A 57,671-nucleotide genomic window follows, 5' to 3' on the forward strand; every position below is an offset into this window, starting at 1 on the left:
GCGCTCCATATGGGAGCGCCGCAGGTGACAAAAAGCATTGATGAGGGAGGGGCTAGTGTCTTTAGCCGAGCGCGGTATCGAGGGTCATCATCAGGGCAAAGCCCGCCATCAGGCCGAGGGTGGCATAGGTCTGGTGACCGTTGCGGTGAGTCTCAGGGATAACCTCGTGCGAGACCACAAACAGCATGGCGCCGGCGGCGAGCCCAAGTCCGATGGGGTAGGCGATGGCAAGGCCGCTGGAGAGCCCGACCCCGAGCAGGGCGCCAACCGGTTCGAGCAGGCCGCTGGCGATGGCAACCAGCACCGCCACCGAAGGGCGAAAACCGGCGGCGCACATGGCCAGCGCCACCGCCAGTCCTTCGGGAATATCCTGCAGTGCGATGGCGGTGGTGAGCGGCAGCCCCACCGACATATCCCCCTGCGAGAAGCTCACCCCGATGGCCATCCCCTCCGGCAGGTTGTGCAGGGCGATGGCAAAGACGAACAGCCAGACCCGGGAGCAGCTCTCGTGGCCGGGGCCGCAGGGGCCGGTTTTGTCATGCTCGTGCGGGGTGAACTGATCCAGCCCCAGCATCAACAGCACCCCGAGGGTCATGCCGACAACCACCACGGCGGCGGCGCTAAAGCCGTTGCCGGTGATCCCCTCGGCAGCCTCTAGCCCCGGCAGCAGCAGGGAGAAGGCGCTGGCCGCCAGCATCATGCCTGCGGCAAAGCCGAGCATGGTGTCCTCCACTTTTTGCGGTACCGAGCGTAGAAACAGAGCGGGCAGGGCGCCGATGGCGGTGGCGGCAAACCCGGCGGCACCACCTATCAGGCCATAGCGCACGCCGCTGGTCACCTCGCCGGTAGCGAGCATGATGAGACTCTGCAACAGCAGCAACAAGACGGCAGCCAGCGCGATAAAGAGGCCGAGAGCAGTGAGCGGGCGGCTTTGCATCTGGCTGCGCAGTTGCTGTGACCAGGATAACGGAGGAAGAGCTGAGAGATGGTCCATGGCATGACCTCAAGGTGTGCAAAGTGGATGGTGGCATTACATCGATTCGGCCGCCCCTTGTCCATGTCTGCAGGGCGATTGCCGCTATCTGAAAATCTGGAAAGAGTTTATCCAGGCAACCACATGGGAACTCTTATCGGTAGCCAAAGGCGGGGGGCAAGAGGGGTTGTCTGCAAATGGCTGAAGTGGATGTTGAGAGGCAAGTGGGGATGCATCGCGAACTCTTTTAAATCAGCTGTAGATGTCTGCCTTGGTGTTCGGATAACAGATACAAGAAAACCGGCTTGCGCCGGTTTTGTTATCTGTCTGCTCGAAGGCTGGCTTATTTCGCCAGGGACTCCGGCAGCTCTTCACGGATCTTGCCGAGCATCTCTTTCAGGACACGCGGGTTGGCAACCACGATGTTGCCGGAGTTTTCGTAGTTGTGACCACCTACGAAGTCGGTGACGATGGCGCCAGCTTCTTTGGCCAGCAGTTCACCGGCAGCGGTGTCCCAGGGCTTGAGGCCGATTTCCCAGAAACCGTCGACGCGACCGGCAGCCACGTAGGCCAGATCCAGTGCGGCAGAGCCGGAGCGACGGATGTCGGCACATTCGATGAACATGCTCTGGAACATCTTCAGGTAGGACTCGATGTGGTGCTTTTGCTTGTAGGGGAAACCGGTCGCCAGCACGGTGCCAGCCAGCTCTTTGGCTTTGCCGACACGAATGCGGTAGCCGTTCAGCTGGGCGCCGCTACCACGGGTAGCAGTAAACAGCTCGTCACGGATGGGATCGTAAACAACGGCTTGTTCAGTCTTGCCCTTGACACGCAGGGCGATGGAGACGGCAAAGTGCGGAATGCCTTTGACCAGGTTGGTCGTGCCATCCAGTGGGTCAATGATCCATTGATAGTCCGGATTGGTACCGGCAATCTCACCAGACTCTTCAGCAACAATGCTGTGCTCCGGGTAAGATTTTTTGATGGTGTGAATGATGGCCGCTTCGGCTTCACGGTCAACGTTGGTCACGAAGTCATTGCTGCCTTTTTGGATAGCCTCAATGTTCTCGGGCTGGGAGAAGGCTTTTACTACAACTTGACCGGCGTTGCGCGCAGCGCGCACGGCGATATTCAGCATCGGATGCATAGGTTCACCACTGGATGTTAAAGAACGGGGGATAACAGGACGCGGTATGATACCAGTATTTTGTGCGATGGCAACTGTTATCCCCCTACGACTAATTGATTGCGACTGCCAGATCTGACGGCTCCAATATAGACCAGATCTGCGCTAGTCTTATCCCAGCAGCCGGATACAGGCTGTTATGAGCATAGGGATATGAGCCATGAATTTGTCATTAGTGAGTCAGAACGTGTCTGCGGCCAGCGAGGGACTGTTGGCCATCTTGCGGTCATCACCCGAGTATGGTGATCACTTTGCCCACATCACCGTGACCCCCCTTGCCCAGTGGCAACCGGCCAAGACGGAGGCGGCGATCCTGCTGATCGACGGCGATGCGCCCTGGCAGGATGCCGGATTTACCCGGGGAGAGGATGAGACGATCGGTTTGCCGGTCTTGCCGTTGCTGATCCGCAAGGGAGACAAGGAGCTGACGGTCTGTGGGCCGGATGTGCGTGACCCCCGTTTCTATTTTGTCTCAAACGGCATCGTGCTGGATGAGTCTGAGCTGGCCGAGCCTGCCTGCAGCCGGGTGCTGCTGCGCAAACTGGAGTCTTACTTCCCGTTGCTTTCCCGCCTGATCATGCTGCGCCAGCGCAAGCCGGTCGCCATGCTCAACTAGCATTTACCATTGCCAGAGCGCACCAGCGGCGCACCGTGGCCTTGTTTGGCCTACGGTGCGCCGCTTTTTAATGGTCTGGAGCCGGTCACTTGTTGCAAGATGAGGCGGCTATGGTGTTGCACCCTGTTCCAACCGTGCAATCTGGCTATGACCAACAAGGAGTGAATCATGATCGACTTTTACACCGCCGCGACCCCCAATGGTTTCAAAGTGGCGATTGCCCTCGAAGAGCTGGGTTTGCCCTATCGGGTCATTCCTCTCGATCTCTCAGCACTGGATCAGAAGAAGCCCGAGTTTCTCGCCATCAACCCAAATGGCCGTATTCCGGCTATCGTCGATCGGGATAATGACGATTTTGCCGTATTCGAGTCGGGCGCCATCCTCATCTATCTGGCGGAGAAAGCAGGCAAATTGTTGCCGGCCGATCCCAAACACCGCTCTCAGGCTATCCAGTGGCTGATGTTCCAGATGGGTGGGGTAGGGCCCATGATGGGGCAGGCCAACGTCTTCTATCGCTACTTTCCCGAGAAGATCCCCGCCGCCATCGAACGCTATCAGAAAGAGGGGCGCCGTCTATTCGAGGTGCTCGACAGCCATCTGGCCCATCACGAATATCTGGCGGACGAGTACAGCATCGCCGATATTGCCACCTGGCCCTGGGTGCGTATTTATGACTGGAGCGGCATCTCCATCGAGGGATTGCCCCATCTGCAAGCCTGGATGGATCGCATGGCAGAGAAACCTGCCTGCCAGAAGGGAATCACCATACCGCCACGCAAGGGGCAGCCCGATGAGCTGATCAAGCAGGCTCAACAGATGGTAACCCGTTGATTTTTAACTGCTGACGGGGCGTAAAGCTCCGTAATATTAGAAAAACTAAGGCAAGCCGATTATAAAGATTCGTTCGTTTTCTGTGAGCTGAATCACTATGATGCCCCCATACCACCAAGCGTCCTGTGCGGTGGTCTGGCGGGCTCCCCGCCTACTGTTTCCAACACTGTTTTTGATTGCATCACAGCATCTGTGATCGGATTCCTCTGGGCTATTTTGTGCCAGAGGGCGGCAGCATTTTTTCGATTTTTTGGGACTGATATGGATCGGCACAGTTTTTATCCGTTGTTTTTACTGACCATTCTGATGGTCGCTGTGGGCCAGATGACCCAGACCCTCTATGTCCCCTCCATTCCCATGATGGCGGAGGATTTCAATGTGGCCTCGGGCCAGTTGCAGGCGGTGATGGCCTGTTACCTGATCCCCTATGGCCTCTCCCAGTTTGTCTACGGGCCGCTGTCGGATCGCATCGGTCGTCGTCCGGTGCTGATCGTCGGCATGATGGTATTTCTGGTAGGAACCTTGATCATTCAGGTCATCCCCCATTTTGCCGCCCTGCTGGTGGGCAGCTTTATTCAGGGGCTGGGTACCGGTGCCGGTGGCGCCATGAGCCGTACCGTGATGCGGGATCGCTACAATGGCGCCGAGCTCAACCGCGCCAACAGTCTGGTCAGCATGGGGGTGATCTTCTCCCCGCTGCTGGCACCGGTACTGGGGGGATGGCTGACTGAGCTGTTCAACTGGCGTGCCGGTTACTGGTTCCTGTTCGGTTTTGGTGCCGTAGCCACTCTGGCGATCATGGCCTGGTTTGGTGAAACTCTGCCTGCTGCTGCCCGTCAGCCACTGCGCGTCGGTGCTGCCTATCGCCACGTGCTGGGCAACCCCAAGTTTCAGGGCAACCTGCTTTGCCTGATGGCGACCTTTGCCGGTTTGGCAGTGTTCGAGGCTGCGGCCGGTGTGCTGCTGGGCGATGTGCTGAAACTGAGCGCCCGTACCGTGAGCGTGCTGTTCGTGCTGCCGCTGCCCGGCTATCTGTTCGGGGCCTGGCTCTCTGCCAAGCTGAGCTTTCGTTTGACTCAGGGCAAGCTGATGCGTCTGGGGATCGCCTTTCTGGCGCTCGGCTCCCTCATTATTCTGGTGCCGGGGCTGTTCGGGGTGGTGAGTGCCGCCTCGCTGGTCGGTGGTGCGGCTGTCTACTTCATCGGTAGCGGTATTCTCTACCCGACCGCCACCTCCTGCGCCATCGAGCCCTTCCCGGGTCAGGCCGGCACCGCGGGGGCCATTCTCGGCGGGATGCAGAATCTGGGTGCCGGTGTGGTGACCCTGCTGGCGGCCGGTTTCCCGATGACCGGTCAGGTGACTCTGGGTGCCATCATGACCCTGATGGTGCTGATCGTGGCGCTGAGTTTTGTCTGGTTACGCCACAATGGCTCCCCCCACGAGCAGATGGCAATTTGATCTGCCGCTCTCTTTGCATCTGGATCAAGCCCACTCTCAGCGGTGGGCTTTGTTTTATCCGGAGAACGGGCTAGGAGATCGCATTAGCTTAATGTAGCGATCGATGTTGTGAGGTTAATTCCGGAAAAGAAAAAACCCGTCACGCTGGTGACGGGCTTTTGCTGTTGGTACCCCGAGATGCCGTTGCCGGTTTGGGCCCTTGAACCGTCGGTTCAAGGCGGGGATCGGATCTGACCGCAGGCTTCTCGGTCGTGCCGAGCATGCGCAATAGCCAGAAGGCAGATCCCCTGTTTGGTATGAATATCGGCTCGGGGACTTGAACCGGCTGACAAACATCCCAGGGAATTTTAAAACGGTTTGCGATTAGGGCTGCTGCCCCTCTTCGCTGGAATCACCATATTGTCCGTGCTCGATCAGGGCCGCTTCGATGGTGCGCTGCAGCATCTTGATCCGCTTGTCCATGGTCTCAGAGTATTGGTGGTTCTTCTCTTTTTCAAGGCAGAGCTCATGACAGAAATTGAGCGCCGCCATGATAGCCAATTGCTCGTTGCTGGAGACTTTGGAGCGTTGACGCAGGTCGATCAACTTGTCGGTCAGCTGCTCGGCGGCCTGGCGCAGGGCATCCTGCTGTCCCAAGGGACAGGATACCTTGTAGGGACGTCCCAAAATGACGATTTCTACGGCCTCTGTGCTCATGCCTTCCTCAATACGGCGGAGTTGATTTCCGCCTTTATCCACGTGGACAACTGGGCGGGACTATATAGCGCAGATGCATAAGTTTCAAGGCCTTGCTGGCTCTGCAAGAGGGAGAATGCTAGGATCCTGACCATTAATTCTGCAAATTTGACTGAACTTTGAGCGGATCCTCGATGAGCAAAACGAACCCCCTTAAATATGCGGCAGTGGCCGACATCATGGAACAACATGAGCTGATGGCCAGCGCAGTAGAGGCCCATGGTGTGATCTGCGGTCTGGTGTGCGGCGGTGTGGCACTGGACGACAAGAGTTGGCTGCCCCATTTCAACGATCTGGTGAACGACGGTTTCGGCCTGCCGGCCCCGGTGCGCCAGGTGATGACCGATCTTTATCACAATGTGGTCGAGAGTTTGATGGCCCAGAAGGGCGTCGAGCTGCTGCTGCCAAGCGATGATGCTCCCCTCGACGAGCGCATCGATTCGCTGGTGGACTGGTCACAGGCATTTCTGGCCGGTTTTGGCGTGGTGCAGCAGGAGCTCTCCCGCGCGTCGGAAGAGCTGCAGGAGATGATCCAGGATATCGCCAGCATCACTCAGGTCTCCGCCGAGTTCGATCAGGAAGATGATGAGAACGAAGCCTCCTTCCTGGTGCTCTACGAACACGTCAAACTGGGGGTCATGATGGCCTTCGAAGAGTTTGGCAAGCGTCCCGATACCCCGAGCGCGCCGCCGACCCTTCATTGAGGCGCGGGTCAACGCGATCCTAACTGAATCTGCAAGAGCGCCTGATGGCGCTCTTTTTTATTTCCTTGTGGTAGCTAACCCTGTGAGGCGCAACCGGTTTTTTGCCGGTGACCTCGCATTCGGCCAGCGGCTTTGTGATAGCATGAGGCCACCTTTTTCACTTCTTCCTCTCTGCTTATGTCTCAATCTGATGTGCGACAGGTCGATGTAACCCTAGTCGGCGGTGGAATGAGCGGCGCCGTGCTGGCCCTCTCGCTGGCAGCCCTGCTTCGATCCGATGGCTCCCCCCTCGAGATCCTGCTGCTGGAGGCAAGCGTCCCCAAACAGCACACCCATTCAGGGTTCGACGCACGCGCCATTGCGCTCTCGGCCGGTACCTGCGATGCGCTGTTGCGACGCGGACTCTGGCCGCTGTTTGCCCCCCATTGCGCCCCCATTACCCAGATTCATGTCTCGGATCGGGGCCACTTCGGTCAGGCTCGCCTGTCGGCTGCCGAATACGACCTGCCCGCGCTGGGCCAAGTGATTGAGCTTGCATCCGCCGGCAAGGAACTGCAACGGGCGATGGCGGCCTCTCCCAATATCCGGGTCTGTTGTCCGGCACGGGTGAGCGAGATTGTGCCCGATGAGGAGAAGGTGACCCTCACCCTCGAGAGCGGTGAACAGATTGAGACCCGCCTGCTGGTGGCGGCAGACGGCGGCAACTCCTTTGTGCGTCAGCACTTCAAGTTGCCGGTGACCCGCCACGACTTTGAGCAGCACGCCATCATCGCCACGGTCAAAACGGCGCAAGACCCTGAGGGACGCGCCTTCGAGCGTTTTACCGAAGGGGGGCCGCTGGCCCTGCTGCCGATGCAGGATGGGCTCTCCTCGCTGGTATGGAGCGTCGGGCAGCATGAGGTGGATGAGCTGATGGCGCTCGATGAGGTGGCGTTTCTTGCTCGTCTGCAGCAGGCCTTTGGCTGGCGGCTCGGCCGCTTCGAGCGATGTGGCGTGCGTCACGTCTATCCGCTCATTCTGACCGCCTGCGACTACCCGCTGGCCCAGCGTACCGTGCTGGTGGGCAATGCTGCTCATGCCCTGCACCCTATCGCCGGGCAGGGCTTCAACCTCGGGATGCGGGATCTGGACCTGCTTACCGGCGCCGTAGCCAAGGCGTTGGCAGAGGGGGAGGATATCGGCAGCTTCAAGGTGCTGAACGGTTACTGGCAGCAGCGTCAGCGCGATCAGGATCAGACCGTCTGGCTCACCTCTTCGCTGGCCCAGCTCTTCTCCAATGGTCACGATCCGCTGGTGGCGGGGCGCAATCTGGCGCTCACCCTGATGGGGCGATTCCCGTGCCTCAAGGCGCCGCTTGCCTCGCGCACCCTGGGCTTTGTCGCTGATGTGTGCGGCAACTAGCCAGCACTTGTTGAGTGGAACCTGTTGACCGGAAGATGGTGACCGCCATTCGTTGATCAAAACCTATTGAATAAAGAGGTGATGCCTGCGGGCGTCCCCTCGCTGGCCAGCCGGTCAGCCCAGAAAGGATGAGATGATGCAGATGCAAAATGTGGATGTGGTGATTGTCGGTGGCGGCATGGTGGGGCTGGGGCTCGCTGCGGCCCTGAAACATAGCGCCCTCAAGGTGCTGGTGGTGGAGGGGCAACTGCCCGACCCGCAGCTGGGGGAGGTGGCCGATAACCGGGTCAGCGCCCTGAGTCTGGCCAGCCAGCAGATCCTGCGTCATGTCGGCGCCTGGGACGGCATTGAAGCGCGCCGCCTGCAGGCCTACGCCAAGATGGCGGTGTGGGAGCAGGACAGTTTTGGCCATATCGACTTTGATGCCGCCAGCCTGCGTCAGGCCAACCTCGGCCACATCGTCGAGAATCGGGTGATCCAGCTGGCGCTGCTTGAGGCGATTGAAGGTGCCAGCAATATCCAGCTGCTGACCCCCGCCAGAGCCAAGAGCCTGCAGAGCGGCCCGGCGGGCGCCCTGCTGCTCCTTGAAGATGGTCAGGCCATCTCGGCCAAATTGGTGGTGGCTGCCGATGGCGCCCACTCCTGGGTGCGCCGTCAGGCTGATATCCCGCTCACCAGCTGGGATTATGGCCACCACGCGCTGGTGGCGACGGTGCGCTGCGCCGAACCCCATGAAGCTGTTGCTCGCCAGATCTTCACCCCGGATGGCCCGCTCGCCTTTTTGCCGCTGTGGCAGGAGAACCTCTGTTCCATCGTCTGGTCGCTGCCTGCGGCCCGCGCCGAGGCGCTCTGCACCTGCGATGACGAGCAGTTCAATCGCCAGCTTACCGCCGCCTTCGATGCCCGGCTCGGTCTGTGCAAGGTGGAGGGGGCGCGCAGCGCCATTCCCCTCACTGCCCGCTATGCCCGCGACTTTGCTCGCGAGCGGCTGGTGCTGGTGGGAGATGCCGCCCACACCATCCACCCCCTGGCGGGGCAGGGGGTCAACCTTGGCCTGCTGGATGCTGCCGCGCTGGCGGAGCAGATCTTGCAAAATCATGCCGCGGGCGAGGATATCGGCCTGCTCGCCAACCTGCGCAGCTACGAGCGCTGGCGCAAGAGCGAGGCGGCTCGCATGCTGGCGGCGATGGAAGGGCTCAAGCGGCTGTTCAGCGGGGCCAACCCGCTCAAGAAGCTGGTGCGGGGCGTGGGATTGCGCGCGGCCAACCTGCTGACGCCCTTCAAGGAGGGGGTGATCCGCGCCGCCATGGGGCTGGAGGGCGAGTTACCCGCATTGGCCCGTCCTGACTGGGCTGTTGCTGCGACCAAGGGCAGTGCCATGCAGGCCAAGGGTGAAAAAAACTAATATTACTTGCCGTTTTTGACAACAAAAGTAATCCGACAAGGCTGATGACCCGTTTTGGGTGTCAGCCTTTAATTTTGCTCTGGAGCGAAACGTTTTTCTGCAAATTGTGACGAAACGGTAAAAATCAAAATTTAATCTCGCCTGAGTCGGCTTATGGCTGTTTTTATCACTGCATTTATCTTAGTGTCTGGAGTCAGTTTTACGGGAGGGGGATTAGTTTTTTTTGAGCGGCACGCTCGCCTGCTTGTCATATAATCCGCTCCGTTCAAGGAATCCCTCTTGCCTGGCAAGGGCAGGAGCGAGCACACACTTTTGGATCCGGTCGCTTTTTGTTGCACGAAGTGCAGTCAGAGCGGTGGCGCGGGTCGCAAGGGTGGTCGCCAAAGCGAAAAGGCTTTTTGCTAAGGAAAGAATGCGATGATCCAGACTACTGTACTGCATCCCAAACACCTGGAAGCCGGCGCCAAGATGGTGGACTTCCACGGTTGGGAAATGCCCATCAACTACGGCTCCCAGCTGGAAGAGCACCACGCGGTGCGCAGCGATGCCGGTATGTTCGATGTCTCCCACATGACCATCGTCGATTTGACCGGCGAACGGGTCAAAGCCTTTCTGCAACACCTGCTGGCCAACGATGTGGCCAAACTCACTGCCCCCGGCAAGGCCCTCTACAGCGGCATGCTCAATCCGGAAGGCGGCGTGATCGATGACCTCATCACCTATTACCTGACCGATACCTTCTACCGGCTGGTGGTCAACTCCGCTACCCGCGAGAAGGATCTGGCCTGGATCCGCCATCACGCCATCGATTTCGACATCACAGTGACCGAGCGTCCCGAGCTTGCGATGATTGCGGTGCAGGGCCCCAACGCCAAGGTCAAGGCTGCTGCTGTGCTGAGCGCCGCTCAGCGTACCGCCGTGGTGGGGATGAAACCCTTCTTCGGCGTGCAGGCTGGCGATCTCTTTATCGCCACTACCGGCTACACCGGCGAAGATGGTTATGAAATCGTGGTGCCGCAAGAGAAAGCCTGCGAGCTGTGGCAGGCACTGCTGGATAACGGCGTCGCCCCGTGCGGCCTCGGTGCCCGCGATACCCTGCGCCTCGAAGCGGGGATGAACCTCTACGGTCAGGATATGGACGAGTCAGTCTCTCCGCTGGCCGCCAACATGGCCTGGACTATCGCCTGGGAGCCGAGCGATCGCAACTTCATCGGCCGCGACGTGCTGGAAGCACAGAAAGCGGCGGGCAACCAGCCCAAGCTGGTGGGTCTGGTGATGGAAGAGAAAGGGGTGCTGCGTGCCGGTATGCCGGTCACCTTCACCGCGGCAAACGGTGAGAAGCGGGAAGGTGTGATCACCTCCGGCTCATTCTCCCCCACCCTGGGCTACAGTATTGCCCTGGCACGGGTGCCCCGCGATATCGGTGAATTGGCCGAGGTGGAGATCCGCAAGAAGCTGGTCACCGTGAAGGTCACCAAGCCCGCTTTCGTCCGTAACGGCCAGAAGCTGGTTTAATACCGTTTTGGGGGAGGGCAGTGCCTCCCCCATCCCTTTTCATATTCGTTTTTAAACGCGACTCAAAGATCAAAGGAAGCACAAATGAGCCATATCCCGAGCGAACTGAAATATGCCACCTCCCACGAGTGGATCCGTATTGAAGCCAACGGCGAGGCCGTGGTCGGTATCACCGAGCACGCCCAGGAGCTGCTGGGTGACATGGTGTTTGTCGAGCTGCCGGAAGTGGGCAAGCAGGTCAGCGCCGGTGACGACTGCGCCGTGGCCGAGTCGGTCAAGGCGGCCTCCGATATCTACAGCCCGGTGAGCGGCGAGATCATTGCCGTCAACGAAGAGCTGGAAGGGAGCCCCGAGCTGGTCAACTCCGACCCCTACAGCGCTGGCTGGCTGTTCCGCATCAAGCTCGATGACGAGAGCGAGCTGGCCAACCTGCTGGATGCCGAAGGCTACCAGAACGTGGTGGACGAAGAGTAATGCCCCCGGGCCCTGCCAACACAGCAGGGCCCCTTTGTATGACCGCTAGCCGGGCAAGCGCCGGCCGGTGGAAGGGTGAAATCGTCCGCGCCTGCCGTTTGCTTGCCTGCTTTTTCCAGGGCAAACGGGCCGGTTCGCAACAAGGCGATCCCCTCTTGATGCTGCCGCAGCATCCGGTGCCGCACCCTGTCTGCGGGACCCAGAACATGAGTGGAGTCGGTATCAACCGACGATCAGGAACATCAGGTCTTGGTTATCAGGATGTCATGCCAGGACTTATTTATCAGGAAATAGGGAAATGACCCAGTCACTGTTTGAACTCGAGCAAAAAACCGATTTTGTCCGCCGCCATATCGGCCCGGGCGAGGAAGAGCTGCGCCAGCTGCTGGCGACCGTTGGGGCCGAAAGCCTGGACGATTTGATTGAACAGACCGTGCCCGCCGCCATTCGCCTGCCGGGTCCGCTGGGGATCGGTGCCGGCATGACCGAAGTGGAGGCGCTGGCCAAGCTCAAGGGCTATGCCGCTCAGAACAAGATTGCCAAGAGCTACATCGGCATGGGTTATCACGATACCCATGTGCCCCACGTCATTTTGCGCAATGTGCTGGAAAATCCGGGTTGGTATACCGCCTACACCCCCTATCAGCCCGAGCTGGCACAGGGCCGTCTCGAAGCCCTGCTCAACTTCCAGCAGCTGACGCTGGATCTGACCGGCATGGATCTGGCAAGCGCCTCCCTGCTGGATGAAGCGACTGCCGCTGCCGAGGCGATGGCGCTGGCCAAGCGGATGGCCAAGTCCAAATCCAACCTCTTCTTCGTGGCCGATGATGTGCACCCGCAGGTGATCGACGTGGTCAAGGAGCGTGCGGTTCACTTTGGTTTCGACGTGGCGGTTGGCGCCGCGAGCGATGCAGTGAGCGAAGAGGTGTTCGGTGCCCTGTTCCAGTACCCCACCACCACCGGTGAAGTGAAAGATCTGCGCGCCCTGATTGCCGCGGTACAGGCCCAGAAAGGGCTGGCCTGCGTCAGCGCCGACTTGCTCTCCCTGCTGCTGCTCAAATCCCCGGGCGAGCTGGGCGCCGACGTGGTGTTGGGCTCCGCCCAGCGCTTTGGTGTGCCCATGGGTTACGGTGGCCCCCACGCCGCCTTCTTCGCCACCCGCGATGCCTACAAACGTTCCATGCCGGGCCGCATCATCGGTGTCTCCAAGGATGCCCGTGGCAAGGCCGCGCTGCGCATGGCGATGCAGACCCGCGAGCAGCACATCCGCCGCGAGAAAGCGAATTCCAACATCTGTACCGCTCAGGTGCTGCTGGCCAACATGGCGAGCTTCTACGCCGTCTACCACGGCCCGGTAGGGCTGAAAACCATCGCCTCCCGCGTGCACCGTCTCACCACCATTCTGGCGCTCGGCCTCAAGGCCAAGGGCGTGTCCCTCAAGCACGCCAGCTGGTTTGATACCCTGACCGTGCAAACTGCTGACAAGGCCGCGCTGATTGCCAAGGCCGAGGGGCTCGGCATCAACCTGCGTGCAGACCTAGATGGTGCGGTAGGTGTGTCGCTGTCTGAAACCACCACCCGCGCTGATGTGGCCGAGCTGTTCGATCTCTTCCTCGGTCAAGGCCATGGACTGGATATCGAGGCCCTCGACAAGGCGGCTCAGACCCATCACGCCATCCCGCAGGATCTGCTGCGCACCGATGCCGTGCTGACCCACGAGGTGTTCAACAAGTACCACTCCGAAACCGAGATGCTGCGTTATATCCACCGTCTCGAAGCCAAGGATCTGGCGCTCAACTACGCCATGATCTCCTTGGGCTCCTGCACCATGAAGCTCAACGCCACTGCCGAGATGATCCCGGTGACCTGGCCCGAGTTCGGCAAGTTGCACCCGTTTGCCCCGCTGGCGCAGGCCAAGGGCTATCAGCAGCTGCTGGCCGACCTCGAAAACTGGCTGGTGAAGGTGACCGGTTACGATGCGGTCTGCATGCAGCCCAACTCCGGGGCCCAGGGCGAGTACGCAGGTCTCTTGGCCATCAAGAAGTACCACGAGTCCCGTGGTGAGGGGCATCGCGACATCTGCCTGATTCCGGCTTCTGCCCACGGCACCAACCCGGCCTCAGCCCAGATGGCGGGGCTCAAGGTTATCGTCACCGCCTGTGACAAGTCCGGCAACGTGGATCTCGACGACCTGCGCGCCAAGGCGGCCGAGGCGGGGGATCAACTCTCCTGTCTGATGGTGACCTACCCCTCCACCCACGGGGTGTATGAGGAGACCATCAAGGAGGTGTGCGACATCGTTCACCAGCACGGTGGTCAGGTCTATCTGGACGGCGCCAACATGAACGCGCAAGTCGGGTTGACTGCTCCGGGCTTTATCGGGGCGGACGTCTCTCACCTCAACCTGCACAAGACCTTCGCCATCCCTCACGGCGGTGGCGGCCCGGGCATGGGCCCCATCGGCGTGAAGAAACATCTGGCACCGTTCGTGGCCGGTCACGCCGTGGTCAAGACCGACAAGGAGAGCCGTGACAACGGCGCCGTGTCGGCGGCACCGTTCGGCTCGGCCAGCATCCTGCCCATCAGCTGGATGTATATCGCCATGCTGGGTGACGAGGGGCTGAAGAGATCCACTCAGGTGGCTATCCTCAACGCTAACTATCTGGCCAAGAAGCTGGGTGACTCCTTCCCGGTGCTCTATTCCGGCCGCAACGGTCGGGTGGCCCACGAGTGCATTCTGGATATCCGTCCGCTCAAGGAGGCTTCCGGCATCAGCGAGATGGACGTGGCCAAGCGGCTGATGGACTACGGCTTCCACGCACCGACCATGAGCTTCCCGGTAGCGGGCACCCTGATGGTCGAGCCGACCGAGTCGGAATCCAAGCGCGAACTGGATCGCTTCGTCGAGGCGATGACGTCCATCCGCGCCGAGATTGCCAAGGTGCAGGAGGGGCAGTGGAGCCTGACCGACAACCCGCTGGTCCATGCGCCGCACACCCAGGACGACGTGATGGATGCAGAGTGGTCCCGTGGCTACAGCCGCGCCGAGGCGGTGTTCCCGTCCGACGCCGTGCGCGCCGCCAAACTGTGGCCCTCTGTGAACCGCATCGACGACGTCTACGGCGATCGCAACCTGTTCTGCTCCTGCATTCCGACCGAGGATTACGCCAAGTAAGTAGCGTCCAGGAGCAACAGTTAAGCCGTATAAACAACAGGGCCACCCAGACGGGTGGCCCTTCGTTTACATGGACTTTATCTGCATGCTGCTATCCGAATGTCCGGCTTAGGTCCTTGAGCTGGCTCGCTTTGCTCTGCAAGTTGGCACTGGTTTTACTGACCTGATCGATTTTGAGGCTGTTATCGTGAGAAAGTGAGGATATCTGATTGATATTACGACAGATCTCCTCGATCACCGCTTGCTGCTGGGTCGCTGCAGCGGAAACTTGATTGGAAAAATCAGAGACCTTGTCTATTTCGATCACGACCTGATTCAGGTTGCCGGTGCTTGCCCGAGTGGTTGCGAGGCAATCATTGGTTCTGGTCACATTGAGATGCATCATCTCTTTCCATCCCCCGAGGGTTTGCTGGATATGACCAATGCTGCTCTGGATCTGCTCTGTTGCTCTATGGGTTCTGGTCGACAGGCTGCGTACCTCGTCAGCCACCACTGCAAAGCCGCGTCCCTGATCGCCCGCCCGCGCTGCTTCAATGGAGGCATTGAGTGCCAGCAGGTTGGTTTGATCCGCAATCCCGCGAATTTCACTCATGATGCTGCCGATCCGTTCGGACTCGCTTGCCAGCTCGACGGCTGACTGGAAGGCCTGCTCTGCCTGGGTAGCCAGTGCCGACATCTCTTCTCCCGCATCGGAAAGCTGATTGCTGGTGGTGATGCAATGGTTGCGCGCCTCTTCTATCTGCTGGTTGCTGTCCTGAATATTGCGACTGATCTCTTCGGCAGCTGATGCCATCTGGGTAACTGCGGTGGCGACTTGCTGAATTTGCATATCCTGTGAGGAGATATCCCTGCTGGCCAGTGCGGCCGAACCACTCAAATTGTTGGCCATGGCATTGAGCGAGAGTGTGGTGTCATCGACTCTTCCCAGCACGGTACGGATTCTGGCTTGCCAGAGCTTGATATGGAAATCGGCAATGCTGTGGGGGGCATCCCCCGAGAAGATCAGGCGGCTGATGCTGTCGTAGTCCTGCTCAAGCTGTTGCAAGAATCGCGGTGTGAGGAAGAGCGCATTACGGTTGAACCAGAGGGTGGCCAATAGGGGAATGATGATCCAGAGCGCCTGCAGTGGTGTGAGCAGCCAGAGCGCGCTGATCACGCTGAGCAGCAGCAGGGGTATGGTCATGATTGCCGGAGTGAGCAGGCGCTGCCCCATGTGAATGGCGGAGCCGGTTTCGCGTGCCTTAAGGGTTTTGTACATCTTGTTGGCACGCGCTTTGTGCTCTGCGGAGGGTCGGCAACGAACGGATTGGTAACCCACCATCTTGCCATCTTCATAGATCGGGGTGACATAGGCATCAACCCAGTAATAGCTACCATCCTTGCAGCGGTTTTTGACTATGCCCCGCCACGGCTTGCCCGCTTTTAGATGGGCCCAGAGATCGGCGAATGCCGCCTTGGGCATGTCTGGGTGGCGTACCAGGTTGTGATGTTGTCCCAGCATCTCTTCAAGGCTATAGCCTGCCACCTGACAAAACGCCGGATTGGCGTAGGTGATGTCCCCTTTGAGATCGGTGGTCGATACCAACTGGACGTTGTCGGTAAATTCAACTTCGGTATCTGTAGTGTGAGGTGTGTTGGTTACCATGATCAGGCTCCGGTTTTACCATAACGGAATGCATCGTCTGAGTATGGCAGAGGCTGCTCATTTTATTGTGTTGTTGCTCATTAACTGTTCTGCGCCTAGCAGGGGCATCTACACATCTTCCATCGCAACGGTTTGGCGGGGGACGCAAGCCAAGTAACATCGCATGACTTATAGCCACGCAGCGATACAGGTAAGGCAATTAAGTTGGGGGCGATTTTATGGAATTATGACGGCACCCTGGTCAATTCGGTGCCGCAGAATATCGATATCGCCAAGCAGATCCTGGCTGAAGTCGCCCCCCATCTGACCGGCGATCAGTTACCTCGTTATCTGCGCAGCGAAGCGGAGTATCACCATGCCAATCACGCCGCCAAGAACTGGCAGGATCTCTATAGTGATTACTACGGTTTGTCGCGGGACGAGATGGTGCAGGCTGGCAGTCTGTGAGCCAAACATCAGGAGAGACAGGGACTTAGGTGCATTTTTTAGGAGCTGGAGGTGGTGATTGACCATTTCTCTGCCATTTCCCATGGCATTTGTTCGAAAAACGCCTAAAAACCCTTCTCCAGGTGCTTGAACTGCATGGTGTGAACAGCCAGTTCAAGGCCGTGGCTGGCTACGATGACGTGCCCGCACAGTAGCAAAAAACACCCTTTCGGCGGCCTCAAATGTCTGGAGTCTATCTTCGGCCCAGCCAGGTGTCCGTCGCTGATCTATATCGGTGATCATGAAGCGGATGTGCAGTTTGCCCGTCATTTGCAAGGGGCGCTTGGCGAGCAGAGCCGTGTGATCTCGGTGGCTGTCGCCTATAGCCGCGCGACCCCGGAGCGCTGGGAACACCAACCCGACCATATCGTCTGTGACGTCGAGGATCTGCTCACCATCGTCGGGCAATATCTGTAACGCCGGTTGCAGATTGTCATACGGAACATGCAAAACGCCGATCTGTTGATCGGCGTTTTGTCTATGTGAAGCCTGATGGTTTCACACTCAGCTGGCTTAACACTCTGCCTGCTTAAAAATGGGTGGTTTAAAACAGCAGTTGCGTCAGGTAGCCCATCAGGATCGCCATGCCGAGGATCACGGTAAGGAAGGCCGCAATCATCGGAGTTCTGAACATCGATTTGAGCAGGATCACCTCGGTCAGACTGGCACCGGCACTGCCGATGATCAGCGCCATGACTGCGCCCATTCCCATCCCTTTGCCCAGTAGTACCGACGCCAGCGGGATCACGGCCTCGGCACGGATGTAGAGCGGGATCCCGACGATGGCGCTGAAGGGGATGGCCAGCGGGTTGTCGGCACCAGCATGGGCGGCGATCCACTCGGCCGGAATAAAACCGTAGATAAATGAGCCGATGAGCACCCCCAGCAGCAGGAAGGGCAATACCGCTTTGAACTGCTGCCAGGCATCGAGGCGAGCTTTGACCCAGGCGGTGGGGAGCTGTGGCGCACGAGTCAGGGTTGCCGTGCCATCGCCGCAGCAGGAGAGGGTGGCCTGTTCTGCCATCTCTGGTTGCGGTGCCGGGCAGCACGCTGCCCCGTTGAGGGGTTTGATTGCACGAATGGCGCTGCGTTGGTTGTCACTGCAATGTGCTTGAGTGGTGGCGCGGGTCGCCGGGCCACAGCCGCTACCGCAAGAGGGGGTGGCCTCTTTGGGGTCGATGACATGGCGCTCGAACCCGAGCCTGTCGAGCAGCATGCTCGCCATGACGGAGACGCTGGCAGCGATCACGGCGTAGAGCAGGGTCACTTTCCAGCCAAAGGTGGCCCACATCAAGCCGACGATGATGGGGTTCAGCAGTGGCGAGATAAACAGGAAGGTGAGGGTGGGGCCAAAGCCAGCCTTGGCCGAGAGCAGCCCTCTCAGCATGGGGATGGTGGAGCAGCTGCAAAAGGGGGTGACGGCGCCGAGCAGGGCAGAGAGCAGATAGCCCTTGCCGTGGCGGGCCCCCAGCATCCGCTGGATCTTCTCGTCGGGGATCTTCTGACGGATCAGGCTGACCCCGGCGCTAATGACCAGAAACAGCACCGACAGCTCGACAGCCAGAAACAGGAACATCTGGGCTGCATCGGTCAGCATGGTTAACCACTCATTCATTGTCGTATCCTCACTTGGTTTCTATATTTCCAAAATAATCGAAATTAATGGTCGGTCAAGATATTTCTGGTATTATCGAAATATCAAATTCGTGGAGGGCGCAGAGATGCAACTGGAAGAGGTCGCCAAGGCATTGAAAGAGCTGGGTCATCCGACCCGGCTGTTTATCTTCAAGCATCTGGTCAAGGCGGGAGAGCAGGGGTTGCCGGTGGGGGAGCTGCAAAAGCAGCTGGTGATCCCCGCTTCCACCCTCAGCCACCATATCGCGGCGCTGGTCTCGGTGGGGCTGGTGAAGCAAAACCGGGAGAGTCGCACCCTGCTGTGCGTCTCTCAATACGCGGTGCTGGAGGAGATCATCGCCTTTTTCCGCGATGAGTGTTGCGTCAACAGCCCGGAGCATCGGCAAGATCAAAGGCAAGAGCTGCCTTCCTGAGGGCTATGGCTGCTAGTAGTGCTGCGCGTAATAAAAAAACGCCGATCATGCGATCGGCGTTTTGCATTGTTTTTCTCAACTGCGGGCATTAACCCAGATTGGCTGCAACCTTGCTTTGAGCTTGTCCCTTGCGCTTGATGACAAAGCCAATGCCCAGTACCACCAGCCAGGCGGGGATAAGTTCGACCGAGATGCGGAAATCGGGGGTCATATACATGATCACCAGAATACCGGCCATGAACGCGAGGCAGAGATAGTTGCCGAAGGGGTACCAGAACGCCTTGAACTTGGGCTGGACACCCTCTGCGACCTTGGCCTTGCGGAACTTGAGGTGCGCGAGGCTAATCATCGCCCAGTTGATCACCAGTGCGGAGACCACCAGCGCCATCAGCAGACCGAACGCCTTGCCCGGCATCAGGTAGTTGATCAGCACGCAGAGCAGGGTGGCGATGGCCGAGACCGAGAGGGCCACCAGCGGCACGCCGCTCTTGTTGGTCTTGAGCAGGGCTTTCGGGCCGTTGCCCTGTTTGGCCAGCCCGAACAGCATCCGGCTGTTGCAGTAGACGCAACTGTTGTAGACCGAGAGTGCCGCCGTCAGTACCACGATGTTGAGCACGGTGGCGACCAGATTGCTGTCCAGAGCGTGGAAAATCATTACGAACGGGCTACCGCCTTCCACCACTTTACCCCAGGGGTAGAGGGACATCAGGATAGCCAGAGCGCCGATGTAGAAGATGAGGATGCGGTAGATCACCTGATTGGTGGCCTTGGGAATGCTCTTTTCTGGGTTGTCCGCTTCGGCGGCGGTAATGCCCACCAGCTCCAGACCGCCGAAGGAGAACATGATCACCGCCATCGCCATCACCAGACCGCTGATGCCGTTGGGGAAGAAGCCGCCTTGGGCCCACAGGTTGGTCACGCTCGCCTCGGGGCCGCCGGCACCGGAGAGGAGCAGATAGCCGCCAAAGCCAATCATGCCGATGATGGCGACCACCTTGATGATGGCGAACCAGAACTCCATTTCGCCAAACGCTTTGACGTTGGAGAGGTTGATGGCGTTGATCAGCACGAAGAAGAAGGCTGCCGACATCCAGGTCGGGATCTCGGGCCACCAGTACTGGACATAGATGCCCACCGCGGTCAGCTCGGCCATGCTCACCAGCACGTAGAGCACCCAGTAGTTCCAGCCGGACGCAAAACCGGCAAACTCACCCCAGTATTTGTAGGCAAAGTGGCTGAAGGAGCCGGCTACCGGCTCTTCCACCACCATTTCACCGAGCTGGCGCATGATCAGGAAGGCGATAAAGCCGCCGATGGCATACCCCAGCAGGACTGAGGGGCCTGCCATCTTGATGGTTTGGGCAATGCCCAGAAAGAGGCCGGTGCCGATGGCGCCGCCCAAAGCAATCAACTGAATGTGGCGGTTTTTAAGGCCGCGCTTCAGCTCCTCACCGTCTTGTTTCAAATCCATGGGTCTGTCCTTACGTCTCTGTTGTCTCTGGTCGGTGTTGGGCTCATCCTGAGCAGGCCGCAGTGCGTAGCCAAAACCTGACGAAAGCTGTATTTATTTCGTTACGCCATGCCATTTTCAATTTTTAGTGTTGGCTGGCAACCGAAGCAGAATAGTGATAATCCGCCATGAATGCACCTGTTTTCCATCTCTAATGGCCGTGTTTTGTACCAAATGCAGCTTTTTCATGATCTGAAGTGGCTTCTTGGTAGTTTTTGGTTGATGTTTGTTCAATCGAATTCTGTTTTATTGACATTTTGTCTTGTTGGTGTGCTTTTGTGGTGCCAAGCCACAAATGGATGCAAATGATGCCAAACAAGCGAGAGTGCAGGGAAGAATGCAAGGAAGAGTGCAGGGAGTTGGATCACAGGGAACGCGAAAGCGTGCTGCAACAAGGGGTTGCCCGGAGTGTGCTGGTGGCGATCTGGTTAGGGATTGCCGCCAGTCCGCTGTTGTTGCTGGTGGCCGCCACCATGCTGCTGGGTTGGCTGTTACTCGGTGACCAGGAGTTGCTGCACTACTGGCAGTCGCTGTTGCTGGTGGGTGGGGTAACGGGGGCGCTCGTTGGCGGCTGGCTGGCGGAGCGGGTTCGCCTGCGCCACGGTTTGCTGGCTTTCTATGCCCGGTTGATGAACAACCCTGAGCTCAATCGTTAGTGAACGCTGGCTGTTTGCCGAGCGCAGCAGAACGGAATCGAATAGCGGCTAACTGGCAGCGGGTGACAAGGGCACAACGCCAAGGTCGACAAGAAGAGGGACAAGTATTTGTGGTGCTTATCCCTTTTTATCCATGCTTTTCACTGCCATCTATGTGAATTGCAGTTCGCCACAGCTGACTTTCGCCGCGACACTGTAATTTTTATCTTTTGTTGATTCCGATAGCTGTCAAGCTGGCTTAACAGAGCTGGCGGCGCAGACCGGTTGCCTCGAGAACCTTGGCGCTGATCTCCTCCACCGAGTGGGAGCTGGTATCCAGGAAGCGGATCGCCTCCTGGCGAAACAGTCGCTCCACGCAGGCCAGCTCCTGCTCGCACTGTTCGATGGAGGAGTAGCGGCTGTTGGCACGGCGCTGGTTACGGATCTCGTGCAGCCGCTGCGGCGCTATGGTGAGGCCAAACAGCTTGTGACGGTTGGCCTTGAGGGGGGCGGGCAGCTCCAGCATGCCCATGTCCTGCTCGATAAAGGGGTAGTTGGCGGCGCGAATGCCAAACTGCAGCGCCAGATAGAGGCTGGTGGGGGTCTTGCCGCAGCGGGAGACCCCGATCAGGATGATGTCCGCCTCATCGTACTCCCTGGTGGTGATGCCATCGTCGTTGGCAAGTGCGAAGTTGACCGCCTCGATGCGATCGTCATAGAGCTTGCGGTTCTCCATGCCGTGGGTGCGGTGGAGGCGGGGCTCGGCTTTGACCCCCAGCTCCTGCTCCAGCGGGCTGACGAAGGTATTGAGAAAGTCGTGGCCGCACGCCTCCGATTTCAGTACCTCTTCCCGTACCAGCGGGTCGACGATGGTGTGAAACAGAATGGGGCGTACCCCGGTCTGGCGAAACTGCTCGTCGATCCGCATCCGTACCTGACGGGCTTTCTCCAGTGTCTCCACAAAGGGGATAGTGATCTGCTCGAAGGCCAGCGGAAACTGGCTCAGTACCGCGTGACCGAACACTTCGGCGGTGATGGCGGTTCCGTCTGAAACATAAAATACGGTGTGCACGTAGGGCTCCTGTGATACCGCGGGTGGGGTCGCATGGGGTAAGGGGTGAGAAGTATCTCCCGAAACCATACCTGTTTTGTCAACCGGTCTGCTGTGCCCAAGTTGTGAAGTGGCTTGCAAACCTGAATCGTTATCTTTTTGTGTCGCCATTGTAGAATGTTCCGGTCATTCGACCATCCCCAACTCTTGCTCGGGGATTTTTTTGAAAACCAATAGAAAACGTTTTCATTGTCGTTGGCAACAGAAGAAACAGACAATAACGCACCTGACTTACCCATAACCTCATCGATTAAATCGGGCGCACGAGGTGCTATGGCATCGGTGCCCACCAACCTGGAGACCTCCAAGTGCAACAGTACGTGCTCTGGTACGAACAACTCGGAATGCAGGACGTAGAACGAGTTGGCGGCAAGAACGCATCCCTTGGCGAGATGATCAGCAACCTCTCTGGCGCCGGCGTATCCGTGCCGGGGGGCTTTGCTACCACCGCTTTTGCGTTTAACGAGTTTCTGGAGTCAAGCGGCCTCAACGGCAAGATCCACCATCTGCTCGACAATCTGGACGTGGACGATATCGCCGCCCTCAACCGGGCCGGTCAGCAGATCCGCGACTGGGTGATCGAAGCCCCGTTCCAGCCCGAGCTGGAGCAGGCGATCCGGATTGCCTATGAAAAGTTGAGTGCCGGTGTCGAGGCCTCGTTTGCGGTGCGCTCCTCCGCCACCGCCGAGGATATGCCGGACGCCTCCTTTGCCGGTCAGCAGGAGACCTTCCTCAACGTACGTGGCATCGATGCCGTCATGACGGCGGTCAAGCATGTGTTTGCTTCCCTGTTCAACGATCGCGCCATCTCCTATCGGGTGCATCAGGGCTATGACCACAAGGGCGTTGCCCTCTCGGCCGGGGTGCAGCGCATGGTGCGCTCGGATCTCGCCGCCTCCGGCGTCATGTTCACCCTGGATACCGAGTCCGGTTTCAACGACGTGGTCTTTATCACCGGCGCCCATGGTCTTGGCGAGATGGTGGTGCAGGGTGCGGTCAACCCCGACGAGTTCTACGTGCACAAGCCGACCCTCAAGGCAGGACGCCCGGCGGTGGTGCGCAAGACCCTCGGCTCCAAGCTTATCAAGATGACCTACTCGGACGATGCCGGTCACGGCCGCCAGGTGAAGATTGTCGACACCGATGAGGCCGAGCGCAGCCGCTTCTGCATCAGCGATGAGGAGGTGATGGCGCTGGCGAAACAGGCCCTCATCATTGAGCAGCACTATGGCCGCCCGATGGATATCGAGTGGGCCAAGGATGGTCAGGATGGCCAGCTCTACATAGTGCAGGCCCGCCCGGAAACCGTGCGCAGCCGTCAGGAGGCCAACACCCTCGAGCGTTTTGCTCTCAAGCAAGCGGGCAAGGTGTTGATCGAGGGGCGGGCTATCGGCCACAAGATTGGCGCGGGTCCGGCGCGGGTCATCTCTTCCATCAGCCAGATGGACGAAGTGCAGCCCGGCGATGTGCTGGTGACCGACATGACCGACCCGGACTGGGAGCCCATCATGAAGCGGGCCTCCGCCATCGTCACCAACCGGGGTGGCCGCACCTGTCACGCCGCCATTATCGCCCGTGAGCTGGGCATTCCGGCTGTGGTGGGCTGTGGCAACGCTACCGATCATATTCAGCCGGGCCAGCGGATCACCGTCTCCTGCGCGGAAGGGGATACCGGTTTTATCTATGACGGCGAGCTGGACTTCGATGTGGCGGTGACCGAGGTGGGCAATATGCCGCGCCTGCCCATCAAGATCATGATGAACGTCGGCAACCCGGACCGCGCTTTCGACTTTGCCCAGTTGCCCAACGCCGGGGTGGGGCTGGCACGCCTTGAATTCATCATCAACCGGATGATCGGCGTGCACCCCAAGGCCTTGCTGGAGTTTGACCAGCAGAGTCCCGAGCTCAAGGCCACCATCGCCAAGATGATCGCCGGTTACGACAGCCCGCGGGAGTTCTACGTGGCCAAGTTGACCGAGGGGATCGCCACTCTGGGGGCCGCCTTCTGGCCGGAGCGGGTGATCGTGCGGATGTCGGACTTCAAGTCCAACGAGTACGCCAATCTGGTGGGCGGTCGTGGCTACGAGCCCCACGAGGAGAACCCGATGATCGGTTTTCGTGGCGCATCCCGCTACATCGCCGATAGCTTCCGCCCCTGCTTTGCCCTCGAGTGCGAGGCGATCAAGCGGGTGCGCGATGTGATGGGGTTGACCAACGTCGAGGTGATGATCCCCTTCGTGCGCACCGTGGGCGAGGCGGAGCAGGTGATCGACATCCTGGCCGAGAACGGTCTGCGCCGCGGCGAGCGGGGGCTCAAGGTGATCATGATGTGCGAGATCCCGAGCAATGCCCTCTTGGCAGACAAGTTCCTCGAGCACGTGGACGGCTTCTCCATCGGCTCCAATGACATGACCCAGCTCACCCTTGGGTTGGATCGGGATTCCGGGCTAATCGCCCATCTGTTCGACGAGCGTAACGAGGCGGTCAAGGCGCTGCTGGCGATGGCGATCCAGGCTGCGCGCAAGGCGGGCAAGTACGTGGGGATCTGCGGTCAGGGCCCATCTGATCATCCGGACTTCGCCGCCTGGCTGGTGGAGCAGGGGATCGACTCGGTGTCGCTCAACCCCGATACCGTGGTCGATACCTGGCTCTATCTGGCGGAGCAGCATGGCGCCAAGTAAGTCACTATCGACATGAGTGATTAGAAAGGGGGGCCTAATGGCCCCCTTTTGATCGCTATTATCTTATGTTTTGCCCTTGGGCTTATTCCACCAGGCTCATGCCGGGGATCTGGCGCCAGTAGCCGTTGCAGTCGCTTCCTTGCTGCAAGGAGAGGGGAGCCTGGCCCTGCCGGTTGGCTTTGAAGCGGGCCAGCATCTCCAGCGTCTCCATCCCTTGCGGCGAAAGCCTGACCACATCTACCAGACCTTCCATACCAGCCAGCTCGTTACCCAGGTTGTAGCAGTAACCGGACTGGGTCTGGATCCCGTTGAGATTGAACACCCGCTGCCCCTCGCGGCTGTTGGCCAGTCGTCCGGTGGGGTAATTGATACAGGCGAGCTCGCAGTTGTCCTTGGGCTTGTCGAGGGATCGGGCGGTAAAGCAGCGCGCCGAGTAGGCGAGCGGCAGATGGCCGTAGGCAAACACCTCCACCTCAAATTGGTCGCGCAGGGGGCCCAGATCCTGATTGAGCTGGATCAGCCAGTCACGGGAGAGCTCCACCGGCATGACCCAGCGTTTCATCCCCTGTTTGAGCAACATGCGCAGCACATCTGCGTTATAGGCGTTGATGGCGGGGCCACAGACGAAGGGGATCCCTGCCTCCCAGGCGAGTTGCACCGTACCGAGATCGTTGGCTTCGACCATAAGATCGCCGTTGTCGACCAGCCGCTTCACCTCCTTGAGCTCGGAAGGGGCCGAGATGAGGGCGAGGGTCGAGAGCACCACCTGCTTGCCGGAGCTGGCGACCTGACGGGCCAGCGCAATCCAGTCATCGACTTTGAGTTCGCGCCGCTTGCTGCAGACGGTCTCCCCTAGATAGATGATGTCGGCCTGACTGCCGGCGGCGGCATGGTAAAAGGCTTCGGTATCGGCCTTGGGCCAGTAGAAGAGCAGAGGCCCGAGAGAGAATTGCATGGGTGGACTCCTTATTGCCACTGACGATGGTAGGCGCCGAGGGTAGTCTGGCTACCTTCGGAGACGCGGGCGAGCTGGGCATCCCACTCAGCTTTGACCTGATAGGCCTCGGGATTGGCCTGATAGGCATCGATGGCCGCACGCCACACCCGGGTCACTTGCTCCACATAGGCGGGGCTGCGTTGGCGCCCTTCAATCTTGACCGACTGGATCCCGGTCTTGAACAGCTCGGGCAGGAGACCCAGGGTATTGAGACTGGTGGGCTCTTCCAGCGCGTGGTAGGTCTGGCCATCCACGTCGAAACGCCCCTTGCACAGGGTCGGGTAACCGGCATTTTCGCCCGGGCCATAGCGGTCGATCAGCACCTCGTTGAGCCGCGACTCGAGACCATTCGTGGTCTCTTCCCAACGGACGAACTTGGCCGGTGAGCAGGCGCCGACGGTGTTGGGGCTCTCGCCAGTCATGTAGGAGGAGAGATAGCAGCGCCCCTCGGCCATGATGCAGAGGCTGCCAAAGGCGAATACCTCAAGGCCAACATCGGTCTCGCGGGCCAGTTGCTTGACCTGATGCATGGAGAGCACCCGGGGCAGCACCACCCGTGTGACATTGAATTGTTGCTGATAGAAGCGAATGGCGGCGGCATTGGTGGCGCTGGCCTGCACCGAGACATGGAGTTCCATCTCGGGGTAGTGGCGGCTGGCATATTCCAGCACGGCGAGATCGGCGATGATTAACGCATCGGCGCCGAGGGCCACCCCGCGATCAACCGCCTGTTTCCATCGAGTATCGGCCCCGGGATGGGCAAAGGTATTGATGGCAATATGCAGCTTGCGACCATGTTGATGCACATAATCTACCGCCTTCTCCAGTTTGCTGTCGGTAAAGTTGAGACCGGCAAAGTGGCGGGCATTGGTGTCATCCTTGAAACCGATATAAACGGCATCGGCCCCGTTATCCACGGCGGTTTTCAGTGCCGGCAAACTGCCTGCCGGACAGAGTAATTCCATTGGTACGCTCCGAGAGTGCATATGAAGGGCAAACGAGCCCTGATTGTATGCAGCCATGCACTCCCGCTTTTTGACCTGAGGCAGCTTTGTGTGGCTTTACCCTTCTTGAGGTAACCCTGCACAAGTTTGATTTCCAACAGGATCTTGCCACTCTCCCTGTGTTTGAATGCGCAAAAAAGGGAGTCTATCGTGTTTCAACAACTGCAACGTCGCCTGGTCGAACAGGCTCCGCGCTTCTTGCGCCATCCCCTCAAGCTGGTTCCGTTCAATCTGCAAAAGCAGCTGATGGAGAGTTTGCTGGCCCGAGTTTTCAAAGAGGCTATCGAAGATGGCGATTTCGAGTTTCTGGCAGACAAGTGGCTGAAAGTCGAAGTCTCTGATCTGGAGCTGTGCTGGTTTATCAGTGAGCAGAATGGCCAGCTGGTGGTAGCTCGCGAGTGTGACAAGGCGGATGTCTGCTTCAGCGGTACCGCCAACGACCTGATCCTTATCGCTGGTCGCAAAGAGGATCCGGATTCGCTCTTTTTCCAGCGCAAGCTGAAGATAGAAGGGGATACCGAACTGGGTCTTGAGGTGAAAAACCTGATGGACAGTCTGGATCTCGATGGCTTGCCGAGCCTGATGAAGTATCCCCTGATGGATCTGGCGACGTTTATCGAACGCGCCCGCACCGAGTCAGCGCAGGCTCCGGTGCAGACGGCGCCGGGCGGGATCCCGTCTTAAGTGGACAATCACCCCATGGGCATGGCGACGATAATGGTGCCGTGCCCAGAGGCAGCGACAGGCCCACAGACAGGGCACCAAGGCGATGAGTGCTGCAGGGGCGGGCAGCTGTGACATGGCCAGCCCCGCAGCCAGCCAGATAAAGGGTTGCGCTTCATACAGCCACTCCGGCTGTAGCCAGCGTTTGCTCGGAAAGATAATCAGATCGGTACGTCGGTAGCTGGAGCGCATCATCCAAGTCACCGCTCCGGCGATAAACAGCAAGGCGCCTGCAAACCAGAGCAGGGGCTGTTCACTCAACGTAATAATGGCAATGGCTGCCAGCAGGTAGAGGCTGGGCAATCTCTCATAGATAAAGGGAGGAAGCATGGCGTGGTGTCTCCTGTGCCGTTTATCGGATATCCATAAAGTTTAGTCCCCCCCTCTCACTTCCCTCATGCTGGTTTGTTATACAAACAGGTGGTTTTGTTCTGAAATGGCTCGGCTTTTACGGTGCCAACATCGTGTTCTCTTATGTTACAATTGCGCGCCATTTTTGACTGAAGATTGACTGGGCATGTTGGATCAGATTCGTATCGTTTTGGTAAACACCTCTCATACCGGCAACATGGGGTCTGCGGCACGCGCCATGAAGACCATGGGGTTGACCCAGCTGGTATTGGTTGATCCGCAAGCCTTGCCGGATGACAATGCCTTCGCCTTGGCGGCTGGTGCCAGCGATGTGCTTGCCAATGCCCGTATCGTCCCGACTCTGGATGACGCGATCGCCGATTGTGGTCTGGTGATTGGCACCAGCGCCCGTTCTCGAACCCTGAGCTGGCCCATGCTCGATCCCCGTGAGGCCGGCGAAAAGTCGGTGGTTGAGGGGATGCAGCACCCGGTCGCGCTGGTGTTTGGCCGTGAACGCACCGGTCTCACCAACGACGAATTGCAAAAGTGCCACTACCACGTGGCCATTCCGGCCAATCCTGATTACAGCTCTCTCAATCTGGCCATGGCGGTGCAGACCCTATGTTACGAAGTGCGGATGCGCTGGCTGCAGGGGCAGGCCGCCGAGCCTGAAGATGAGATGGTCTATCCGAGTGCCGCCCAGCTGGAAGGGTTTTATCAGCACCTGGAACAAACCCTGATGAAGACCGGTTTTATTGCTGATGATCATCCGGGTCATGTGATGAGCAAGCTGCGTCGCTTGTTCAATCGGGCTCGGCCGGAAGCTGCGGAGCTCAACATTCTGCGCGGTATTCTGACCTCGGTGCAGAAAGCGCGCGTACCGGATTAATCCGACTGATTTACTCAACCATATACTTGACTGATTTGGTCGGGTATGTGACCATGTGCCCCATTAAATTGCTTCGCAAGACGGTAAGGCACATGAGACTGACTTCAAAAGGACGTTACGCTGTAACCGCCATGCTTGACGTGGCGCTGCATGCAGAGCAGGGGCCCGTCCCCCTTGCCGATATTTCCGAGCGCCAGGGCATCTCGTTGTCCTATCTCGAGCAGCTCTTTGCCCGCCTGCGCAAACACGGTCTGGTGAGCAGTGTGCGTGGCCCGGGCGGTGGTTATCGCCTCGGTTTGGCCCCAGGCGAGATTTCGGTTGGTCAGGTGATCACCGCGGTCGATGAGTCGGTCGATGCCACCAAGTGTCTCGGCAAGGGCGGTTGCCACGGCGGTACCCAGTGCCTGACTCACTCCCTGTGGCGTGATTTGAGTGAGCGGATCTCCAGCTTCCTCGGGGATATCACGCTGGCTGAGCTGGTACGCCAGGCCGATGTGCGCCGGATTGCCGGCAAGCAAGATGAACAAATGAAGACCGTGTTGTCCCTGGTTGATCGGGCAGAACACGGCGATGTGAGCTTGAAAGTCCAACTATAAACGTGCTTTCCACAGCGGGACTCTGTATGACCCGGACTGTGACGGAGAAAAACATGAAACTGCCTATTTACCTTGATTATTCGGCAACCTGTCCGGTGGACCCGCGTGTCGCAGAAAAAATGATGCAGTGTCTCACCATGGATGGCCTGTTCGGCAATCCGGCTTCCCGTTCTCACCGCTTTGGCTGGCAAGCCGAAGAGGCGGTGGATCTGGCCCGTAATCAAGTGGCAGATCTGATCGGTGCCGATCCCCGCGAGATCGTCTTCACTTCCGGTGCTACCGAATCCAATAACCTGGCCATCAAGGGTGTTGCCCACTTCTATGCCAGCAAGGGCAAGCACATCATCACCTCCAAGACCGAACACAAGGCGGTGCTCGATACCTGTCGCCAGCTGGAGCGTGAAGGGTTCGAGGTGACCTATCTTGAGCCGATGCCCAACGGCCTGTTCACTATCGAGATGATCGAGAATGCCATGCGTGATGACACCATCCTGGTCAGCATCATGCATGTGAACAACGAAATCGGCGTGGTTCAGAACATTGCCGCCATCGGCGAGTTGTGCCGTTCCCGCAAGATCCTGCTGCACGTGGATGCCGTTCAGAGTGTGGGCAAGATCCCGGTAGATGTGGAAGCACTGAAAGTGGACCTTCTCTCCGTCTCAGCGCACAAGGTGTACGGTCCGAAAGGGATCGGTGCACTGTTTGTTCGCCGCAAACCCCGCGTTCGTCTGGAAGCCCAGATGCACGGTGGCGGCCACGAGCGCGGCATGCGTTCCGGTACTCTGCCGACCCACCAGATCGTCGGGATGGGCGAAGCTTTCCGCATCGCCAAAGAAGAGATGGTGAGTGAAGGCGAGCGTATCTTGGCACTGCGCCAGCGTCTGTGGAATGGCATCAAGGACATTGAAGCCGTCTACATCAATGGCGATCTGGAGCAACGTGTTCCGGGCAACCTCAACGTCAGCTTTGCCTATGTGGAAGGGGAATCCCTCATCATGGCGCTGAAAGATTTGGCAGTCTCTTCCGGTTCGGCCTGTACCTCCGCCAGCCTGGAACCTTCCTATGTGCTGCGCGCACTGGGTCTGAACGACGAGCTGGCACACAGCTCCATCCGTTTCAGCATGGGTCGCTTCACCACCGAGGAAGAGATTGACTACGCGGTCAAGCTTATTCGTGACTCCATCGGTCGTCTGCGTGAGATGTCCCCTCTGTGGGAGATGTACAAAGACGGCGTCGATCTGAACACGGTCGAATGGGCTCATCACTGATCTATTTGGTTAGTGAGCAACAGAATTAGCAGGAGTGAGATATGGCGTACAGTGAAAAAGTAATCGACCACTACGAGAATCCTCGCAACGTCGGTGGTTTCGACAAGAATGATCCCAGCGTTGCAACCGGCATGGTCGGTGCGCCCGCCTGTGGCGACGTGATGAAGCTGCAACTGAAGATCAGCGACGAAGGCATCATCGAAGATGCCAAGTTCAAGACCTACGGCTGCGGTTCCGCCATCGCCTCCAGCTCCCTGGTGACCGAATGGGTCAAGGGCAAGACCCTGGACGAAGCGGCTGGCATCAAGAACACAGATATCGCTGAAGAGTTGGCCCTGCCACCGGTGAAGATCCACTGCTCCATTCTGGCTGAGGACGCCATCAAGGCCGCCATCGCCGATTACAAGCAGAAGAAAGGTCTCTAAGCGCCGGAGAGCAGTATGGCTATTACCATGACAGATGCCGCCGCGGCACGGGTTTCCTCTTTTCTGGCTAACCGGGGCAAGGGCATTGGCCTGCGCCTCGGCGTCAAAACCACAGGCTGCTCCGGTCTTGCCTACGTGCTTGAGTTCGTTGATGAACTGACCGATGAGGATCAGGTGTTCGAGCAGCAGGGCGTCAAGATTATTGTTGATGCCAAGAGCCTGATCCATCTGGATGGCACCGAGCTGGATTTCGTCAAGGAGGGCCTCAACGAGGGCTTCCAGTTCAATAATCCCAACGCCAAAGGCGAGTGTGGTTGCGGCGAAAGCTTCAGTGTCTGAGATGTTTGACGTCAATGATCCTTCGTCTGTGGTTGAGCGGGTCGCCCATGACCCGTTCAACCACATCTCATTTGCCAGGGGCGAGTGAGGTTGTGGCGAACGTTTCCAAGAGGTTTGCATGAATCATTTCGAGCTGTTTGGGCTGGTTGAAGGCTTCGAGCTCGATACCCGTCAGTTGGCTGATACCTACCGCCAGCTGCAAACCCAATTCCATCCTGATCGTTTTGCCACCGCCCCCGAACGGGAGCAGCTGGCAGCGGTGCAACGTGCCGCCCAGATCAACGAAGCATTCACCACCCTCAAGGCGCCGCTGCGCCGTGCAGAATATCTGCTCTCCCTGCGTGGCACCGATATCCGTGGTGAACAGCAGACTCTGCAAGATACCGCGTTTCTGATGCAGCAGCTGGAGTGGCGCGAGCGTCTGGCCGATCTGAAAGATGACGCAGACCCTGAGCGCGCCATCAAGGATTTTCGCAGCGAGATCAGGCATGATCACCAGATGTTGATGCAGCAGCTGACCGAGTCTCTTGCCGCCGGCAGAGATCTCGTTGCCGCTGATTGCGTTCGCAAACTCAAGTTTGTCGACAAGCTCCTCGAAGAGCTGGAACGATTCGAAGACTCGCTTCTCGAGTCTTGATCCTTTAACGCTGGAAGTTTCATTACCCATGGCATTACTGCAAATCGCCGAACCCGGCCAGAGCGCTGTTCCTCATCAGCACAAACGTGCCGTCGGGATCGATCTCGGCACCACCAACTCTCTCGTCGCTGCGGTTCGCAGTGGTCACGCCGATACCCTTTGCGATGAGCAAGGGCGCGACCTGCTCCCGTCAGTGGTGCACTATCAAAGCGACGCCATTCGAGTCGGGATTGATGCCAAGCGCGAAGCGGCGCTCGATCCTCACAACACCATCGTCTCGGTCAAACGGATGATGGGCAAGGCGCTGGCCGATATCGATACCCGCCAGCAGCCTTACCAGTTTGTTGCCGCCGACAATGGCATGCCGCAACTGCAAACCCGTCAGGGGCTGGTCAATCCGGTGCAGGTCTCGGCCGAAATCCTCAAAAAGCTGGCCGAGCGTGGCGCCCAGACTCTCGGGGGCGATCTCGATGGCGTGGTCATTACCGTGCCCGCCTATTTCGATGATGCCCAGCGTCAGGGGACCAAGGATGCGGCCCGTCTGGCCGGTCTGCACGTACTGCGTCTGCTCAACGAGCCGACCGCGGCCGCGATTGCCTATGGCCTTGACTCCGGTCAGGAAGGGGTGATCGCGGTTTACGATCTGGGGGGCGGCACCTTCGATATCTCCATCCTGCGTCTGCACCGCGGTGTGTTTGAAGTGATGGCGACCGGCGGCGATTCCGCCCTCGGCGGTGATGATTTTGATCACCTGCTGGCGGACTGGATCAAGGAGCAAGCGGGCCTCTCCGGTGAGCTGGATGCCCATCTGCAGCGCGAGCTGCTGGATGTGGCCGCGGCCGTCAAGCACGGCCTCACCGATACCGACAGCGTTCCCTGCACCTTTGCCGGCTGGCAGGGTTCAGTGAGCCGCAGCCAGTTTGATGAACTCATCACCCCGCTGGTGAAACGGACCTTGCTGGCCTGTCGCCGCGCCCTGCGCGATGCGGGCCTTGAGCAGGTGGAAGTGCTGGAAGTGGTGATGGTCGGTGGCTCCACCCGGGTGCCGTTGGTGCGTGAACTGGTGGGCGAGTTCTTCCAGCGTACGCCGCTGACCAGCATCGATCCGGATAAAGTGGTCGCCATCGGCGCCGCCATCCAGGCCGATATTCTGGTGGGCAACAAGCCTGATGCCGAGATGCTGCTGCTGGACGTTATCCCCTTGTCGCTGGGTCTGGAGACCATGGGTGGCCTCGCCGAGAAAGTGATCCCGCGCAACACCACCATTCCGGTGGCCCGTGCCCAGGAGTTCACCACCTTCAAGGATGGTCAGACCGCCATGGCCATTCACGTGGTACAGGGTGAGCGCGAGTTGGTAGCCGATTGCCGCTCCCTGGCCCGCTTTACCCTGACCGGTATTCCGCCGATGGCAGCCGGCGCCGCCCATATTCGCGTCACCTTCCAGGTGGATGCGGATGGTCTGCTCTCGGTCAGCGCCATGGAGAAATCCTCCGGCGTGCAGGCCGAGATCCAGGTCAAGCCCTCTTACGGGCTGGCGGAGCAGGATATCCTCAACATGCTGAGTGCCTCCATCGAGAACGCCCAGCAGGATATGGATGCCCGCATGCTGGCCGAGCAGCAGGTTGAAGCCGACCGGGTGGTCGAGAGTCTCAATGCGGCGCTGGCCGCCGATGGCGATGCCCTGCTCAATGCTGCCGAGCGTGCCGAGATTGATGCCGCCATCGCCCATCTGCTGACCATGCGCAACAGCGGCGCAACCCATCAAATCAAAGAAGCCATTGAGGCAGCCGATGCTGTCAGTGGCGAGTTTGCAGCCCGCCGGATGGACGCCTCCATCCGCAAGGTGCTGACCGGACAAAACGTCAACAAGGTGTAATATGCCAAAACTGATCATTCTTCCTCATCCCGTACTCTGTCCGGATGGCGCCGCCCTCGAGGGGCAAAGCGGCGAGACCATTCTGGATGTGGCGCTGCGCAACGGTATCGAAATCGAGCACGCCTGCGAGAAATCCTGTGCCTGCACCACCTGCCACTGCGTGGTGCGCGAGGGCTTTGACTCGCTCGAGCCAAGTGACGAGCTGGAAGACGACATGCTGGACAAGGCGTGGGGGTTAGAGCCGGAATCGCGCCTCAGCTGCCAGGCAAAACTGGCGGACGAGGATCTGGTGGTGGAATTGCCCAAGTACACCCTGAACCTTGCCTCTGAACGCCATTAATTACACATGAGTGAATTGCACGTGCAGCATCCTGTGGTGCTTCAGTGATATGGTGGAAGGCCGTGACCCTCGGGGGCACGGCCTTTTTTGTATTCGTTATTCTCTCTTTGCCAATAAGCTCTTTCCCATAAAGAGTGCTTATACATAGTGCCAGTAAAAAGGAAGCAAACACGATGGCTGACATGATGAAGGTAGCGTTATCCACCCAGGCTGCGGCCGCCTGTTGGGGCGAGGGCGCCCAGCTCAGTTTCAATGGCGACGAGGCTCTGATCCATCTTGGTACCGCCGGTCAGGAGAAGGATATTCTGCGCACCGTTCAGCGCGCCGCCCGTCGCCTCGAATCGAGCGGGATCAAGCGGGTGACGCTGGCCGGTGAGGGGTGGGATCTGGAGCGTCGCTACGCGTTCGCCCAGGGGTTCTACGCCGCCAAGGGTGCGCGTGAACTGGATTTCGGCCAGCAGAGCGACGCGGAAGCCCGTGAACTGGATGCGCTGCTCAAGGCGGCTCGCTGGGTACGTGACATCACCAATGGCTGTCCGGAAGAGATCTACCCCATGAGTCTGGCGGAATCGGCCCTGTTGCTCATTCGTGGTATCGCCGGGGATCAGGTTATTGCCCGTATCACCGCCGGTGAAGCGCTGCGCGAGTCCGGCCATATCGGGATCTGGTCGGTTGGCCGTGGCAGCGAGCGCGAGCCTGTGCTGCTGGAGCTTGACTACAACCCGACCGGTGATCGCAATGCGCCCGTGGTGGCGGCGCTGGTGGGCAAGGGGATCACTTTCGATTCCGGTGGCTACTCCATGAAGTCCTCTGACAACATGCTGCCGATGAAGTCCGATATGGGCGGTGCCGCCATGGTGACCGGCGCGCTGGCGCTGGCTATCAGCCGCGGTCTGAACCAGCGGGTGAAGCTCATTCTCTGCTGCGCCGAGAACCTGGTCTCCGGCCACGCCTTCAAGCTGGGCGACATCCTCACTTACAAGAACGGGGTTTCGGTCGAGATCCAGAACACCGATGCGGAAGGTCGTCTGGTGCTGGCCGATGGCCTGATGGCGGCTTCCGACAGCGGTGCAGCTTATATCCTTGACGCTGCCACCCTGACCGGCGCCGCCAAGATGGCGCTGGGACGCGATTATAATGCGGTGTTTGCCCTCGATGAGACCGAACAGCAGCGTGCGCTGGCCGCCGCCAAGGTGGAAAACGAGCAGGCGTGGGCGCTGCCGCTGGAGCCCTGGCATGCCAGCCAGCTCACCTCGGCCTTTGCCGATCTGGGCAACGTCGCCTCGGCAGAAGGCACGGCCGGTGCCACCACGGCTGCTGCGTTTCTCTCCCGCTTCGTGCGCGATGAGGGCAAGGGCTGGGTGCACCTGGATCTGGCGGCTTCTTATCAGAAATCGGGCAACGATCTCTGGGCGACCGGCGCCAAGGGGCACGGTCTGCGCACCATCGCCCGCTGGCTGCAGGAGGTGACCGCATGAATGTCTGGTTAAGTCGTGAATTTGCACCGGCCGAGTGGGGGGAGGGGGCGCTGCTCTCTCACCGCGCCGACGGCATGGTGATCCATCTGGTGACGGCCAATCCGCTGCTCGATATCCAGCAGGCGGCCCGTCGCCTCTGCCAGCAGGGGATCCAGAAAGTGACCCTAGCTGGTCACTGGGAGCGTGAACAGCAGTGGGCTTTTGCCCAAGGGCTGCAAACCCCCAAGGCGGAGGTGCAACTGCAGTGGGCCATGTCCTCGGAAGAGGACAGAGAGGAGCTGGAAGCGCGTTGGCTCTGCGGCCGCTGGGTGCGCGAGATGACCAATGCCACCCCGGAGCAGTTGGGCCCGCTGGAGCTGGCGGTGGAAGCGGCCTCCTTTATTACCGAGCTGGCGCCGGACAAGGTGAGTCATCGCATTTTGAAAGGCGAAGCGCTGCAACAGGCGGGCTGGGTCGGCCTCTATCAGGTGGGCCGCGGCAGTGCGCGCGAACCGGTATTGCTGGAGCTCGACTTCAACCCGGGGCGTGACCCCAAGGCGCCGGTAGCGGCAGCGCTGGTGGGCAAGGGGATCACCTTTGACTCCGGCGGCTACTCCATGAAGAGCTCCGAGGGGATGCTCACCATGAAGTGCGACATGGGTGGTGCGGCGATTGTCACCGGTGCGCTGGCGCTGGCCATGCTGCGCGGGCTCGACAAGCGGGTGAAGCTGATCCTCTGCTGCGCCGAGAACCTGGTCTCCGGCCACGCCTACAAGCTGGGCGACATCCTCACCTACAAGAACGGCACCACGGTCGAGATTGTGAATACCGATGCCGAGGGACGGCTGGTGCTGGCCGACGGCCTGCAACTGGCGAGCGAGTCCGGTGCATCGCTGATCATCGATGCCGCGACCCTGACCGGCGCAGCCGTGATGGCGCTGGGTGCGCGCTACAATGCCCTGTTTGGCCTCGATAAAGGGCTGGTAAGCCGGGCCATGACCTATGCCGATGCCGAGCATGAGCCAGCCTGGCCGCTGCCGCTGGAGCCCTGGCACCGCCAGCAGTGCCCCTCCCATTACGCCGACACGGCCAACAGCCGTCCGGTGAAGGGGGGCGGGCCGGGTGGCGCCTCCAACGCGGCGGGTTTCCTCTCCCGTTTCGTTGCCAACGAAGGGATGGGCTGGTTGCATATCGATCTGGCCGCCTGCTTCAGTGACAACGGCGATGCCCTCTGGGCGCCGGGGGCCAATACCCTGGGGATGCGCACCATAGCGCGGGCCTTGCTGGCGGAAGCCAAATAGGCGAGACAAGGCACCTTCGGGTGCCTTTTTCATGCTGTTCGAATTGTGAACAAAAGATGGGGTTTTGGCGGCTTAAGGTAACTATCGTGCGCAAGCGCACATATTTTCCGGCTCTGCTCGGTCAAGATGAGTGTGGATGTTGATTGCAAGGGAGTGATGTTTAATAAAAAGTTGCTTGTTTGTGTGTTTTTCCGGTTTTTGTTTACGTATAATCGCCAGCGAACATGGATTCTAACAATAAAACTCTGTAGTTAAGGAAAGATATCAATGGCCATCGAACGTACCTTCTCTATCGTCAAACCGGATGCTGTCAGCAAGAACCTGATCGGTGCCATCTATAGCCGTTTCGAAAGTGCAGGCTTGAAAGTGGTGGCATCCAAAATGCTTCACATGAGCAGTGAACAGGCTGCCGGTTTCTATGCCGAGCATCAGGGCAAGCCTTTTTATGACAATCTGGTCAGCTTCATGACCTCTGGCCCTGTCATGGTGCAGGTGCTGGAAGGGGAAGACGCCATCCGTCGCAATCGCGAGATCATGGGCGCTACCAACCCGAAAGAGGCGCTGGCTGGTACCTTGCGTGCCTGTTATGCCGAGAGCATCGATCGCAACGCAGTGCATGGCTCCGATGCACCTGCATCCGCTGCCCGCGAAATTGCCTACTTCTTCTCTGACAACGAGATCTGCCCGCGCGGCTGATTTTTGTGGATGATGACCCAAGGGAGCCTCGGCTCCCTTTGTTGTTTTCGCTGTTTACGCAATATCCCTCTATTCTCCAGGTGGAAAGCCAGACCCATTATTTGTACAATGCCGCCCCCTGACGTCGTCAGCCAATAATTGATGAAGTGTTTGAACTGAGGCCATTGATGAGCGAAACAAAAATCAACCTGCTGGATCTTGATCGGGATGCCATGCGTGCCTTTTTCGTCGAACTGGGCGAGAAGCCATTCCGGGCAGATCAGGTCATGAAGTGGATCTATCACTTTGGGTGTGATGATTTCGATCAGATGACCAACGTCAACAAGGTGCTCAAAGAGCGCCTCAAGGCGATCGCCGAGATCAAGGCGCCCGAGATCAGCCGCGAGCAGCGCTCCGCGGATGGCACCATCAAGTGGGCTCTGCAGGTGGGCGATCAGGAGGTAGAGACCGTCTACATCCCGGAAGATGACCGCGCGACCCTCTGCGTCTCCTCTCAAGTTGGCTGTGCGCTGGAGTGCAAGTTCTGCTCCACGGCTCAACAAGGCTTCAACCGCAATCTGAAAGTCTCCGAGATCATCGGTCAGGTGTGGCGTGCGGCCCGCGTGGTCGGTGGCAAGCGTCCCATCACCAACGTGGTGATGATGGGGATGGGCGAGCCGCTGCTCAACCTCGCCAACGTGGTGCCCGCCATGCGTCTGATGATGGATGACTACGGCTTTGGCATCTCCAAGCGCCGGGTGACCATCTCCACCTCTGGCGTGGTACCTGCGCTGGACAAGCTGGGTGACCAGATCGACGTGGCGCTGGCTATCTCCCTGCACGCCCCGAACGACAAGTTGCGTTCAGAGATCATGCCGATTAACGACAAGTACAACATCGAGGAGTTCCTCGCCGGTGTCCGTCGTTACCTGGCCAAATCCAATGCCAACGGTGGTCGGGTGACCGTCGAATATGTGCTGCTCGATCATATCAATGACGATATGCAGCATGCTCACGAGCTGGCCAAGGTGCTCAAGGATACCCCGAGCAAGATCAACCTGATCCCGTTCAACCCCTTCCCGGGCAACCCTTATGGCAAGCCGAGCAATAGCCGTATCGATCGCTTCTCCAAGGTGCTGATGGAGTACGGTTTCACCGTGATTGTCCGCAAGACCCGTGGTGATGACATTGATGCCGCCTGTGGTCAGCTGGTGGGTGACGTGATTGACCGTACCAAGCGAACTATCAAAAATCGGATGCAACAGGATGGGATTTCCGTCAAAATGGTTTAAATGCTAAGCCATTGTATAGACAGGGAATGGATACACGTACATTGATCGTAGTGGCAGCGCTCTGCGCGCTGCCAGGCTGTGTGACCGAGACCACTTACGCTGGCCAGAACTCGACCCAGCGTGAAGTGGGTCCTGACCTCAAGGCGGCTGCCCAAACCCGCCTCGACCTGGGTATCCAGTACCTGCGTCAGGGCAATGCCGAGCAGGCCAAGTTCAATCTTGATCGCGCCCTCCAGTATGACCCCTCCAATCCTCAGGTGCAGATCGGTTTTGCCTACTTCTACCAGAGGGTGGGGGATTTCAAGGCGGCTGAAGAGCATTACAAGAACGCCCTTGCCATGGATCCGTCCAATGCTGACGCAATGAACAACTATGGCGCCTTCCTCTGTGATCGTGGCCGTTATGATGAGGCAGACAAGGCATTCAACCAGGCTGTTATTCAACCAGGCTATGTGAAGATTGCCGATACCTATGAAAATGCGGCACTTTGTGCCCTGCAAAATCGCAGAAATGATAAAGCAACCGAGTACTATCTCCTGGCCTTGGGGTATAATCCCCGCAATCCAGGGTTATTGCTGGACTTGGCCGAGCTTTCCATGAAAGATGGCAAGCTGCCTGATGTGCAGTCCTACCTCGCCCGTTTTGCCGATGTGTCAGACGAGAATGAGGAGAGTCTCTGGTTGAGACTCAGATTGGCACAGGCAATGGACAAGCCGGCATTACTTCACCAATTCGGGACTGAGCTGGTAAGGCAATATCCCACTTCGCAACAAGCCAAGCGTTATTTAGCCAATGACTATTGAACAGCCACACGATTTCCAACAAGACGACTCCCAGGCAGCAGGTCCAGGCCAGCTGCTGCGCAATGCCCGTGAACAGCTTGGCTGGACACGAGAACAGGTTGCGTCCCGCATTCACCTTCGTCTGACCCTGATCGCCGCCATCGAATCGGATACCTACGACAAACATACGTCCCATACCTTTATTCGGGGCTATCTGCGTACCTATGCCAAGTTGGTCGGGATCCCGGAAGAGACCATTCTGGCCGCTTACGACAAGCTGGGTCTGACTCCTCCCGACAATATCGACATGCAGAGCTTCTCCCGTCGCTCTCGCCAGCAAGCCAACGACAATCGGCTCAAGGTAGCCACCTGGCTGGTTATTCTGGTGTTGATTGCGCTCTCGGTCGCCTGGTGGTGGCAGAGTACTTCACGCCGCTCCGCCGGTGATGAAGCCCTGGCAGCCACCGAGATGAGTGCAACCGGTTCGACTCCGGCTGAACCGGCTATCACGCAGCCCGATGCGATCAACACCGCCCCGGTGGAAGGCGCTGCCATCGCACCGGCCGCCACGGACGTGGCTGCCCCTGCAGTGGTCTCCGATGCGACTGCTACCCTGGCGCCTGCTTCTGCGGCTGTTGCCCCGACCGATGTCAGCGCGGCTGTCGGCACTGCGACCGATGCTGCGGTATCCGGCGCCAATGGCACCGAATCTGAAGAGGCTGTCGTTGATCCGGCGACTGCGCCGCAACTGAAGATGAGCTTCACCGCCGATTGCTGGCTGGATGTGAAGGATGCCAACGGCAAGACCCTGTTCAGTGGTCTGAAGAAGGCCAACGACGAGCTGGTGCTGGAAGGCGCCGAGCCCCTGAAGTTCATCATTGGCGCGCCCATGGCCGTCAAGCTTGACTACAAGGGTCAGTCGTTTGATATGAGCCGTTACAACAACGGTCGTACAGCCCGCTTCTCACTGCCGCAGGAGTAATCTGTTTCCCATGTCTTCTCACGAATCACCCATCATTCGTCGTAAATCCAGACAGATCATGGTTGGTAATGTACCGGTTGGGGGCGATGCCCCCATTACCGTGCAGACCATGACCAACACCAAGACCACAGATGTCGCCGCCACCATCGAGCAGATCCAGCGGATCGAGCGGGTCGGCGCCGATATCGTCCGTGTCTCCGTGCCCACCATGGAAGCGGCGGAAGCCTTCCGGCTGATCAAGCAGCAGACCCGCATCCCCATCGTTGCCGATATCCACTTCGACTATCGCATCGCCCTGAAAGTGGCCGAGTACGGTGCCGACTGCCTGCGTATCAACCCGGGCAACATCGGCAATGAGCAGCGGGTGCGCTCGGTGGTCGATTGCGCGCGCGACCTCAATATCCCGATCCGTATCGGGGTCAATGGCGGGTCGCTGGAGAAAGATATCCAGGAGAAGTACGGCGAGCCGACCCCAGAAGCGCTGGTAGAGTCCGCCATGCGTCACGTGGACTATCTCGATCGCCTCGATTTCCAGGATTTCAAGGTGAGCGTCAAGGCTTCCGATGTGTTCCTGGCAGTCGGTGCCTATCGCCTGCTGGCCAAGCAGATTGAACAGCCGCTGCACCTTGGCATCACCGAAGCGGGCGGTTTCCGTGCCGGTGCGGTGAAGTCTGCCATCGGTCTGGGTATGCTGCTTACCGACGGCATCGGCGATACCCTGCGTATCTCGCTGGCGGCGGATCCTGTGGAGGAGGTGAAGGTCGGTTTCGATATCCTCAAATCCCTCCGTATTCGCTCCCGTGGCATCAACTTTATCGCTTGCCCATCCTGCTCACGGCAGGAGTTCGATGTGATCGCTACCGTCAATGCGCTGGAAGAGCGGCTCGAAGACATCATCACACCGATGGATGTTTCCATCATCGGTTGCGTGGTGAACGGCCCGGGTGAAGCGCTGGTCTCCGACCTTGGTCTGGCGGGTGCCGCCAACAAGAGTGCCTTCTATGAGGGGGGCCAGCGGGTCGATCGGCTCGACAACAAGGATCTCATTCCAACTCTGGAGCGCCGCATTCGCGCCCGCGCCGCCATGCTGGATCCCGCCAACCGGATCCCGATGGACAAGGAGTGAGCGAAACAGGGCCACATTGGGTGGCCCTTTTTCCAGGTGACTGATTTTAAATCCCGCATCCGGATTCCCTGATTTTACCTTGGGGGGGAAAATCCCTATAATGCGGCCAAATTTTACCTCTTTTTCTCGAGTATCAACGTGGCAAAACAGATCCAAGCTATTCGCGGTATGAATGATTGCCTGCCGGAGCAGAGCCCGGTATGGCAGAAGGTTGAACAGATCCTGCGCCAGGTCGTTGCCAGCTATGGCTACAGCGAAGTGCGCATGCCGATTGTCGAGCAGACTCATCTGTTTAAGCGCGCCATCGGTGAAGTGACCGACGTGGTCGAAAAAGAGATGTACACCTTTGAAGACCGTAACGGCGACAGCTTGAGCCTGCGTCCGGAAGGGACCGCCAGCTGCGTCCGTGCCGGTATCGAACACGGTCTGCTCTACAACCAGGAACGCCGGATGTGGTACATGGGCCCCATGTTCCGTCACGAGCGTCCCCAGAAGGGCCGTTACCGCCAGTTCCATCAGTTCGGTGTCGAGCTGTTTGGCATCAACGGGCCGGACATTGACGCCGAGCTGATCATGCTGACCCACCGCCTGTGGCGTCTGTTTGGCATCAGCGAGCATGTCACCCTGCAGCTCAACACCTTGGGTCAGAGCGCCGAGCGTGCCGCTTACCGCGATGCGCTGGTGGCCTATCTGGAGCAGTACAAGGAGCAGCTGGACGAAGAGAGCCAGCGCCGCATGTACAGCAACCCGCTGCGGGTGCTCGACTCCAAGGATGAAAAGGTGCAGGCCATTTTGGCGGGTGCCCCGCGTCTGTTCGACCATCTGGGCGAAGAGAGCCTGGCTCACTTCGAGGGGCTCAAGCGCCTGCTCGAGTCTGCCGGTATCAAATACGAAGTGAACGAGCGTCTGGTGCGTGGTCTTGACTACTACAACCTGACCGTGTTCGAGTGGGTCACCAGCAGTCTGGGTGCCCAGGGCACCGTCTGTGCCGGTGGCCGCTACGATGGTCTGGTAGAGCAGCTGGGCGGTCAACCGACCCCGGCCGTGGGCTTTGCCATGGGCATGGAGCGTCTGGTGCTGATGCTGGAGACCCTCGAGCTCAACGCCGATATCCGCCCGGCGGTGGATGTCTATCTGGCGATGGTGGGCGAGGGGACCGAAAAGGCTGGCTTCCAGCTGGCCGAGCGTCTGCGCGATGCCCTGCCGGACCTGCGCCTCATGAGCCACTGCGGTGGTGGCAACTTCAAGAAACAACTCAAACGTGCCGACAAGAGCGGCGCGGCAATCGCCCTGATCCTTGGCGAGACCGAGGTGCAAAACGGGGAGATCACTATCAAATATCTGCGTGGTCAGGCCGAGCAACAGACCGTCAAGGTTGACGCCGCCATTGCCCTGCTGGCAGCCAAAGGAGAGTAAGCTGTGGAAGTCTATACCACCGAAGAACAACAGGTTGAGGTTATCAAGGAGTGGTGGAAAGAGAACGGAACCTCGGTGATTGCCGGGACCGTGATCGGTCTGGTCGGTCTGTTCGGCTGGCGCTATTACAACCAGCACCAGCAAGAGACCATGGAGGCCTCCTCCCACTCTTACAACCAGGTGATTGAGCAGCTTGCCAAGGGCGATGCCGCCGGTTTCGAGCAGGCACAGCAGTTTGTCACCGCCAACAAGGGTGACTCCTACGGTGAACTGGCCGCGTTGCAACTGGCTGCCGCTGCCGTCAAGGCGGGCAAGCTGGATCTGGCTGCCGAGCAGTTGGAGCTGGTGGCGACTACGGGTGACGAGAGCATTCGTCCCATCGCGGCGCTGCGTCTGGCCCGTGTGCTGAATGATCAGGGCAAGGCAGATGAAGCGCTGGCCAAGCTGGCGACCATCCAGAATGAGGCCTTCAAGGCGCAGGTAGCCGAAGCCCGTGGTGATGTGCTGCAAAAGCAGGGCAAGACCGAAGAGGCTCGTGATGCCTATCAGGCAGCGGCCGATGCCGGCGGCCTGCAGGGTAGCGCCGAGCTCAAGCTGAAAATGGACGATCTGGCCCTGCCGGCCGTTGCGACTGGTGAGGCACCGGATGCGTAATCTATTCAAGATGGTGGCGCTGGGGGCTGCGGTCTCCTTCGCTCTGCAGGGGTGCTCCCTGTTCAGTTCCGAAGAGGATCTCAACCCGATGGCGCCGCTGCCCAAGGTTGAATCTGCCTTCACTGCCGACACCGCATGGTCATCCACTGTGGGTGATGGCATCGGTGACTTTTACTCCCAGCTCAAGCCGGTGGTGGAAGAGGATCGCATCTACGCGGCGGCCCGCGATGGCGATGTGACCGCCTTTGACCGCGAAAGCGGCAAGGAGCTGTGGAGCGTGGATCTGGCTGACTTGCCGATCAACGCCGACAAGCGCAGTGCTCGCCTCTCCGGTGGTCTGGTCTCCCGTTACGGCAAGCTGTTCCTCGGCTCCGAGAACGGGGTGGTCTACGCCCTGAACGAAGAGAATGGCGAAGTGCTGTGGCAGACCAATGTGCCCGGCGAAGTGGTGGCAAGCCCTGCGGTGGAAGATGGCCGCGTGGTGGTGTTGACCACCTCCGGTCGCCTGATCGCCCTCGACACTGATGAAGGCAAGATGCAGTGGTCGCTCTCCGAAGAGCAGCCGCCGCTGACCCTGCGCAGTGCCGGTGCACCGGTGATCACCAACGGCGCCGTGATTTACGGTCGTGCCGATGGCAAGGTGGGCATCGCCCTGCTGAGCAATGGCCAGCCGGTGCGCCAGTCCAAGGTGGCTGATCCGCGCGGTGCCACCGAGCTGGACCGTATGGTTGACGTCGATGCCAGCCCGCTGATTGCCGGTGATGAGCTCTACGCCATCGCCTACAACGGTCAGCTGATGGCGCGCAAGCTGATGACCGGCGATGAAGTGTGGAAGCGCAAGTATTCCGGCTATCGCGATCTGGCGATGACCGGCAATGCCATCGTGCTGACCGACAGCCGCAGCCATCTGTTTGCCATCGACCGTCGCAACGGTCTGGAGCTGTGGTCCAACACCCAGCTGGAAAATCGTACCGTCACTGCACCAGTTATCTTCGGTGACTACGTGGTGGTGGGTGATGTGGAAGGATACCTGTATTGGCTTGATCGTACCGACGGTACCATCAAGGCGATGCAGCAGCTCGATAGCAGTGGTCTCTATGCCGCCCCGCTGGTGGATGGCGAGACCCTGTATGTGCAGAGCCGTGACGGCAAGTTGTACGCTTTGCAGCGTCCCTGATCGCCCGTCAATCTGAATATCCGGCTCCTGGTCTTCGGACCCGGAGCCTTTGTCGTCTTGAGAATGAGGCTTTTATGACTCCTGTAGTAGCCCTGGTGGGCCGCCCCAACGTGGGGAAATCCACCCTTTTTAACCGCTTGACCCGTACTCGGGATGCCCTGGTTGCCGATTTTCCCGGTCTGACCCGGGACCGTAAATACGGTCAGGCGAAGTTGGGCGAGCTGGAATTTATCGTGGTCGATACCGGCGGTATCGATGGCACCGAAGAGGGGATCGAGCTGAAGATGGCCGAGCAATCTCTGCTGGCCATCGAAGAAGCGGACGTCGTGCTGTTCATGGTGGATGCCCGTGCCGGTCTGACCGCGGCGGATCAAGCCATTGCCGAGCACCTGCGCAAGGCCCACAAGAAGGTATTTCTGGTGGCCAACAAGACCGACGGTATCGACGGTGATTCCGCGGTCTCCGAGTTCTACGGTCTGGCGCTGGGCGAGGTCTACCAGATCGCGGCCGCCCACGGTCGTGGCGTGCTGAGCCTGCTGGAACTGGCCCTGGCTCCCCATCTGGAGACCCTGGTCGACTCCGCTACCGATGAAGATGCGCAGGATGAGGAAGAGGAGGACTTCGACGAAGAAGCCCTGCTGCGCATGGTGGCTGCCGGTGAACTCGATACCAAAGAGGACACCAAGGAGACCCCGTTCGCCGACCTGCCCATCAAGTTCGCCATCGTTGGTCGTCCCAACGTCGGTAAATCTACCCTGACCAACCGTATGCTGGGTGAAGATCGGGTCATCGTCTATGACATGCCCGGCACCACCCGTGACTCCGTTTACATTCCAATGGAACGTGACGAGCAGAAGTATGTGGTTATCGACACCGCCGGTGTGCGTCGTCGTGGCAAGGTGCACGAGACGGTGGAGAAGTTCTCCGTTATCAAGACCCTGAAAGCCATCGAAGATGCCAACGTCTGCCTGCTGGTGATCGACGCCCAGGAGACCATCACCGATCAGGACTTGAGCATCCTTGGCTATGTGCTCCACGCCGGTCGCTCCGTGGTGCTGGTGGTGAACAAGTGGGATGGTCTGGATCAGAAGGTGAAAGAGGATGTGAAGAACGAGCTGGATCGTCGCTTGGGCTTCATCGATTTCGCTCGCGTCCACTTCATCTCCGCCCTGCACGGCAGCGGTGTCGGCCATCTGTTTGAATCCATTCAGGAGGCTTACCAGTCCGCCACCCGCCGCACCAGCACGGCGATGCTGACCCGCATTATGCAGATGGCGCAGGAAGATCACCAGCCGCCGATGGTCAATGGTCGCCGCGTCAAACTCAAGTATGCTCACGCCGGTGGCTACAACCCGCCGCGCATCGTGATCCACGGCAACCAGCTCAATGACTTGCCGGATTCCTACAAGCGCTACCTCATCAACTACTTCCGCAAGTCGCTGAAGATCATGGGGACGCCGGTCCGGGTCGAGTTCCAGGAGTCGGTCAACCCGTTTGAAGGGAAGAAGAACACCATGACCCTGAGTCAGGAACGTCAGCGCAAACGGCTGCTGAAAATGAAGAAGAAATAAGCCCTGGCGGCTGCCCTCACCGGCAGCCGCTCTGTTATTCCCCCTGCAGTGGCGTAATGTCTGGCGGGGAGGGGAACCCGCCATGGGCAAGCCTATCGCAGGTTCACTTTATGAGGAGTCGACTATGGAAGCTCTGCTTTGTCCATCATGCCAGGCTGAACTGGATACCCGCAGCAAGGAGCAAACCTGTGGTCAGTGCCAGGCCATTGTGCGGGTCACCGCGCTCTGTCCCACCTGCCATATGGAGCTGGAGCGGCTCAAGGCGTGTGGTGCGGTGGATTACTTCTGCAACCACTGCAACTCGCTGATCTCCAAGCGGACGGTACAGTTCAAGGCTGAGCTGGTTTAAGACGATATTCAGGTGAGAAAGAAGATAAAAAACCCGGCGAATGCCGGGTTTATGCTGTGTGCTCTGCAATAAGCAGGGTATAGGATCGATTTCTGCGCCACAGGTTGCGCTTGATGTCATTAAGCTTGAGTTTGCGTCTGGGGCTCCAGCTGCACTTCGCTTTTCTGACCAGACTGATTTTTCTACGTTTTTGCATCTTGGTCTCCTCCCAACTCAGGTGGCCGTCCCGGCCTTGGGTCATTGATGGAGCCCATCCGAAATTGCTGTTATTTAATCTCTCAACATAATGAAAACAATGCGATTTCGGATAGGCTCCGATGTGAATCGATGGTAACAGAGAAGTTTGTGTGAAGACAGCCGAATAATGGCTGGTTAGCGCATGGTGATCTGATTGACCACTTCGGCGATGATAGTCGGGCGCTCGGCGATCTCCGGCTCGCTGTCGTTGTCGAGACTCTCCCGCTGGTGGGCCTTCTGTTGCTCGTTATCGAGCCAGAGCAGGCTCTGGTAGTACTGACGCACGTTGTTGACATAGTTGCGAGCTTCGCTGCCGCGGGCATAACCGTAGCGCACCTTGCGATGCCAGCGTGCTTGCTGCAGCAGAGGCAGCACATCCTTGACGTCGCTCCAGGCGTCGGGATTCTTGCCGAGCTCTTTGGTCAGGCGGCGGGCATCCATCATGTGGCCGTAACCGATGTTGTAGGCGGTGAGGGCAAACCACACCTTCTCGTCATCGGGCACCGAATCCGGCACCTTCTCCATCATCTGTTGCAGATAGAGGGAGCCACCCTTAATGCTCTCTTCCGGATGAAGCCGGTTGTTGACCCCCATCGCCTTAGCGGTGGGCTCGGTCAGCATCATCATGCCGCGCACGCCGGTGTAGGAGCGGGCCTGCGGGTCCCAGTGGGACTCCTGATAGCTGATGGCGGCGAGCAGACGCCAGTCGATATTCTTGGCGTGAGTCTGGAACAGCGGCTGGTACTTGGGCAGCAGACTCTTGGCGCGCTTGAGGAAGGTGCGGGTATCGACAAAGTCGAAGTTCTGCACGTGGCCGAAGTACTTCTCGTCCAGCTTTGCGATGGCACCATCCATAAATCGCTGACCGAAAAAGTCGATGACGCTGGCGTAGAGGCTGTCATCGGGCAGCTTGCTCATGGCCCAGGCAACAGTCTGCTTCTGGGCCAGGGTCAGCCCTTCGGTGAGCTCGGGGTAGTAGCGCTGACTGCGTGCCAGTACGGTATCCTGCACCACCGTGTAGTCAATCTTGCCATCCACCACCTGCTTGAGCAGCTCCTCCACATCGGCGTTGTGGCTGGTGCTCCAGGCTAGTTTCGGATTCTCTTTGCTCATCTCTTTGAGTAGGTCTTCCCCGGTGGAGCCTGCGGCCACCATCAGCTTGCCTTTTATGTCGTTCAACGAGGCCGGCTTGGGCTTGCCGTTACGGTAGACCAGCTTGGGGGAGACCTGGTAGAAGCCCGGACCGAAGCGAAACAGCTCGCGACGTTCCGGTGTGACCATGATGGCGGCTGCCGCCAGATCGACTTTGCCCTTTTTCAGCAGTGTAACCAGTTCGTCAGTGGTGTTGACCGGGATGATGGTGAGTGTCACCCCCAGCCAGTCGGCATAATTTTGTGCCAGCTCGTAATCGAACCCCTGGGCGAGGTCGTCACGCTGGTAATAAGAGGTGGGACCATAGATGGTGCCAACCCGGATCTCGCCTCGCTGGCGGATCTGCTCCAGCTGGCTGGAGGGGCTATAGAAGTCGCAGCCAACCAGCGTCAGCGTCAACAACAGCCCGATAAACAGTCGAAAAATGCAGCGCAAGTAGGTGAGTACCTTTGTTGAAAAAATCGGCATTTGTCAAAAAAGAGGCACCTTTATACCAGAGAGTGTGCGCAGAGTCACACTGCTCGAAGTGAGAAAAACGTTTGTCCGCTGTGAGCCAGATCCCTATAATACGCGCGTCTCAATTCCCCCCCACTTTAAAACTTGGTGAGAAAGGTCATATGGATATCTTGCGTGGTGCCCCAGCACTGTCTGATTTTCGTGTCCAAAAACTGCTGCAACGCTTCGCACAGATGAGAAACGAGAGTGGAGTAGAGAGCGGAGTAGAGATAGAGGATGTCTATGCCGAGTATGTGCACTTTGCCGAGCTGACAAGCCCCCTCTCTCCCCCCGAGCGAGCGACCTTGGGCCAGCTCTTGCGCTATGGCCCGACCATCCCCGAACACACCCCCAGCGGTCAGCTGTTTCTTGTTACCCCCCGCCCCGGCACTATCTCCCCCTGGTCTTCCAAAGCAACCGACATCGCCCACAACTGCGGCCTGAAACAGGTCAAGCGGCTGGAGCGTGGTATTGCCTATTACCTGACCATCAAGGGGCAGGGTGAGCTGAGCGCCGCCCAGCGTGCCGATGTGGCGGCCGTGCTGCACGATCGCATGATGGAGACGGTGTTTGCCGACATGGAAGCGGCGAGCGCTCTGTTTGCCCACCACGAACCGCGCCCCTTCACCCAGGTCGATGTGCTGGGCGGTGGCCGCGCAGCCTTGGCAGAGGCCAACGTGGCGCTGGGTCTGGCGCTGGCCGACGACGAAATTGACTATCTGGTGGAGAATTTCACCAGGCTGGGTCGCAACCCCAACGACATCGAGCTCTACATGTTTGCCCAGGCAAACTCCGAGCACTGTCGCCACAAGATCTTCAACGCCGACTGGACCATCGATGGTGAGCAGCAGCCCAAGTCGCTGTTCAAGATGATCAAGAACACCTTCGAGCAGACGCCGGATCATGTCCTCTCTGCTTATAAAGACAACGCCGCCGTGATGGAAGGGAGCCAGGGTGGCCGCTTCTTCCCGAGCCCGGCCAGCGGCGAGTACCAGTATCATCAGGAGCAAGTCGACATCCTGATGAAGGTGGAGACCCACAACCACCCGACCGCCATCTCCCCCTTCCCGGGGGCAGCCACCGGCTCAGGCGGCGAGATCCGCGACGAGGGTGCCACCGGTCGCGGTGCCAAGCCCAAGGCGGGTCTGGTCGGTTTCTCCGTCTCCAACCTGCGCATCCCCGGCTTTGAGCAGCCCTGGGAGCAGGATTTTGGCAAGCCGAGCCGCATCGTCAGCGCGTTTGACATCATGCAGGAGGGGCCGCTCGGCGGCGCCGCCTTCAACAACGAGTTCGGCCGTCCGGCCATTCTCGGTTACTTCCGTACCTTCGAAGAGGAGGTGCCGGGCCACAACGGCGTCGAGGTACGTGGCTACCACAAACCCATCATGCTGGCGGGCGGTATCGGCAATATCCGCTCCGAGCACGTCCAGAAAGGGGAGATCCCGGTCGGGGCGGCCCTCATCGTGCTGGGTGGCCCGGCGATGAACATCGGTCTGGGCGGCGGCGCAGCTTCCTCCATGGCTTCCGGCCAGTCGGCCGAAGATCTCGATTTTGCCTCGGTGCAACGTGACAACCCCGAGATGGAGCGCCGCTGTCAGGAGGTGATTGACCGCTGCTGGCAACTGGGGGACGACAACCCCATCGTCTTCATCCACGACGTGGGGGCGGGCGGTCTCTCCAACGCCATGCCGGAGTTGGTCAACGACGGTGAGCGCGGTGGCCGTTTCGATTTGCGCGCCATCCCGAACGACGAGCCAGGCATGAGCCCGCTGGAGATCTGGTGCAACGAATCCCAGGAGCGTTACGTGCTGGCGGTAGCGCAGGACAAGCTGCCGTTCTTCAAGGCGCTGTGCGAGCGTGAGCGCGCCCCCTATGCCGTCATCGGTACCGCGACCGAAGAGAAGCATCTGACCCTCTCTGACAGCCACTTTGACAATCAGCCCATCGATCTGCCGCTGGACGTGCTGCTCGGCAAGGCGCCCAAGATGCACCGTGACGTGGTGACTCTGCCTGCACAAGGCAAAGCGCTCCAGCTCGATGGCATCACTTTGAGTGACGCGGCCGAGCGGGTACTGCGCCTGCCGACCGTGGCGGAGAAGTCCTTCCTTATCACCATCGGCGATCGCAGCGTGACCGGTCTGGTCAATCGCGACCAGATGGTTGGCCCCTGGCAGATCCCGGTGGCCGATTGCGCCGTCACCGCTGCCACCTACGACAGCTATCACGGCGAAGCTATGTCGATGGGCGAGCGTACCCCGGTGGCGCTGCTCTCCCACGCCGCCTCCGCTCGTATGGCGGTGGCGGAAGCGCTCACCAACCTGGCGCCGGCTCATATCGGGTCGCTGAAGCGGGTCAAGCTCTCCGCCAACTGGATGGCCGCTGCCGGTCATCCGGGTGAAGATGCCGGTCTCTATGAGGCGGTCAAAGCGGTAGGTGAGGAGCTCTGCCCGGCCTTGGGCATCACCATTCCGGTGGGCAAGGACTCCATGTCCATGAAGACCCGATGGCAGCAGGATGGCAAGGAGCACAGCGTCACTTCGCCGCTCTCCCTGCTCATCTCGGCATTTGCCCGGGTCGAGGATGTGCGCAACACAGTCACGCCGCAGCTGCGTACCGATCTCGGTGAGACCGACCTTATCCTCATCGACCTTGGCAATGGCAAGCAGCGCCTCGGTGCCTCCGCACTGGCACAGGTCTATCGCCAGCTGGGTGACAAGGCGCCGGATCTCGACAACCCGGTCCAGCTCAAGGGCTTCTTCAACGCCATTCAGGCATTGGTGGCCGATCGCAAGCTGATCGCCTATCACGACCGTTCTGACGGCGGCCTGTTCGTGACCCTGACCGAGATGGCGTTTGCCGGTCACTGCGGTCTCGACATCCAGCTCGATCGCATCGGTGGAGAGCTGCTGCCTGCGCTGTTTAACGAGGAGCTGGGCGCCGTCATTCAGGTGCGCCGCGAAGATAAAGAGGCGGTGATGACCCTGCTGGCTGGTCACGGTCTGGCGGCTTGCTCTCACGTGCTCGGCACGGTGCGTGAGGGGGATCTCATCACCCTGCAACGGGCCGGTCAGGAGGTCTATCGCGCCAGCCGCACTGCCCTGCGCACCATCTGGGGCGAGACCAGCTGGCAGATGCAGCGCCTGCGCGACAACCCCGAGTGCGCGGATCAGGAGCATGCTGCTCGTCAGGACGCCACCGATCCGGGCCTGCAGGCCAAGCTCAGCTTCAACCCGGCCGAAGATGTGGCCGCACCTTACATTGCCCGTGGGGTCTCCCCCCGTCTGGCGGTGCTGCGCGAGCAGGGAGTCAACTCCCATGTGGAGATGGCGGCGGCGTTCGATCGTGCCGGTTTCGCGGCGGTCGATGTCCATATGAGCGACATTCTCTCCGGTCGCATCAAGCTGGAAGAGTTCCAGACCCTGGTGGCCTGTGGCGGTTTCTCCTACGGTGACGTGCTGGGGGCGGGGGAAGGCTGGGCCAAGTCCATCCTGTTCAATGACAACGCCCGCGAGCAGTTCCAGCGCTTCTTCGAGCGTGGCGATACCCTCTCTCTGGGTGTCTGCAACGGTTGCCAGATGATGTCCAACTTGCGGGATCTCATCCCGGGTGCCGATCTCTGGCCGCGCTTTGTGCGCAACCGCTCCGAGCGCTTCGAAGCGCGCTTCAGCCTGGTTGAGGTGCAGGAGTCCCCGTCGGCCTTCTTCGCCGGCATGGCGGGTTCCGTGATGCCCATTGCCGTCTCCCATGGGGAAGGACGGGTGGAGGTGCGCGATGCCGCTCACCTGAGCGCGTTGCAGGCCAGCGGTCTGGTAGGGCTGCGCTTTGTCGACAACCGCGGCAGTGTGACCTCGCGTTACCCGGCCAACCCGAATGGCTCGCCGGATGGTATCACCGCCGTGACCACCACCGATGGTCGCGCCACCATCATGATGCCGCACCCGGAGCGGGTGTTCCGCACCGTGGCCAACTCCTGGCACCCCGACAACTGGGGTGAGGACGGCGCCTGGATGCGGATGTTCCGCAACGCCCGGGTTCGTCTGGGTTAATCGCGACTGCGCCAGCGCATAAAAACAGAAACCGGCCAAATTTGGCCGGTTTTTCAATATGGGCTCTGTCGATCAGGTTTGGCCGTGGCCAAGTTCATGAGGGGTAAACTCTCCCCGATCCAGAATACGCAGACAGGCATCGACCACGGCTTCATCCAGCTGGACTCCCCGCATGGCCATGATATGGGTTCGGGCCTGCGCAATCCCCAGGGCAGCACGGTAGGGACGATCCGATGACATGGACTCCACTATATCGGCGACCGTGAGAATGCGCGCTTCCAGCAGGATCTGCTCGCCTTTTAACCCTGATGGATAGCCGGAACCGTCGAGATACTCGTGGTGCTGGTGGATCATCCGGGCTATGGGCCAGGGCAGGGCGATATCCTTGAGCACCAGATAACCCGCTGTCGGATGCTCCTTGACCAGATTGAACTCCTGGGGGGTCAGTTTGCCCGGTTTGGTGAGGATCTCGACAGGGACCTGGATTTTGCCGATATCGTGCACCATGGCGCCCAGATAGAGACCGCGTAGCGGTTTATCACCCAACCCCAGTTCTCGGCCGATGGCCAGCGCCAGGGTAGCGACATGCTTCTGGTGTCCGGCGGTGTAGGGATCGCGTTGTTCCAGCACGGCAGCGATGGCTCCCAGCGCATCCTCCAGGGCCAGCTCCAGTTGGCGGGCATGCATGGCTTTTTCACGCTGGGCGGCAAGATAGGCCTGCTGGGTTCGACGTGCCTGCAGGCCATAGGTCAGGTAGTCGGCCAGTCCGTTGAAGAGATGCACCTCCTCATCGGTGAAGGCTCTGGCCTGCGTGCTGTGAATAAGCAGTCCGCCTGGCACAGTGGCTTGCCACTGCAATGGCAGCAGCAGCCGTCCCCTCAGGGTGGCGGAGTGGTGGACCAGTTCGGTGCCAAGTGCTTCGTTGCGCATCTCGCCTGAACTGATTGCACTGATCAGGGCTGCGTCCCGGGTGAGCCAGTTATCGCTGGCAAACCAGACGGCCTGACCTGCCTGCGCCAGGATCTGTACTCTGTTCTGATCAGCGGTCTGCAGTACGGTCACCAGGGGAAAACGGCCATCGAAAGTGATGGCATCACAGATCTCCTGCAGTAGTGTCTGTTCATCCCCCTGCTTGAGCATGGCATGGTGGGCGCGGGTTATTGCTTCCAGCGTCCAGGTATATTGCTGGAGACGCTCCTGCTGCTGTTTCTGGTCGGTGATATCTTCGAAAAAGACAGCGACACCGATCACCTTGCCCAGCTCATCGTACAGGGGAAACTTGGTGGTACTGAGCCAGCGGTCTTCACCCCCTTTCAGATAGGGTTCTTCGTGATGCCGGGTTGTGCCGCTGGCCATGACCTGGAGATCGTCATCCCGGTAGCGTTGGGCCAGCTCGGCCGGGAAAAAATCGGCATCGCACTTGCCAACCAGTTCGGCCGGGGTGAGGGCCAGATCGTCGGCCAGCAGTCGGTTGCAGGCGATGAAGTGTGAACGGGTATCTTTCAACAGGACGCGATAGGGCAGCTGTTCCATCACCTGATGGAGCAGGGCTGCGGTGGGGTGAGAGCTGACGCCCGGTGGCTGAATGGATGGCGGTAGATCTTTTAACATCATCTTGGTGCAACCAGAGTCAGGTGGTAGTAAAGCGGTAGCCCGCTTGCCAGACGGCGAAACAGGCATCGACCACCTGTTCGTCGTAATGCACACCGGCATAGCGCGTCAGCTCGGCGAACGCATCGGTGAGAGAGAGGGCGCGCCGGAACGGACGGTGGGCCGTCATGGCGGCCAGGGAGTCGGCGACCCGTATAATCCTCGCCTCCAGCGAGATCGCATCCCCCTGTAGCCCTTGTGGGTAGCCGCTACCATCGAGATTTTCATGGTGCTGCATCACTATGGTGGTGATGGGCCAGGGGAAGTCAATCTGTTGCAGGATCTCGCGGCCAGTGTCCGGATGCTGTTTGATCAGTTCGAACTCAACCGGCCTCAGTTCCCGCGGGCGTGTGAGGATCTCCGCCGGGATCTGCAGCAGGCCGATGTTATGCACCATGGCCGCAAGACCCAATCCATCCAGCTGCTCTTGCGGCAGTTGCAGCTGTTGACCTATAGCCAGCGCGAGATCATGCACGCGCCGTTCGTGTCCTGCCGTGACCGGATCTTTGTGGGCAATCGCGGAGGAGAGGGCCGCGATGGTCTGAAACAGCAGGGTGCGCTGGCGCTGCTCGCTTTCCTTGATATGGGTGATGTCGACCAGTGCCCCTATGATTCCGGCCACCTCGCCCTGATGGTCATAGAAGAGATCCTTGAAGTTGAGCACCTGGTAGCGGTGGCCGCTGCGATCAAACAGCGTGTGTTCAAAATATTGCGGCTGCCTGCTGCGCAGCACCTCCATGTCCCTTTGGGTATATTCGTCCGCCATCTCCGGGGGCAGGATTTCGTCCACCCGCTTCCCCTGCAGCTCGGCCTTGCTGATCCCGGTGACTTGGGTAAAGGCCGGGTTGCAGCTGAGAAAGCGCCCTTCGACATCCTTGTAGAACACCGGGATGGGAATGGCCTTGAGCAGGGATTCGTTGAGGCGCTGCATGTCGACCAGCTCGGCTTGCTGGCGCCTGGCGAGCTGTTCGCTGTCCTTGCACAACTGGATGGCGCGCGCCAGATTACCGAGCACCGGGCTGAACAGATGGCAGACCGGCACTGTGTGCTGCTGGGGTTGGGGGGCCAGCAGCAAGATGAGATATCCCCCGTCAACCCTGAGCCGATAGGCAAAGTGGTACGGTCGGCCACCGGGGAGAGGCAAGGTCGTTTGCAGCGCACATTGGTCACCTTCAACAATCCAGGCAGGCAAGGAGAGCAGCGAGCCACTGTGTCGGGATAGCTGATCATCACCAATGACCTTGAGCAGCTCATATCCTTCCCGTTGCTGCTGCAATACCACACCAACCGGTGTGGCACAGTGAAACATAAAGCGCTGCACCACCTTGGTGAGCAGGGCATCGAGTGTGACCTCCCGACCGATGCAGAGGGCGAGATCGCAGACAATGGCCATGGCGTGATCGTTATTCATTGCTAACCCTCGCTGAGACAGAGGATGGCACCGTTGTGAAAGAGCGGGTAATCCCCCGGCCTTACACTTCCTATCTCGCCAAGAGAGAGGGCCCCGACCAGCTCGTGGGCTCCGCTGTGGCTAAAGAGGGTCTCCAGCTCCAGGGTGCTCTGTTCGCCGAAGTGCTGCTGACGGCCGGCGCAGTAATAGATCTCGAGGCGCTCGGGTGTACCGTGCCGGCCGAGCTTTTCGGCCAGTTCGACAGCGTGCTCTGTGGGGCTTTCCGGGGCTTTCAGCAGTGTGAGAATACTGTGGTCAGGCACCTCTCCGACGCAGAGCAGGGCACCGTCGTCGGTAACGGCGACCGGGATCCGCACGATCACATCGCTATTGGCTCGCAGCAACCCCAAGGGCAAATGTACACCGTACCGATAGAACTGCTCTGGTGTGAGGTTTTGCTGGAACTGTTGCCGGATCAGGGATTGATAGCGGCTAAAAGCCGGCTCCCAGTCGATAAAGGAGATCTTGTTGCCTTCACTGCTGGTGGCGAGCATGGGCTGGGCAGTGAGTTGATAGCCGTGCTCCAGCAAGGGGGGACTGTGGGGGGAGAGCAGTGCACAGCTGACCCCATGCCCCAGCAATCTCTGGGTGTCAAACAGGCAGGGCATGGCTGTGAACTGGCCGCTACCTGCATTGACACCCGCATAGTTGACTCTGTCCGCCAGCCTTAGATAGATCCCCTCGAGCAGGGTTGCAATATTGGGGAGCATGGCGTCAAAGGTGAGAAAGAGGGTGGGAACCTTCTCGGTGTCCGGCCATTCTGCCAGTCGGGACGCCAACTGCTCGCAGATGATATCGGCCAGTGTATCGGCACTGGCTGTAGGGGAGAGCGAGAGCAGCAGAGGATTGTGGGATGCTGGTCGGGGCAACAGCCAAGCCCCCCTTTCGTGGAAACCGTGCCGACTGACAAGGCGTGGAAAGATGGCGCCGCAGAGTTGAATGTTGAGGCGCTGACACTGCTGCTGCAGATCGGCAACGCGTGCGGCATCCCGCTCGGCTAGCAACACATCGAGTCGTTGCCCCTCATAGGGAAGCAATGCATCGGCCAGTGGATGCGCATCAAATTGATGAAAAGTAGGCTGCATCATCGCTCGGAACTCCATTCCTGCCAGTCATCAATATATCAGCAAGGGGGTTGGATGAATACCGGACGAGACCAACGGCTGCACGGGGTGTGAGATGCCAACACAAAAGGGTCTCTGCCAGCAGGCAATCCACATAAAAAAGAAACCGGCCACATGGGCCGGTTTTGAAGGGAAATGAGCCGGGTTACTGCAACACCACCTGCTGGAACCCTTGTACCAGACTGATGACCGGCTGGGGATAGAGCCCCAGCAACACCACCAGGGCGGCAGAGAGCAGTACCACCACACCACCGGAGGAGAGCGCCCAGTCGGCGCTGGCATCGCGCTGCTGCATGCCCGGTTCGCGCAGATAGAGGGTCACCATCACCTTGAGGTAGTAGTAGAGACCCAGTGCGCTGCCGAGCACGATGGCGCCGGAGAGCCACCAGAGCTGCGCCTCGACGGTGACGCCGATGAGGTAGAACTTGCCGATAAAGCCGAGGGTCATCGGGATGCCCGCGAGTGACAACATCATCACCGTCAGTACGGCAGTCAGATAGGGGCGCTTCCAGAACAGACCGCGATAGCTGTGCAGGGAGTCGGCATCCTTGCCGCGATAGGGGCTCGACATCATGCTCACCACCCCAAAGGCACCCAGGCTGGTGAACAAATACATCAGCAGGTAGACCCCGGCTGCTTCCACCGGCATCTGGCCGAATCGGCTCGCCACGATCACCGCCAGCAGGTAACCGAAGTGGGAG

At 59.3% G+C, this 57,671-nt stretch carries 51 protein-coding genes and 1 other RNA gene (1 of these 52 only partly in view); 36 read left to right on the forward strand and 16 right to left on the reverse strand.

The genetic code is table 11. From position 1 onward, the window contains the following. Positions 1–61: 61 nt before the first annotated feature. Complete coding sequence (locus G5195_RS03770; protein WP_005361496.1) at positions 62–994, reverse strand: ZIP family metal transporter; 933 nt, start codon at positions 992–994, stop codon at positions 62–64. Positions 995–1,316: 322 nt separating this feature from the next. Continuing rightward, entirely contained in the window at positions 1,317–2,120 is an 804-nt protein-coding gene (suhB, locus tag G5195_RS03775; RefSeq protein WP_005352992.1) for an inositol-1-monophosphatase, read from the reverse strand. A 199-nt stretch (positions 2,121–2,319) separates the two neighbouring features. On the opposite strand from suhB, the gene G5195_RS03780 reads away from it, so the two are divergent. The 3 genes from G5195_RS03780 (at position 2,320) to emrD (ending at position 5,064) form a co-directional block, all read left to right on the forward strand. Next, positions 2,320–2,775: a hypothetical protein gene (locus G5195_RS03780; protein ID WP_421235863.1), complete on the forward strand. Its 456-nt coding sequence runs from the start codon at positions 2,320–2,322 to the stop codon at positions 2,773–2,775. A gap of 168 nt (positions 2,776–2,943) precedes the next feature. After that, positions 2,944–3,606, forward strand: coding sequence for a glutathione S-transferase family protein (locus G5195_RS03785; protein WP_421235864.1), 663 nt, complete (start codon positions 2,944–2,946; stop codon positions 3,604–3,606). Between the two features lie 261 nt (positions 3,607–3,867). Further along, a complete protein-coding gene (gene emrD, locus G5195_RS03790; protein ID WP_421235865.1) occupies positions 3,868–5,064 on the forward strand; it encodes a multidrug efflux MFS transporter EmrD in 1,197 nt (398 codons plus the stop codon). 165 nt (positions 5,065–5,229) lie between these two features. On the opposite strand, the gene ssrS is transcribed toward emrD, so the two are convergent. Continuing rightward, positions 5,230–5,411, reverse strand: a non-coding RNA gene (gene ssrS / locus G5195_RS03795) — 6S RNA. A 16-nt stretch (positions 5,412–5,427) separates the two neighbouring features. Continuing rightward, positions 5,428–5,760, reverse strand: a complete 333-nt coding sequence (gene zapA / locus G5195_RS03800) for a cell division protein ZapA (RefSeq protein ID WP_005333910.1) — start codon at positions 5,758–5,760, stop codon at positions 5,428–5,430. Between the two features lie 173 nt (positions 5,761–5,933). On the opposite strand from zapA, the gene G5195_RS03805 reads away from it, so the two are divergent. The 6 genes from G5195_RS03805 (at position 5,934) to gcvP (ending at position 14,473) form a co-directional block, all read left to right on the forward strand. Further along, on the forward strand, positions 5,934–6,503 hold the full coding sequence (locus G5195_RS03805; RefSeq protein WP_005333908.1) for a UPF0149 family protein: 570 nt from the start codon (positions 5,934–5,936) through the stop codon (positions 6,501–6,503). A 177-nt stretch (positions 6,504–6,680) separates the two neighbouring features. After that, complete coding sequence (gene ubiH, locus G5195_RS03810) at positions 6,681–7,904, forward strand: 2-octaprenyl-6-methoxyphenyl hydroxylase (RefSeq protein ID WP_421204713.1); 1,224 nt, start codon at positions 6,681–6,683, stop codon at positions 7,902–7,904. A 136-nt stretch (positions 7,905–8,040) separates the two neighbouring features. Next, on the forward strand, positions 8,041–9,309 hold the full coding sequence (locus tag G5195_RS03815; RefSeq protein ID WP_421235866.1) for an FAD-dependent 2-octaprenylphenol hydroxylase: 1,269 nt from the start codon (positions 8,041–8,043) through the stop codon (positions 9,307–9,309). A gap of 417 nt (positions 9,310–9,726) precedes the next feature. Continuing rightward, entirely contained in the window at positions 9,727–10,824 is a 1,098-nt protein-coding gene (gene gcvT / locus G5195_RS03820; protein WP_005346577.1) for a glycine cleavage system aminomethyltransferase GcvT, read from the forward strand. Positions 10,825–10,908: 84 nt separating this feature from the next. Next, a complete protein-coding gene (gene gcvH, locus G5195_RS03825) occupies positions 10,909–11,298 on the forward strand; it encodes a glycine cleavage system protein GcvH (RefSeq protein ID WP_005352972.1) in 390 nt (129 codons plus the stop codon). A 298-nt stretch (positions 11,299–11,596) separates the two neighbouring features. Continuing rightward, the gene (gene gcvP, locus G5195_RS03830) at positions 11,597–14,473 is read left to right on the forward strand and encodes an aminomethyl-transferring glycine dehydrogenase (protein WP_421235867.1); all 2,877 of its coding nucleotides are present in this window, start codon (positions 11,597–11,599) and stop codon (positions 14,471–14,473) included. Between the two features lie 91 nt (positions 14,474–14,564). On the opposite strand, the gene G5195_RS03835 is transcribed toward gcvP, so the two are convergent. Continuing rightward, positions 14,565–16,118: a methyl-accepting chemotaxis protein gene (locus G5195_RS03835; RefSeq protein ID WP_216953960.1), complete on the reverse strand. Its 1,554-nt coding sequence runs from the start codon at positions 16,116–16,118 to the stop codon at positions 14,565–14,567. 204 nt (positions 16,119–16,322) lie between these two features. Between G5195_RS03835 and G5195_RS03840 the strand changes: the two genes are divergently transcribed. Both G5195_RS03840 and G5195_RS03845 read left to right on the forward strand, forming a co-directional pair. Further along, entirely contained in the window at positions 16,323–16,565 is a 243-nt protein-coding gene (locus tag G5195_RS03840) for a hypothetical protein (protein ID WP_421221504.1), read from the forward strand. A gap of 291 nt (positions 16,566–16,856) precedes the next feature. Continuing rightward, positions 16,857–17,021: a hypothetical protein gene (locus tag G5195_RS03845; RefSeq protein WP_421221505.1), complete on the forward strand. Its 165-nt coding sequence runs from the start codon at positions 16,857–16,859 to the stop codon at positions 17,019–17,021. Positions 17,022–17,148: 127 nt separating this feature from the next. On the opposite strand, the gene G5195_RS03850 is transcribed toward G5195_RS03845, so the two are convergent. Beyond that, positions 17,149–18,219, reverse strand: a complete 1,071-nt coding sequence (locus G5195_RS03850; protein WP_421221506.1) for a permease — start codon at positions 18,217–18,219, stop codon at positions 17,149–17,151. A 106-nt stretch (positions 18,220–18,325) separates the two neighbouring features. On the opposite strand from G5195_RS03850, the gene G5195_RS03855 reads away from it, so the two are divergent. Continuing rightward, positions 18,326–18,652 (forward strand): ArsR/SmtB family transcription factor, encoded by a 327-nt coding sequence (locus tag G5195_RS03855; RefSeq protein WP_128815807.1) that lies wholly within the window; start codon positions 18,326–18,328, stop codon positions 18,650–18,652. An 88-nt stretch (positions 18,653–18,740) separates the two neighbouring features. Here the strand turns inward: G5195_RS03855 and G5195_RS03860 are convergent, their stop codons facing one another. Further along, the gene (locus G5195_RS03860; protein WP_005352966.1) at positions 18,741–20,123 is read right to left on the reverse strand and encodes an amino acid permease; all 1,383 of its coding nucleotides are present in this window, start codon (positions 20,121–20,123) and stop codon (positions 18,741–18,743) included. A 398-nt stretch (positions 20,124–20,521) separates the two neighbouring features. Between G5195_RS03860 and G5195_RS03865 the strand changes: the two genes are divergently transcribed. Continuing rightward, the gene (locus G5195_RS03865) at positions 20,522–20,818 is read left to right on the forward strand and encodes a hypothetical protein (RefSeq protein ID WP_234881650.1); all 297 of its coding nucleotides are present in this window, start codon (positions 20,522–20,524) and stop codon (positions 20,816–20,818) included. Between the two features lie 238 nt (positions 20,819–21,056). Here the strand turns inward: G5195_RS03865 and ppsR are convergent, their stop codons facing one another. Next, entirely contained in the window at positions 21,057–21,869 is an 813-nt protein-coding gene (gene ppsR, locus G5195_RS03870) for a posphoenolpyruvate synthetase regulatory kinase/phosphorylase PpsR (RefSeq protein ID WP_005333888.1), read from the reverse strand. Positions 21,870–22,216: 347 nt separating this feature from the next. Between ppsR and ppsA the strand changes: the two genes are divergently transcribed. Next, the gene (gene ppsA, locus G5195_RS03875) at positions 22,217–24,589 is read left to right on the forward strand and encodes a phosphoenolpyruvate synthase (RefSeq protein ID WP_421235868.1); all 2,373 of its coding nucleotides are present in this window, start codon (positions 22,217–22,219) and stop codon (positions 24,587–24,589) included. Between the two features lie 82 nt (positions 24,590–24,671). Here the strand turns inward: ppsA and G5195_RS03880 are convergent, their stop codons facing one another. Then, positions 24,672–25,544 (reverse strand): U32 family peptidase, encoded by an 873-nt coding sequence (locus G5195_RS03880; RefSeq protein WP_416034736.1) that lies wholly within the window; start codon positions 25,542–25,544, stop codon positions 24,672–24,674. Positions 25,545–25,555: 11 nt separating this feature from the next. Next, positions 25,556–26,551, reverse strand: a complete 996-nt coding sequence (ubiU, locus tag G5195_RS03885; RefSeq protein WP_421235869.1) for a ubiquinone anaerobic biosynthesis protein UbiU — start codon at positions 26,549–26,551, stop codon at positions 25,556–25,558. A gap of 189 nt (positions 26,552–26,740) precedes the next feature. Between ubiU and ubiT the strand changes: the two genes are divergently transcribed. After that, on the forward strand, positions 26,741–27,274 hold the full coding sequence (gene ubiT / locus G5195_RS03890; protein ID WP_005344837.1) for a ubiquinone anaerobic biosynthesis accessory factor UbiT: 534 nt from the start codon (positions 26,741–26,743) through the stop codon (positions 27,272–27,274). On the opposite strand, the gene G5195_RS03895 is transcribed toward ubiT, so the two are convergent. Further along, positions 27,227–27,643 (reverse strand): hypothetical protein, encoded by a 417-nt coding sequence (locus G5195_RS03895; RefSeq protein WP_005351023.1) that lies wholly within the window; start codon positions 27,641–27,643, stop codon positions 27,227–27,229. The genes ubiT and G5195_RS03895 overlap by 48 nt on opposite strands. Positions 27,644–27,830: 187 nt before the next feature. On the opposite strand from G5195_RS03895, the gene trmJ reads away from it, so the two are divergent. The 20 genes from trmJ to G5195_RS03995 all read left to right on the forward strand — a co-directional run bounded on the left by trmJ (position 27,831) and on the right by G5195_RS03995 (position 46,816). Then, positions 27,831–28,553, forward strand: a complete 723-nt coding sequence (trmJ, locus tag G5195_RS03900) for a tRNA (cytosine(32)/uridine(32)-2'-O)-methyltransferase TrmJ (protein ID WP_047434362.1) — start codon at positions 27,831–27,833, stop codon at positions 28,551–28,553. 92 nt (positions 28,554–28,645) lie between these two features. Continuing rightward, positions 28,646–29,149: a Fe-S cluster assembly transcriptional regulator IscR gene (iscR, locus tag G5195_RS03905; protein WP_026035025.1), complete on the forward strand. Its 504-nt coding sequence runs from the start codon at positions 28,646–28,648 to the stop codon at positions 29,147–29,149. A gap of 53 nt (positions 29,150–29,202) precedes the next feature. Further along, positions 29,203–30,417: an IscS subfamily cysteine desulfurase gene (locus G5195_RS03910; protein ID WP_013723838.1), complete on the forward strand. Its 1,215-nt coding sequence runs from the start codon at positions 29,203–29,205 to the stop codon at positions 30,415–30,417. Between the two features lie 41 nt (positions 30,418–30,458). Next, positions 30,459–30,842, forward strand: a complete 384-nt coding sequence (gene iscU, locus G5195_RS03915; protein ID WP_005333813.1) for a Fe-S cluster assembly scaffold IscU — start codon at positions 30,459–30,461, stop codon at positions 30,840–30,842. 15 nt (positions 30,843–30,857) lie between these two features. Then, positions 30,858–31,181 (forward strand): iron-sulfur cluster assembly protein IscA, encoded by a 324-nt coding sequence (gene iscA / locus G5195_RS03920; RefSeq protein WP_005333812.1) that lies wholly within the window; start codon positions 30,858–30,860, stop codon positions 31,179–31,181. A gap of 118 nt (positions 31,182–31,299) precedes the next feature. Then, positions 31,300–31,818 carry a co-chaperone HscB gene (hscB, locus tag G5195_RS03925; protein WP_005351031.1) on the forward strand — a complete coding sequence of 173 codons (519 nt, stop codon included), beginning with the start codon at positions 31,300–31,302 and terminating at the stop codon, positions 31,816–31,818. A 28-nt stretch (positions 31,819–31,846) separates the two neighbouring features. Further along, on the forward strand, positions 31,847–33,694 hold the full coding sequence (gene hscA / locus G5195_RS03930; protein WP_270905964.1) for a Fe-S protein assembly chaperone HscA: 1,848 nt from the start codon (positions 31,847–31,849) through the stop codon (positions 33,692–33,694). A gap of 1 nt (position 33,695) precedes the next feature. Further along, positions 33,696–34,034 carry an ISC system 2Fe-2S type ferredoxin gene (fdx, locus tag G5195_RS03935; protein ID WP_005333808.1) on the forward strand — a complete coding sequence of 113 codons (339 nt, stop codon included), beginning with the start codon at positions 33,696–33,698 and terminating at the stop codon, positions 34,032–34,034. Between the two features lie 173 nt (positions 34,035–34,207). Further along, positions 34,208–35,512, forward strand: a complete 1,305-nt coding sequence (gene pepB, locus G5195_RS03940) for an aminopeptidase PepB (RefSeq protein ID WP_421235870.1) — start codon at positions 34,208–34,210, stop codon at positions 35,510–35,512. Further along, the gene (gene pepB, locus G5195_RS03945) at positions 35,509–36,792 is read left to right on the forward strand and encodes an aminopeptidase PepB (RefSeq protein ID WP_421235871.1); all 1,284 of its coding nucleotides are present in this window, start codon (positions 35,509–35,511) and stop codon (positions 36,790–36,792) included. The genes pepB (G5195_RS03940) and pepB (G5195_RS03945) overlap by 4 nt, the downstream gene beginning before the upstream one ends. Before the next feature lie 267 nt (positions 36,793–37,059). Then, positions 37,060–37,488: a nucleoside-diphosphate kinase gene (gene ndk / locus G5195_RS03950; protein ID WP_005333805.1), complete on the forward strand. Its 429-nt coding sequence runs from the start codon at positions 37,060–37,062 to the stop codon at positions 37,486–37,488. A 167-nt stretch (positions 37,489–37,655) separates the two neighbouring features. Then, positions 37,656–38,759, forward strand: a complete 1,104-nt coding sequence (locus tag G5195_RS03955; RefSeq protein ID WP_005344856.1) for a bifunctional tRNA (adenosine(37)-C2)-methyltransferase TrmG/ribosomal RNA large subunit methyltransferase RlmN — start codon at positions 37,656–37,658, stop codon at positions 38,757–38,759. Positions 38,760–38,770: 11 nt separating this feature from the next. Beyond that, positions 38,771–39,562, forward strand: coding sequence for a PilW family type IVa pilus biogenesis/stability lipoprotein TapF (tapF, locus tag G5195_RS03960; protein ID WP_421235872.1), 792 nt, complete (start codon positions 38,771–38,773; stop codon positions 39,560–39,562). Beyond that, entirely contained in the window at positions 39,552–40,523 is a 972-nt protein-coding gene (gene rodZ / locus G5195_RS03965; RefSeq protein WP_421221513.1) for a cytoskeleton protein RodZ, read from the forward strand. Before tapF ends, rodZ begins: the two co-directional genes overlap by 11 nt. A 10-nt stretch (positions 40,524–40,533) precedes the next feature. After that, on the forward strand, positions 40,534–41,649 hold the full coding sequence (gene ispG / locus G5195_RS03970) for a flavodoxin-dependent (E)-4-hydroxy-3-methylbut-2-enyl-diphosphate synthase (RefSeq protein ID WP_005333801.1): 1,116 nt from the start codon (positions 40,534–40,536) through the stop codon (positions 41,647–41,649). 138 nt (positions 41,650–41,787) lie between these two features. Further along, complete coding sequence (gene hisS / locus G5195_RS03975) at positions 41,788–43,065, forward strand: histidine--tRNA ligase (protein ID WP_421221514.1); 1,278 nt, start codon at positions 41,788–41,790, stop codon at positions 43,063–43,065. A 3-nt stretch (positions 43,066–43,068) separates the two neighbouring features. Then, complete coding sequence (locus G5195_RS03980) at positions 43,069–43,719, forward strand: YfgM family protein (protein ID WP_021229680.1); 651 nt, start codon at positions 43,069–43,071, stop codon at positions 43,717–43,719. Next, complete coding sequence (bamB, locus tag G5195_RS03985; RefSeq protein WP_421235873.1) at positions 43,712–44,896, forward strand: outer membrane protein assembly factor BamB; 1,185 nt, start codon at positions 43,712–43,714, stop codon at positions 44,894–44,896. Before G5195_RS03980 ends, bamB begins: the two co-directional genes overlap by 8 nt. A gap of 74 nt (positions 44,897–44,970) precedes the next feature. Beyond that, positions 44,971–46,467 carry a ribosome biogenesis GTPase Der gene (gene der / locus G5195_RS03990; RefSeq protein WP_421235874.1) on the forward strand — a complete coding sequence of 499 codons (1,497 nt, stop codon included), beginning with the start codon at positions 44,971–44,973 and terminating at the stop codon, positions 46,465–46,467. A 124-nt stretch (positions 46,468–46,591) separates the two neighbouring features. Further along, entirely contained in the window at positions 46,592–46,816 is a 225-nt protein-coding gene (locus G5195_RS03995) for a zinc ribbon domain-containing protein (protein ID WP_227340752.1), read from the forward strand. Positions 46,817–47,188: 372 nt separating this feature from the next. On the opposite strand, the gene mltF is transcribed toward G5195_RS03995, so the two are convergent. Next, positions 47,189–48,673, reverse strand: coding sequence for a membrane-bound lytic murein transglycosylase MltF (gene mltF, locus G5195_RS04000; protein WP_266133867.1), 1,485 nt, complete (start codon positions 48,671–48,673; stop codon positions 47,189–47,191). Positions 48,674–48,822: 149 nt separating this feature from the next. Here mltF and purL point away from each other — a divergent pair, with 149 nt between their 5' ends. Next, the gene (gene purL, locus G5195_RS04005) at positions 48,823–52,746 is read left to right on the forward strand and encodes a phosphoribosylformylglycinamidine synthase (protein ID WP_421235875.1); all 3,924 of its coding nucleotides are present in this window, start codon (positions 48,823–48,825) and stop codon (positions 52,744–52,746) included. A 72-nt stretch (positions 52,747–52,818) separates the two neighbouring features. Here purL and G5195_RS04010 read toward each other — a convergent pair whose 3' ends face one another. The 4 genes from G5195_RS04010 to nuoN all read right to left on the reverse strand — a co-directional run. Beyond that, positions 52,819–54,360, reverse strand: coding sequence for an HD domain-containing phosphohydrolase (locus G5195_RS04010; RefSeq protein ID WP_254203392.1), 1,542 nt, complete (start codon positions 54,358–54,360; stop codon positions 52,819–52,821). 16 nt (positions 54,361–54,376) lie between these two features. Next, a complete protein-coding gene (locus G5195_RS04015; RefSeq protein ID WP_421204736.1) occupies positions 54,377–55,807 on the reverse strand; it encodes an HD domain-containing phosphohydrolase in 1,431 nt (476 codons plus the stop codon). Positions 55,808–55,809: 2 nt separating this feature from the next. Next, complete coding sequence (locus tag G5195_RS04020) at positions 55,810–56,934, reverse strand: FIST signal transduction protein (protein WP_421235876.1); 1,125 nt, start codon at positions 56,932–56,934, stop codon at positions 55,810–55,812. 181 nt (positions 56,935–57,115) lie between these two features. Then, positions 57,116–57,671 carry the 3' end of an NADH-quinone oxidoreductase subunit NuoN gene (nuoN, locus tag G5195_RS04025; protein WP_266133871.1) on the reverse strand. It continues 908 nt past the right edge of the window, so 556 of the gene's 1,464 nt are visible here — the last part of the coding sequence; its start codon lies beyond the right edge, outside the window; it ends in the stop codon at positions 57,116–57,118.

The sequence above is a fragment of the Aeromonas sp. 601039 genome (genome assembly GCF_049174415.1).
Taxonomy (GTDB): Bacteria; Pseudomonadota; Gammaproteobacteria; order Enterobacterales; family Aeromonadaceae; genus Aeromonas; species Aeromonas veronii_A.

What these genes read in the sequence shown, in the direction of transcription:
- G5195_RS03815 (WP_421235866.1), top strand. Translation starts at nt 8,041, where the DNA reads ATGCAGATGCAAAATGTGGATGTGGTGATTGTCGGTGGCGGCATGGTG.
- G5195_RS03850 (WP_421221506.1), bottom strand. Translation starts at nt 18,219, where the DNA reads ATGAATGAGTGGTTAACCATGCTGACCGATGCAGCCCAGATGTTCCTG.
- gcvP (WP_421235867.1), top strand. Translation starts at nt 11,597, where the DNA reads ATGACCCAGTCACTGTTTGAACTCGAGCAAAAAACCGATTTTGTCCGC.
- G5195_RS03835 (WP_216953960.1), bottom strand. Translation starts at nt 16,118, where the DNA reads ATGGTAACCAACACACCTCACACTACAGATACCGAAGTTGAATTTACC.
- G5195_RS03860 (WP_005352966.1), bottom strand. Translation starts at nt 20,123, where the DNA reads ATGGATTTGAAACAAGACGGTGAGGAGCTGAAGCGCGGCCTTAAAAAC.
- hscB (WP_005351031.1), top strand. Translation starts at nt 31,300, where the DNA reads ATGAATCATTTCGAGCTGTTTGGGCTGGTTGAAGGCTTCGAGCTCGAT.
- hscA (WP_270905964.1), top strand. Translation starts at nt 31,847, where the DNA reads ATGGCATTACTGCAAATCGCCGAACCCGGCCAGAGCGCTGTTCCTCAT.
- purL (WP_421235875.1), top strand. Translation starts at nt 48,823, where the DNA reads ATGGATATCTTGCGTGGTGCCCCAGCACTGTCTGATTTTCGTGTCCAA.
- G5195_RS03785 (WP_421235864.1), top strand. Translation starts at nt 2,944, where the DNA reads ATGATCGACTTTTACACCGCCGCGACCCCCAATGGTTTCAAAGTGGCG.
- pepB (WP_421235871.1), top strand. Translation starts at nt 35,509, where the DNA reads ATGAATGTCTGGTTAAGTCGTGAATTTGCACCGGCCGAGTGGGGGGAG.
- G5195_RS03895 (WP_005351023.1), bottom strand. Translation starts at nt 27,643, where the DNA reads ATGCTTCCTCCCTTTATCTATGAGAGATTGCCCAGCCTCTACCTGCTG.
- ndk (WP_005333805.1), top strand. Translation starts at nt 37,060, where the DNA reads ATGGCCATCGAACGTACCTTCTCTATCGTCAAACCGGATGCTGTCAGC.
- ispG (WP_005333801.1), top strand. Translation starts at nt 40,534, where the DNA reads ATGTCTTCTCACGAATCACCCATCATTCGTCGTAAATCCAGACAGATC.
- G5195_RS03910 (WP_013723838.1), top strand. Translation starts at nt 29,203, where the DNA reads ATGAAACTGCCTATTTACCTTGATTATTCGGCAACCTGTCCGGTGGAC.
- G5195_RS03955 (WP_005344856.1), top strand. Translation starts at nt 37,656, where the DNA reads ATGAGCGAAACAAAAATCAACCTGCTGGATCTTGATCGGGATGCCATG.
- G5195_RS03780 (WP_421235863.1), top strand. Translation starts at nt 2,320, where the DNA reads ATGAATTTGTCATTAGTGAGTCAGAACGTGTCTGCGGCCAGCGAGGGA.
- gcvT (WP_005346577.1), top strand. Translation starts at nt 9,727, where the DNA reads ATGATCCAGACTACTGTACTGCATCCCAAACACCTGGAAGCCGGCGCC.
- iscR (WP_026035025.1), top strand. Translation starts at nt 28,646, where the DNA reads ATGAGACTGACTTCAAAAGGACGTTACGCTGTAACCGCCATGCTTGAC.
- emrD (WP_421235865.1), top strand. Translation starts at nt 3,868, where the DNA reads ATGGATCGGCACAGTTTTTATCCGTTGTTTTTACTGACCATTCTGATG.
- trmJ (WP_047434362.1), top strand. Translation starts at nt 27,831, where the DNA reads ATGTTGGATCAGATTCGTATCGTTTTGGTAAACACCTCTCATACCGGC.
- zapA (WP_005333910.1), bottom strand. Translation starts at nt 5,760, where the DNA reads ATGAGCACAGAGGCCGTAGAAATCGTCATTTTGGGACGTCCCTACAAG.
- ubiH (WP_421204713.1), top strand. Translation starts at nt 6,681, where the DNA reads ATGTCTCAATCTGATGTGCGACAGGTCGATGTAACCCTAGTCGGCGGT.
- G5195_RS03770 (WP_005361496.1), bottom strand. Translation starts at nt 994, where the DNA reads ATGGACCATCTCTCAGCTCTTCCTCCGTTATCCTGGTCACAGCAACTG.
- mltF (WP_266133867.1), bottom strand. Translation starts at nt 48,673, where the DNA reads ATGCCGATTTTTTCAACAAAGGTACTCACCTACTTGCGCTGCATTTTT.
- G5195_RS04010 (WP_254203392.1), bottom strand. Translation starts at nt 54,360, where the DNA reads ATGATGTTAAAAGATCTACCGCCATCCATTCAGCCACCGGGCGTCAGC.
- G5195_RS03805 (WP_005333908.1), top strand. Translation starts at nt 5,934, where the DNA reads ATGAGCAAAACGAACCCCCTTAAATATGCGGCAGTGGCCGACATCATG.
- rodZ (WP_421221513.1), top strand. Translation starts at nt 39,552, where the DNA reads ATGACTATTGAACAGCCACACGATTTCCAACAAGACGACTCCCAGGCA.
- G5195_RS04015 (WP_421204736.1), bottom strand. Translation starts at nt 55,807, where the DNA reads ATGAATAACGATCACGCCATGGCCATTGTCTGCGATCTCGCCCTCTGC.
- iscU (WP_005333813.1), top strand. Translation starts at nt 30,459, where the DNA reads ATGGCGTACAGTGAAAAAGTAATCGACCACTACGAGAATCCTCGCAAC.
- iscA (WP_005333812.1), top strand. Translation starts at nt 30,858, where the DNA reads ATGGCTATTACCATGACAGATGCCGCCGCGGCACGGGTTTCCTCTTTT.
- G5195_RS04020 (WP_421235876.1), bottom strand. Translation starts at nt 56,934, where the DNA reads ATGATGCAGCCTACTTTTCATCAATTTGATGCGCATCCACTGGCCGAT.
- pepB (WP_421235870.1), top strand. Translation starts at nt 34,208, where the DNA reads ATGGCTGACATGATGAAGGTAGCGTTATCCACCCAGGCTGCGGCCGCC.
- bamB (WP_421235873.1), top strand. Translation starts at nt 43,712, where the DNA reads ATGCGTAATCTATTCAAGATGGTGGCGCTGGGGGCTGCGGTCTCCTTC.
- G5195_RS03855 (WP_128815807.1), top strand. Translation starts at nt 18,326, where the DNA reads ATGCAACTGGAAGAGGTCGCCAAGGCATTGAAAGAGCTGGGTCATCCG.
- ubiU (WP_421235869.1), bottom strand. Translation starts at nt 26,551, where the DNA reads ATGGAATTACTCTGTCCGGCAGGCAGTTTGCCGGCACTGAAAACCGCC.
- der (WP_421235874.1), top strand. Translation starts at nt 44,971, where the DNA reads ATGACTCCTGTAGTAGCCCTGGTGGGCCGCCCCAACGTGGGGAAATCC.
- suhB (WP_005352992.1), bottom strand. Translation starts at nt 2,120, where the DNA reads ATGCATCCGATGCTGAATATCGCCGTGCGCGCTGCGCGCAACGCCGGT.
- G5195_RS03880 (WP_416034736.1), bottom strand. Translation starts at nt 25,544, where the DNA reads ATGCAATTCTCTCTCGGGCCTCTGCTCTTCTACTGGCCCAAGGCCGAT.
- fdx (WP_005333808.1), top strand. Translation starts at nt 33,696, where the DNA reads ATGCCAAAACTGATCATTCTTCCTCATCCCGTACTCTGTCCGGATGGC.
- gcvH (WP_005352972.1), top strand. Translation starts at nt 10,909, where the DNA reads ATGAGCCATATCCCGAGCGAACTGAAATATGCCACCTCCCACGAGTGG.
- G5195_RS03995 (WP_227340752.1), top strand. Translation starts at nt 46,592, where the DNA reads ATGGAAGCTCTGCTTTGTCCATCATGCCAGGCTGAACTGGATACCCGC.